General features: G+C 71.1%; 58 protein-coding genes and 1 riboswitch (1 of these 59 running past the window's edge). Of the genes, 32 read left to right on the top strand and 26 right to left on the bottom strand.

Going from position 1 to position 53777, the window contains the following annotated elements:
- Together ABZS97_RS11975 and ABZS97_RS11970 are read right to left on the bottom strand one after the other, a co-directional pair.
- Positions 1 to 807, bottom strand: partial view of a helix-turn-helix domain-containing protein gene (locus ABZS97_RS11975; protein WP_356136450.1) — the 5' portion only. Its footprint begins 201 nt before the window's first position; only the first 807 of its 1008 coding nucleotides appear in the window; its start codon is at positions 805 to 807; the stop codon falls past the left edge of the window.
- A gap of 273 nt (positions 808 to 1080) precedes the next feature.
- Positions 1081 to 3441 (bottom strand): tetratricopeptide repeat protein, encoded by a 2361-nt coding sequence (locus ABZS97_RS11970; protein WP_356136448.1) that lies wholly within the window; start codon positions 3439 to 3441, stop codon positions 1081 to 1083.
- A gap of 232 nt (positions 3442 to 3673) precedes the next feature.
- Here ABZS97_RS11970 and ABZS97_RS11965 point away from each other — a divergent pair, with 232 nt between their 5' ends.
- From ABZS97_RS11965 to ABZS97_RS11950, 4 genes are all read left to right on the top strand, one after another.
- Positions 3674 to 4096 (top strand): hypothetical protein, encoded by a 423-nt coding sequence (locus ABZS97_RS11965; RefSeq protein ID WP_356136446.1) that lies wholly within the window; start codon positions 3674 to 3676, stop codon positions 4094 to 4096.
- A gap of 110 nt (positions 4097 to 4206) precedes the next feature.
- Positions 4207 to 4563 carry a DUF779 domain-containing protein gene (locus ABZS97_RS11960; RefSeq protein WP_356136444.1) on the top strand — a complete coding sequence of 119 codons (357 nt, stop codon included), beginning with the start codon at positions 4207 to 4209 and terminating at the stop codon, positions 4561 to 4563.
- A gap of 75 nt (positions 4564 to 4638) precedes the next feature.
- The gene (locus ABZS97_RS11955; protein ID WP_356136442.1) at positions 4639 to 5874 is read left to right on the top strand and encodes a phosphodiester glycosidase family protein; all 1236 of its coding nucleotides are present in this window, start codon (positions 4639 to 4641) and stop codon (positions 5872 to 5874) included.
- Positions 5871 to 6290, top strand: a complete 420-nt coding sequence (locus tag ABZS97_RS11950; protein WP_356136440.1) for a DUF416 family protein — start codon at positions 5871 to 5873, stop codon at positions 6288 to 6290. Before ABZS97_RS11955 ends, ABZS97_RS11950 begins: the two co-directional genes overlap by 4 nt.
- Here ABZS97_RS11950 and ABZS97_RS11945 read toward each other — a convergent pair.
- From ABZS97_RS11945 to ABZS97_RS11920, 6 genes are all read right to left on the bottom strand, one after another.
- Positions 6280 to 6474, bottom strand: a complete 195-nt coding sequence (locus ABZS97_RS11945; RefSeq protein ID WP_356136438.1) for a hypothetical protein — start codon at positions 6472 to 6474, stop codon at positions 6280 to 6282. The genes ABZS97_RS11950 and ABZS97_RS11945 overlap by 11 nt on opposite strands.
- Positions 6475 to 6614: 140 nt before the next feature.
- The gene (locus ABZS97_RS11940) at positions 6615 to 7478 is read right to left on the bottom strand and encodes a phosphatidylinositol-specific phospholipase C/glycerophosphodiester phosphodiesterase family protein (protein WP_356136436.1); all 864 of its coding nucleotides are present in this window, start codon (positions 7476 to 7478) and stop codon (positions 6615 to 6617) included.
- A gap of 193 nt (positions 7479 to 7671) precedes the next feature.
- A complete protein-coding gene (locus ABZS97_RS11935) occupies positions 7672 to 8772 on the bottom strand; it encodes an acyl-CoA dehydrogenase family protein (RefSeq protein WP_356136434.1) in 1101 nt (366 codons plus the stop codon).
- Positions 8769 to 9962 carry an acyl-CoA dehydrogenase family protein gene (locus ABZS97_RS11930; RefSeq protein ID WP_356136432.1) on the bottom strand — a complete coding sequence of 398 codons (1194 nt, stop codon included), beginning with the start codon at positions 9960 to 9962 and terminating at the stop codon, positions 8769 to 8771. Before ABZS97_RS11930 ends, ABZS97_RS11935 begins: the two co-directional genes overlap by 4 nt.
- Positions 9959 to 10936 (bottom strand): NADPH:quinone oxidoreductase family protein, encoded by a 978-nt coding sequence (locus tag ABZS97_RS11925; protein WP_356136429.1) that lies wholly within the window; start codon positions 10934 to 10936, stop codon positions 9959 to 9961. The genes ABZS97_RS11930 and ABZS97_RS11925 overlap by 4 nt, the downstream gene beginning before the upstream one ends.
- Positions 10937 to 11022: 86 nt before the next feature.
- Entirely contained in the window at positions 11023 to 11601 is a 579-nt protein-coding gene (locus tag ABZS97_RS11920; protein WP_356136427.1) for an XRE family transcriptional regulator, read from the bottom strand.
- A gap of 77 nt (positions 11602 to 11678) precedes the next feature.
- Between ABZS97_RS11920 and ABZS97_RS11915 the strand changes: the two genes are divergently transcribed.
- The 5 genes from ABZS97_RS11915 to ABZS97_RS11895 all read left to right on the top strand — a co-directional run bounded on the left by ABZS97_RS11915 (position 11679) and on the right by ABZS97_RS11895 (position 16421).
- The gene (locus ABZS97_RS11915; RefSeq protein WP_356136425.1) at positions 11679 to 12605 is read left to right on the top strand and encodes an NAD(P)/FAD-dependent oxidoreductase; all 927 of its coding nucleotides are present in this window, start codon (positions 11679 to 11681) and stop codon (positions 12603 to 12605) included.
- Positions 12606 to 12688: 83 nt separating this feature from the next.
- Complete coding sequence (locus tag ABZS97_RS11910) at positions 12689 to 14227, top strand: ATP-dependent DNA ligase (protein ID WP_356136423.1); 1539 nt, start codon at positions 12689 to 12691, stop codon at positions 14225 to 14227.
- On the top strand, positions 14224 to 14697 hold the full coding sequence (locus tag ABZS97_RS11905; RefSeq protein ID WP_356136421.1) for an NUDIX domain-containing protein: 474 nt from the start codon (positions 14224 to 14226) through the stop codon (positions 14695 to 14697). Before ABZS97_RS11910 ends, ABZS97_RS11905 begins: the two co-directional genes overlap by 4 nt.
- A 76-nt stretch (positions 14698 to 14773) precedes the next feature.
- A complete protein-coding gene (locus ABZS97_RS11900; RefSeq protein WP_356136419.1) occupies positions 14774 to 16159 on the top strand; it encodes an NADP-dependent succinic semialdehyde dehydrogenase in 1386 nt (461 codons plus the stop codon).
- A gap of 25 nt (positions 16160 to 16184) precedes the next feature.
- Positions 16185 to 16421 carry a DUF6213 family protein gene (locus tag ABZS97_RS11895; RefSeq protein WP_356136417.1) on the top strand — a complete coding sequence of 79 codons (237 nt, stop codon included), beginning with the start codon at positions 16185 to 16187 and terminating at the stop codon, positions 16419 to 16421.
- 7 nt (positions 16422 to 16428) lie between these two features.
- On the opposite strand, the gene ABZS97_RS11890 is transcribed toward ABZS97_RS11895, so the two are convergent.
- Positions 16429 to 17103, bottom strand: coding sequence for a transcriptional regulator (locus ABZS97_RS11890; RefSeq protein WP_356136415.1), 675 nt, complete (start codon positions 17101 to 17103; stop codon positions 16429 to 16431).
- 184 nt (positions 17104 to 17287) lie between these two features.
- On the opposite strand from ABZS97_RS11890, the gene ABZS97_RS11885 reads away from it, so the two are divergent.
- From ABZS97_RS11885 to ABZS97_RS11875, 3 genes are read left to right on the top strand one after another with little or no spacing between them, the layout of a single operon-like run.
- Positions 17288 to 18352: a type III polyketide synthase gene (locus ABZS97_RS11885; RefSeq protein ID WP_356136413.1), complete on the top strand. Its 1065-nt coding sequence runs from the start codon at positions 17288 to 17290 to the stop codon at positions 18350 to 18352.
- Entirely contained in the window at positions 18349 to 19563 is a 1215-nt protein-coding gene (locus ABZS97_RS11880; RefSeq protein WP_356136411.1) for a cytochrome P450, read from the top strand. Before ABZS97_RS11885 ends, ABZS97_RS11880 begins: the two co-directional genes overlap by 4 nt.
- A gap of 7 nt (positions 19564 to 19570) precedes the next feature.
- Positions 19571 to 20092, top strand: coding sequence for a cupin domain-containing protein (locus ABZS97_RS11875; protein WP_356136409.1), 522 nt, complete (start codon positions 19571 to 19573; stop codon positions 20090 to 20092).
- Here the strand turns inward: ABZS97_RS11875 and ABZS97_RS11870 are convergent.
- Positions 20089 to 21318, bottom strand: a complete 1230-nt coding sequence (locus tag ABZS97_RS11870) for an acyl-CoA dehydrogenase family protein (protein ID WP_356136407.1) — start codon at positions 21316 to 21318, stop codon at positions 20089 to 20091. The genes ABZS97_RS11875 and ABZS97_RS11870 overlap by 4 nt on opposite strands.
- A gap of 169 nt (positions 21319 to 21487) precedes the next feature.
- Here ABZS97_RS11870 and ABZS97_RS11865 point away from each other — a divergent pair, with 169 nt between their 5' ends.
- Entirely contained in the window at positions 21488 to 22132 is a 645-nt protein-coding gene (locus ABZS97_RS11865) for a TetR family transcriptional regulator (protein ID WP_356136405.1), read from the top strand.
- Positions 22133 to 22212: 80 nt separating this feature from the next.
- On the opposite strand, the gene def is transcribed toward ABZS97_RS11865, so the two are convergent.
- Positions 22213 to 22752, bottom strand: a complete 540-nt coding sequence (gene def, locus ABZS97_RS11860; protein ID WP_356136403.1) for a peptide deformylase — start codon at positions 22750 to 22752, stop codon at positions 22213 to 22215.
- A 153-nt stretch (positions 22753 to 22905) separates the two neighbouring features.
- On the opposite strand from def, the gene ABZS97_RS11855 reads away from it, so the two are divergent.
- From ABZS97_RS11855 to ABZS97_RS11825, 7 genes are all read left to right on the top strand, one after another.
- The gene (locus ABZS97_RS11855; RefSeq protein ID WP_356136401.1) at positions 22906 to 24144 is read left to right on the top strand and encodes a MurT ligase domain-containing protein; all 1239 of its coding nucleotides are present in this window, start codon (positions 22906 to 22908) and stop codon (positions 24142 to 24144) included.
- Positions 24145 to 24172: 28 nt separating this feature from the next.
- Positions 24173 to 24901, top strand: a complete 729-nt coding sequence (locus ABZS97_RS11850; protein WP_356136399.1) for a glutamine amidotransferase — start codon at positions 24173 to 24175, stop codon at positions 24899 to 24901.
- A gap of 256 nt (positions 24902 to 25157) precedes the next feature.
- Positions 25158 to 26183 (top strand): 6-phosphofructokinase, encoded by a 1026-nt coding sequence (locus ABZS97_RS11845; RefSeq protein ID WP_356136397.1) that lies wholly within the window; start codon positions 25158 to 25160, stop codon positions 26181 to 26183.
- Between the two features lie 104 nt (positions 26184 to 26287).
- Entirely contained in the window at positions 26288 to 27241 is a 954-nt protein-coding gene (locus ABZS97_RS11840; RefSeq protein WP_356136395.1) for a cytochrome c oxidase assembly protein, read from the top strand.
- Between the two features lie 221 nt (positions 27242 to 27462).
- A complete protein-coding gene (locus tag ABZS97_RS11835) occupies positions 27463 to 28899 on the top strand; it encodes a DUF6777 domain-containing protein (RefSeq protein WP_356136393.1) in 1437 nt (478 codons plus the stop codon).
- Positions 28900 to 28936: 37 nt separating this feature from the next.
- Positions 28937 to 30880: a serine/threonine-protein kinase gene (locus tag ABZS97_RS11830; RefSeq protein ID WP_356136391.1), complete on the top strand. Its 1944-nt coding sequence runs from the start codon at positions 28937 to 28939 to the stop codon at positions 30878 to 30880.
- Positions 30881 to 30973: 93 nt separating this feature from the next.
- Positions 30974 to 31144 (top strand): hypothetical protein, encoded by a 171-nt coding sequence (locus tag ABZS97_RS11825; protein ID WP_356136389.1) that lies wholly within the window; start codon positions 30974 to 30976, stop codon positions 31142 to 31144.
- A gap of 11 nt (positions 31145 to 31155) precedes the next feature.
- On the opposite strand, the gene ABZS97_RS11820 is transcribed toward ABZS97_RS11825, so the two are convergent.
- From ABZS97_RS11820 to ABZS97_RS11805, 4 genes are read right to left on the bottom strand one after another with little or no spacing between them, the layout of a single operon-like run.
- Positions 31156 to 32367: a histidine kinase gene (locus ABZS97_RS11820; protein WP_356136387.1), complete on the bottom strand. Its 1212-nt coding sequence runs from the start codon at positions 32365 to 32367 to the stop codon at positions 31156 to 31158.
- Positions 32364 to 34112, bottom strand: coding sequence for a cation acetate symporter (locus tag ABZS97_RS11815; protein WP_356136385.1), 1749 nt, complete (start codon positions 34110 to 34112; stop codon positions 32364 to 32366). The genes ABZS97_RS11820 and ABZS97_RS11815 overlap by 4 nt, the downstream gene beginning before the upstream one ends.
- Positions 34113 to 34117: 5 nt before the next feature.
- The gene (locus tag ABZS97_RS11810; RefSeq protein WP_356136383.1) at positions 34118 to 34483 is read right to left on the bottom strand and encodes a hypothetical protein; all 366 of its coding nucleotides are present in this window, start codon (positions 34481 to 34483) and stop codon (positions 34118 to 34120) included.
- 13 nt (positions 34484 to 34496) lie between these two features.
- The gene (locus ABZS97_RS11805; protein ID WP_356136381.1) at positions 34497 to 35252 is read right to left on the bottom strand and encodes a LytTR family DNA-binding domain-containing protein; all 756 of its coding nucleotides are present in this window, start codon (positions 35250 to 35252) and stop codon (positions 34497 to 34499) included.
- 77 nt (positions 35253 to 35329) lie between these two features.
- On the opposite strand from ABZS97_RS11805, the gene ABZS97_RS11800 reads away from it, so the two are divergent.
- From ABZS97_RS11800 to ABZS97_RS11785, 4 genes are all read left to right on the top strand, one after another.
- Positions 35330 to 35833 carry an Lrp/AsnC family transcriptional regulator gene (locus ABZS97_RS11800; protein WP_356136379.1) on the top strand — a complete coding sequence of 168 codons (504 nt, stop codon included), beginning with the start codon at positions 35330 to 35332 and terminating at the stop codon, positions 35831 to 35833.
- Positions 35834 to 35956: 123 nt separating this feature from the next.
- Entirely contained in the window at positions 35957 to 36778 is an 822-nt protein-coding gene (ddaH, locus tag ABZS97_RS11795; protein ID WP_356136377.1) for a dimethylargininase, read from the top strand.
- A complete protein-coding gene (gene rocD / locus ABZS97_RS11790; protein WP_356136376.1) occupies positions 36775 to 38001 on the top strand; it encodes an ornithine--oxo-acid transaminase in 1227 nt (408 codons plus the stop codon). The genes ddaH and rocD overlap by 4 nt, the downstream gene beginning before the upstream one ends.
- 100 nt (positions 38002 to 38101) lie before the next feature.
- Entirely contained in the window at positions 38102 to 38827 is a 726-nt protein-coding gene (locus tag ABZS97_RS11785; RefSeq protein WP_356136374.1) for a lysophospholipid acyltransferase family protein, read from the top strand.
- A 62-nt stretch (positions 38828 to 38889) separates the two neighbouring features.
- Here ABZS97_RS11785 and ABZS97_RS11780 read toward each other — a convergent pair whose 3' ends face one another.
- The 8 genes from ABZS97_RS11780 to ABZS97_RS11745 form a co-directional block, all read right to left on the bottom strand.
- Positions 38890 to 40485: an alpha/beta hydrolase gene (locus tag ABZS97_RS11780; protein WP_356136372.1), complete on the bottom strand. Its 1596-nt coding sequence runs from the start codon at positions 40483 to 40485 to the stop codon at positions 38890 to 38892.
- Positions 40486 to 40622: 137 nt separating this feature from the next.
- Complete coding sequence (locus ABZS97_RS11775; RefSeq protein ID WP_356136370.1) at positions 40623 to 41378, bottom strand: urease accessory protein UreD; 756 nt, start codon at positions 41376 to 41378, stop codon at positions 40623 to 40625.
- Positions 41375 to 42058 carry an urease accessory protein UreG gene (ureG, locus tag ABZS97_RS11770; RefSeq protein WP_356136368.1) on the bottom strand — a complete coding sequence of 228 codons (684 nt, stop codon included), beginning with the start codon at positions 42056 to 42058 and terminating at the stop codon, positions 41375 to 41377. The genes ABZS97_RS11775 and ureG overlap by 4 nt, the downstream gene beginning before the upstream one ends.
- 133 nt (positions 42059 to 42191) lie before the next feature.
- Positions 42192 to 42866 carry an urease accessory UreF family protein gene (locus tag ABZS97_RS11765; protein ID WP_356136366.1) on the bottom strand — a complete coding sequence of 225 codons (675 nt, stop codon included), beginning with the start codon at positions 42864 to 42866 and terminating at the stop codon, positions 42192 to 42194.
- The gene (locus tag ABZS97_RS11760; RefSeq protein WP_356136363.1) at positions 42866 to 44587 is read right to left on the bottom strand and encodes an urease subunit alpha; all 1722 of its coding nucleotides are present in this window, start codon (positions 44585 to 44587) and stop codon (positions 42866 to 42868) included. Before ABZS97_RS11760 ends, ABZS97_RS11765 begins: the two co-directional genes overlap by 1 nt.
- Positions 44580 to 44891, bottom strand: coding sequence for an urease subunit beta (locus ABZS97_RS11755; protein WP_356136361.1), 312 nt, complete (start codon positions 44889 to 44891; stop codon positions 44580 to 44582). The genes ABZS97_RS11760 and ABZS97_RS11755 overlap by 8 nt, the downstream gene beginning before the upstream one ends.
- A gap of 16 nt (positions 44892 to 44907) precedes the next feature.
- The gene (locus tag ABZS97_RS11750) at positions 44908 to 45210 is read right to left on the bottom strand and encodes an urease subunit gamma (protein WP_356136359.1); all 303 of its coding nucleotides are present in this window, start codon (positions 45208 to 45210) and stop codon (positions 44908 to 44910) included.
- Between the two features lie 149 nt (positions 45211 to 45359).
- Positions 45360 to 45989, bottom strand: coding sequence for a TetR/AcrR family transcriptional regulator (locus ABZS97_RS11745; RefSeq protein WP_356136357.1), 630 nt, complete (start codon positions 45987 to 45989; stop codon positions 45360 to 45362).
- Positions 45990 to 46231: 242 nt separating this feature from the next.
- Here ABZS97_RS11745 and ABZS97_RS11740 point away from each other — a divergent pair, with 242 nt between their 5' ends.
- A complete protein-coding gene (locus tag ABZS97_RS11740; protein WP_356136486.1) occupies positions 46232 to 47197 on the top strand; it encodes an ABC transporter permease in 966 nt (321 codons plus the stop codon).
- 60 nt (positions 47198 to 47257) lie between these two features.
- Here ABZS97_RS11740 and ABZS97_RS11735 read toward each other — a convergent pair whose 3' ends face one another.
- Complete coding sequence (locus ABZS97_RS11735) at positions 47258 to 47533, bottom strand: type II toxin-antitoxin system Phd/YefM family antitoxin (RefSeq protein ID WP_356136355.1); 276 nt, start codon at positions 47531 to 47533, stop codon at positions 47258 to 47260.
- A 237-nt stretch (positions 47534 to 47770) separates the two neighbouring features.
- On the opposite strand from ABZS97_RS11735, the gene ABZS97_RS11730 reads away from it, so the two are divergent.
- From ABZS97_RS11730 to ABZS97_RS11715, 4 genes are all read left to right on the top strand, one after another.
- Complete coding sequence (locus ABZS97_RS11730; RefSeq protein WP_356136353.1) at positions 47771 to 48406, top strand: ATP-dependent Clp protease proteolytic subunit; 636 nt, start codon at positions 47771 to 47773, stop codon at positions 48404 to 48406.
- A gap of 7 nt (positions 48407 to 48413) precedes the next feature.
- Complete coding sequence (locus ABZS97_RS11725) at positions 48414 to 48722, top strand: hypothetical protein (protein WP_356136351.1); 309 nt, start codon at positions 48414 to 48416, stop codon at positions 48720 to 48722.
- Between the two features lie 368 nt (positions 48723 to 49090).
- Positions 49091 to 49256: riboswitch (cyclic di-AMP (ydaO/yuaA leader) on the top strand.
- 2 nt (positions 49257 to 49258) lie between these two features.
- Positions 49259 to 49732, top strand: a complete 474-nt coding sequence (locus ABZS97_RS11720) for a C40 family peptidase (protein ID WP_356136349.1) — start codon at positions 49259 to 49261, stop codon at positions 49730 to 49732.
- Positions 49733 to 49811: 79 nt separating this feature from the next.
- Positions 49812 to 50345 carry a DUF6328 family protein gene (locus ABZS97_RS11715; protein ID WP_356136347.1) on the top strand — a complete coding sequence of 178 codons (534 nt, stop codon included), beginning with the start codon at positions 49812 to 49814 and terminating at the stop codon, positions 50343 to 50345.
- Here ABZS97_RS11715 and ABZS97_RS11710 read toward each other — a convergent pair.
- The gene (locus ABZS97_RS11710; protein ID WP_356136345.1) at positions 50284 to 50901 is read right to left on the bottom strand and encodes a LysE family translocator; all 618 of its coding nucleotides are present in this window, start codon (positions 50899 to 50901) and stop codon (positions 50284 to 50286) included. The genes ABZS97_RS11715 and ABZS97_RS11710 overlap by 62 nt on opposite strands.
- A 92-nt stretch (positions 50902 to 50993) precedes the next feature.
- Between ABZS97_RS11710 and ABZS97_RS11705 the strand changes: the two genes are divergently transcribed.
- Positions 50994 to 51911 carry a LysR family transcriptional regulator gene (locus ABZS97_RS11705; RefSeq protein ID WP_356136343.1) on the top strand — a complete coding sequence of 306 codons (918 nt, stop codon included), beginning with the start codon at positions 50994 to 50996 and terminating at the stop codon, positions 51909 to 51911.
- A gap of 8 nt (positions 51912 to 51919) precedes the next feature.
- Here ABZS97_RS11705 and ABZS97_RS11700 read toward each other — a convergent pair whose 3' ends face one another.
- Positions 51920 to 52378: an ATP-binding protein gene (locus ABZS97_RS11700; RefSeq protein WP_356136341.1), complete on the bottom strand. Its 459-nt coding sequence runs from the start codon at positions 52376 to 52378 to the stop codon at positions 51920 to 51922.
- A gap of 211 nt (positions 52379 to 52589) precedes the next feature.
- On the opposite strand from ABZS97_RS11700, the gene ABZS97_RS11695 reads away from it, so the two are divergent.
- Both ABZS97_RS11695 and ABZS97_RS11690 read left to right on the top strand, forming a co-directional pair.
- Positions 52590 to 53447 carry a helix-turn-helix transcriptional regulator gene (locus tag ABZS97_RS11695; RefSeq protein WP_356136338.1) on the top strand — a complete coding sequence of 286 codons (858 nt, stop codon included), beginning with the start codon at positions 52590 to 52592 and terminating at the stop codon, positions 53445 to 53447.
- A gap of 9 nt (positions 53448 to 53456) precedes the next feature.
- The gene (locus ABZS97_RS11690; RefSeq protein WP_356136336.1) at positions 53457 to 53681 is read left to right on the top strand and encodes a DUF397 domain-containing protein; all 225 of its coding nucleotides are present in this window, start codon (positions 53457 to 53459) and stop codon (positions 53679 to 53681) included.
- Positions 53682 to 53777 lie beyond the last annotated feature (96 nt).

The raw sequence follows: 53777 nt of genomic DNA, 5'->3' as shown, positions 1-53777 counted from the left end.
GCGGGCGCACTCCTCCAGGCGACGCCGCTGGACGAACCGGCCGACGGTGATGCCCTCGCCCTCGAAGAGCCGGTGCAGGTACCGCACGGAGATGTGGTGCGCCTCCGCGACGGCTTCCGGCGAGAGCGCGGGGTCCCCCAGACTGCGGTCGATGAACTCGCGGATGCGCGGGACGAGATGGCGCTGCCCGGCCTCCTCCGCTGCGCCGCCGTGCCGGGTCCGGTCGGCGACCAGGGTGGCGAAGAGGTCGACCACGCTGGAGGCGAGGCCGCTCGCGACGGTCGGGGAGTAGGAGTGCGCCGAGGTGACCAGCGTGCCCAGGAACGGCATCAGTACGGCGCCGATGCCCTCCGTGGTTCCGATCGCGGTGCCGGTGATCCGGTGGATGTCCTCGTCCGGCAGGCCCAGCGCCTGGCGGGGCATGTGGATCACCCGGGTGGTGAACCGCTCCGGGTGGTCGAGCGAGTACGGCCGCGAGGTGTCGTACACCATGAGGTCGCCCTCTCCCACGACCGTCCGGCGGCCGTCCTGAACGAGGGTGGCCGTGCCGGACATCTGGACGCCGATCGCCACGAACGCCCGTGCGGAGCGGGCGATGTGCTTCGGCGTACGGCTGGCGCGCTGGGCGTCCGCCTCGATGGTCGAGACCCTGAGGTACCCGAGGCGGCCGCAGGCGATCCGGCCCGCGAACGGCCCCTCGGCACGTGGGACGACCGCCATCGGCACCAGGGCCCTGCCCACCGCGTCCCGCCAGTACCCGACCTTCTCCTCGTCGGGAACCGAAGCAGTCGTCAACACCAGGTTCACCTGGTTCTCCTCTCCACCGTGCGTAAGCGGCGGAGACCTCGGATCCGCAGCGCACGCGGACCGAGGAGGCTCGCATCCCCGCCACCGGAAGCCAAACAGCGGGCGGCCCCTGCCTCCAGGCACAAAGGAGGCAGAAAGATCAGAGCGCCGGCCCGGGCGGGCAGGGATCCGAGCAGTGCACTGCCGGAACAGCGCGGTGCACTGAGGGAATCGAACCGCCTGCCCCGGCGGGTCTACTGTGAATCCGGAAGCGACACTGGCGACCGGCACGGGTCAGTGGGCGTCGAGACCCGCCAACCGGGCGCGGGCGTCGGCGACATATTCGAGGTCGGCACCGAGACCGACGGAGACGCAGTCGGCGAAGGCGTCCTTCGCCTCCGCCGTCCGTCCTGCGGAGACGAAGGCCTCGCCCAGGCGGACCAGGCAACGGCTCAGCAGAGCTGTGTTGTTGTTGGCACGGCAGAGGTCGACTGCGGTCTGCGCGTGGGCGACGGCTTCCTTCCCGCGCCCCAGGGCCGTATAGGCACGGCCGATGCCCGCATGGAGGTTGAGCCGGCCGATGTCGGCGATGTGGGGTTCCAGACGGTCGCCGTTCTCCGTCAGAAAGGCGAGTGTGCGCAGGTCGGCGGCGAGGGCCTCCTCGGTCCGGCCCGCGTCGAGAAGAGCGATGCCGTAGCCGCTCATGGCCTGCAGTGTGCCGTGGATGTCGTCTGCGGCCTCGAACAGCCGGGCGGACTCGCTGATGGCGTCGATGGACCGCTCGGCGTCGCCCAGCAGCCGGTGGGCCCAGGCCGCGTAGCTGTGGGCCCACGCCTGCTGGGCCAGGTCACCGGCACGTTCGGCCGCCGCCAGCGCCTCGGCGGAGCGCACGAGGCCGTCACCGGGGCGGCCTTCGCACAGGAGCAGGGCCCACGCGTGGTAGTTGAGCTGGGTCGCCTCGACGAGGGCGTCGCCCAGGGCCTGCGCGGAGCGGACCGCGGTGCCGAAGACCTCGGGCCAGTGCCCCCAGAAGACCCACTGGTCGGAGAACCAGTGCAGGGCCTCGGCCACCTCCACCACTGTGGTGTGATCCCCGGCCGCCGCGGCAGTGCGCAGGGCCGCCAGCCAGTTGACGCCCTCGGCCTGCAGCCACTGGCGGGCCTTGTCGGCGGTGGCGAGGTCGACCATGCCCTGCCAGTCGGCGGCCGGAGCGCCATGGTCGGGCTCGAACCAGCGGCCGGCCACGATCGCGGTCTCCAGCAGCCAGCGGTGCAGCGCCGCCCGGGCCGGGGCGATGTCCTCGACGCTCTCCTCGGCCTCCAGCCGGGCGCGGGCGAAGAGTCGCAGCAGGTCGTGGAGCCGATAGCGGTCGCGGTCCGCGCCGAGCAGCCCGGTCTCCACGAGCTCCTCCAAGGCGTCCTCGGCGTCGAACAGCTGCTGTCCTGTCAGCTGCGCGGCGCAGGCAGCGCCCGCGTCCGGGCCCGGGATCAGCGAGAGTCGACGGAAGAGTCGGGCGGCCGCGGGGGTGAGCTGGCGGTACGACAGATCGAAGGCGGCCGCCACCCGCAGGTCCCCGGCGGCCAGCGCGTCCAGCCGCCGTTCCTCCACCGCGAGACGGTCGGCCAGTCGGCGTACGGTCCAACCGGTGCGGGTGGCCAGCCAGTTGCCCGCCACCCGTAGCGCGAGCGGGAGATGGCCGCAGCGCCGTGCGACGTCGGCGAGGGCGGCCGGGTCGGCGCTCGCGCGCTCCGTTCCGACGAGCGCGGTCAGGAACGCGGAGGCCTCCTGCGTGTCGAGTTCCCCGAGCGGCAGGCGGTGCACGCTCTCCAGGCCGGTGAGCATGCGCCTGCTGGTCACCACGACCATGCCCGCGCCGCTGCCCGGCAGCAGGGGTCGTACCTGGGCCTCGTCGCGGGCGTTGTCCAGCACCAGCAGACAACGCCGGTCGGCGAGCAGTTGGCGATACAGCGCGGGATGGCCCTGCGGTCCGGCCTTGGCGAGTTCCCGGTCGGCGACCTGGAGGGCCTTGAGCACGCCGAGGAGGAGTTCGGCCGGCTCGGGCGGGTCGTTGTCCATGCCGCGCAGGTCCACGACCAGTTGCCCGTCCGGGAAATGCTCGGCCAGCTCTCGCGCGGCACGCAGGGCCAGCGTGGTCTTGCCCGTGCCGGGCGGCCCGGACACGGCCACGACCACCGGCTGCGCGGCCGGACCCCGCGCGGCGGGGCTCCCGTGGTCGGCCGAGCCGTCGGAGGCGTACCCGCCCGTTGTCCCGTCCTGATCGTCCCGCGCGTCGGAATCATGCCGGGCCGCCGCCTGCCCGGCGAACTGCGCGAGCCGCGCCAGCTCCCGCGTCCGGCCGACGAAGTCGTCGATGCCGCGCGGGAAGGACCGCACCCCCACGGGGCTGTATCCGGGGCTGCGCCCGGCGCGGGCGGCCGTCAGCAGGCGTTCGCGTGCCGCCTCGGCGAGCCCCAGACCGTCCGCGAGCGCGGCGACGGTCCGCCGCTGCGGAGCCGCCCGTCGCCCCCGCTCCAGGTCCCCGATGCCCCGCACGCTCACGCCCGACGCCTCCGCCAGGCCCTCGATCGTCAGTGACGCGGACAGCCGAAAGTCCCGCAGCAGCCCCCCGAAGGCCGCCTGCTCGCCGTTCAACATGTCCCCTTCTGAATCACCATGCTCCCGTCGAAGCCCCCGAGCATGGTCGGAAGAATTCTAGAAGAGCCCGAGAGGGTCACCGACAGCGCGGTCCGTCCATGATTCGATCCGGTTCGAAACCATTGCCGCACGTCACATGCCCCGGCAAGACTCCTGCCGACCGAGCGCCAGGGGCCGCCAGGCCCGGGACAGGGAGGCCGACCGCCCTGTCCACCCATGGAATTGAGGAAGCATGCGCACACTCGCGACCACGCTGGGCGTGTCCGCCGCCACCCTGCTGCTCGCCGCGACGGCGGCTCCGGCCGAGGCCGCACCGGCCGCTCCCGCGTCCCCCACCGCCTACGTCCAGCGCTGCACCGACCTCGGCAACGGCGACCTGTGCATCGACGTGACCGGAAGGGTCGGCGGACAGGGCACCATCGGGGTGGGCTACTGGAAGCGGGCGGGTGACTCCATTCACGTCCGGCTCGGCTGGCAGAACAACACCGGCGGAGGCGCGAACTTCCACTCGACCGTCTACGGCCCGCTCGTCCCCGGCAGCAACACCGGAACCGACACCTGGCGCACCTACCTCGCCTCCGGCTGCGTCCACCCTCTGATCGAGGTCATCGGACAGGGCACCCTCAAGGGCGCCGAGGTCTGCGTACCTGCCTGACCTCACCCTCCGGGCCGTGCAACGTTCCCGCAACGTCCCCGGGAGTTGGATGGGCCGCCGGAGCGGCCGCCCCGCGGCCGACTGGATCCGGCAGCTTGCGAGGAGAGCCGATGGACGTGATCCCCCGCGTGGAACTGACCCCGGCGGCCGCCGAACTGCTGCGGCGGCTGCGGGCGGCGCACGGGCCGCTGATGTTCCATCAGTCCGGCGGCTGCTGCGACGGCAGCGCACCCATGTGCTATCCGGAGGGCGAATTCCGTACCGGCGGCTCGGACATCCTGCTCGCCGAGCTGGAGGTCGAGGGGGTGGGCGAGCCGGTGGGCTTCTGGATGTCGAGGAGCCAGTACGAGGTGTGGAGCCATACGCGGCTGATCGTCGACGTCGTGCAGGGCCGGGGCAGCGGCTTCTCACTGGAGGCACCCGAAGGAGTGCGTTTCCTGATCCGTTCCCGCGTCGTCGGCACGTAGTCCCCCGGGCGGCCGCCGCCATCTGGTGCACTTCCCCTGTGTCCTGCGAGAGTTGACGAGACATCAGGGGGGACTGTGACACGTCGCAACGGACGGTTCAGAACGGCACTGTCGGTTCTCGCGGCCTGGAGTGCGCTGGCCGGTGCGGCCCTGGTGGGGGCGGCACCGGCCAGCGGTGCGCAGAGCGCGGCGGCGGCCGACCTCGCACCCGGCGTCACGTACACCGAGTTCGACATCCCCGCGGCCAAGGGGGTGACGCACGCGCATGTGGTCGGCGTCGACCTCGGCAACCCGCATGTGCGCCTCGACCTGCTCCACCCCGGGGCCGTCGCCGCCCGTGCGCCCGTCTCCCGGCTCGCCGACAGCCAGGGTGCCGTCGCGGGGGTGAACGGCGACTTCTTCAACATCACCGAGACGCAGCATCCGGGGGTCGAGGCGACCGGCGCGACCGTGGGCCCGGCGATCGCGAGCGGGCGCCCGCTCAAGGCGGCGGTGCCGGACGGTCAGCGGTTCGGGCCGGCGCTGCCGCCGGGTACCAGCACCAAGGACGTACTCGGTGTCGGCGTCGACGGCCGGGCCCGGCTCGACGGCCTGGCTCTCGACGGTTCCGTGAGCACCCCGGAGGGACGGCTTCCGCTGGGCGGGCTCAACCAGTACGCGCTGCCGGAGAACTCCATCGGTGCGTTCACCTCGGACTGGGGCAGCGTCTCCCGGGTACGGGCCACCTGCGGCACGGACACCGACCGGGCCGCGCCCTGCAGTGCGGACACCTATGAGGTGACGGTCCGAAACGGTCGGGTGGTGTCGTCGGCCGACACACCGGGCAGCGGGCCCGTCGCGGCGGGCACGACCGTCCTGGTCGGCCGTGAGGGAGGCGCCCGGCAGCTGCGGAAGCTGTCGACGGGCGTGCCGGTCCTCGTACGGCACCGCCTGGTGGCGCGCACCAGCAAGGTGTCGTACCGCTTCGCGCTCGGCGGTTACCCGGTCCTCGCCCACGGTCAGCCGCTGCCCGGTCTCGACAACACGACCTCGGCGGTACGGACCGCGGTGGGCATCTCGGACGGCGGGCGCCGTCTGCTGCTGCTCGCCCTGGACGGAGCCCCCGAGTACCGCAGCGGTCTCACCATCGCCGAAGTGGCGGCCACCATGCGGAAGTTGGGCTCCGACGAGGCCTTCAGCCTCGACGGCGGCGGCTCCACCACGCTGGTCGCCCGAGAGCCGGGGGCGCAGGCGGTCAGCGTGCGCAACCATCCGAGCGGAGGCGCGGAGCGGCCGGTTCCGAACGGCATCGGGGTGTTCTCCACACCGTGACGGACCTCGCCGCGCTGTCCGTGGACGAGCGCACCACCCTTGCCGCGGCGGTGGCCGAGCGGCTCCTGCCGCACTTCGACCACTTCCACGAGCGGACCGGAGCGGGCAGCCCTGATGTACTCAGGGGCGTGCTCGCGGAGGTCCGCAACCGACTGGCGGGAGGCCCCGAGGTGACGCTGCGGACCATGCTGGACAGCTTCGACCAGATCCAGGCCGCCGCCGACCACCTGACGGAACCGGAGCCGGCCGACGGCACGCTTGACGCGGCCTCCCGGAGCGCCCGTCTCGCCTGGTACGCGGCCGCCGCCGTGACGAACGCCGCTCACGCGTGCGTGCACGGCCGTGTGCACGAGGCACGCCTCTGCCTGGAGTACGAGGAGAGCGCGGCGCACCTCGTCGGCGACGTCACGGATTGAGGCTGCTCACGATGTCCGCTGTCGCCGTAAGACCCTCGTGGATGGTCGGCGCCATGCTGGTACTGGCCAGGTAGAAGCCGAGCAGGACGCAGACCAGGGCGTGCGACAGCTTCAGCGCGCCGTTGCGCAGGAATACCACCGCGAGAATCAGCAGCAGGACCACCACAGAGATGGAAATGGCCATCGTCAACCTCCTCCGCCACGTCGATACCGCGGCTTTCGGCCGCAAGTGTCGCGTAGCGGGGGGTTCGTCCGGGCGGCTGACGTGTCCTCCGAACGTGTGGTGTCCGTGCCCCTTCGAACACGGGTCTCCGCGCCCGGTGTCTACACCCGTTCGTGCGCGTCGAGGAACGCCTCCAGACCGGCGAGGTCGTCGGTGTTGAGGTAGTCGACGTCGGCGGCGAGGAGCTCGCTCCACAGCGCGTCACGGGCCGGGCCCGCGAGGTCGGGGGTGGCCCAGAACCGCACCTTCTGGCGGCGCGCGTGCGCCGTCGCGATGATGCCGCGCAGCTTCTCGCGCTCGGCGTCGGGGAACGGACCGTCCCCGAGCCAGCTGAAGTTGAGCGTCCAGTTGTCGCTGATCAGCGGGACGAAGGAGGCGGGAGCCGCGGTGCCGAGGTCGGTGAGGCGGCCGTCGTAGAAGGCGCGCCGGACGCGCTGGGCCTCCATGGGTGCGCGGGCGGCGCGGTCGCCGGAGATCACGGCGGTGACCGGGCCGGGGAACACCCGCCCGTGGGCGTACGTCGTGAACAGGTGCCGGTAGCGGCGCAGATGGCGGTCGAGTTCGAGGTACGTCGACGAGCCCTCGGTCTTGATGTCGATGAGGAGTTGCAGGGGCTTGTGGTGACCCCGGTACACCGAGCCGCGGTTGGCCTTGACGCGGGCGGCGAGCGGGGCGAGGTAGAGGGATTCGAGGGTACGGGTCGGGTCGAGGTCCACCGGGTCGTGGGCGACGAGGAGTTGGTCGCCCACCAGGTAGATGTCGGCTTCGACGCTGCCGAAGCGGTGGTCGAGGGCGTCGAACAGGGGGCGCGGGTGCTCGTAGTCGTTGTGGGCGTGGGCGCGCCACAGCGGGCGCGGGCCGTGCTTGTGTTCGCCCGCCAGTGCGCGGGTTGCGGGCAGGGCGACCGTGCCCGCAAGGGCGGCGCCGAGGGTGGTGAGGGCTCTGCGACGAGTGGTGAGGGCCATGCTCTGCCTCCCGGGAAGGGCCGTACGGGACCTCAGCGAGTATGCGAGTGCCGATGGCTCAAGGGGCAGGTGTGTGACGGGAGTTGGCTGGACTGCCGTCATGCGTTCACTTCACCGGAGCAGGGCACACGAAAAAGCCCGCCCCAGGTGGGGCGGGCTTCTCCGGGGCTTGCCCGGGCCTTTCAGGAGTACGTCAGGGGGCCTGGAGGTCGACCAGTTCGGCCAGTGCCTCACGGTGGGCGCCCGCGGTGCCGTACGCGATCGAATCCGCCTTCGCCCGCTTGAGGTACAGGTGGACCGGGTGCTCCCACGTCATGCCGATGCCTGCGTGCAGTTGCAGCGCCTCTTCGGCCGCGTGGACGGCGACGGGCGCCGCGTATGCCTGGGCGACGGCCACCGCCACGTCGGCGTCCTCGCCCGTGGTGAGCGCGTCGGCCGCGTTGCGGGCGGCGGCACGGAGGTTGACGACCTCCAGCCACAGCTGCGCGAGCCGGTGCTTGAGCGCCTGGAAGCCGCCGACGGGCCGGTTGAACTGCTTGCGTTCCTTCAGGTAGCGGACGGTCTCCGTCAGCGTCCAGTCGGCGAGCCCGAGTTGCTCGGAGGCGAGCAGTCCGGCTCCGGCGCGCAGGGCGCGGCGTACCGCGGGCTCCGCGTCCCCCAGCCGGCGAGCCCGGGCTCCGCCGAAGGTGACCGTGGCGACCGGCCGGGTGAGGTCCAGGGAGACCTGCGCGGTGATGGTGACGGCGTCCGCGTCGACCGCGTACAGCGCTCCGTCGTCCGCCGGGACCAGCAGCACATCGGCCGCCGACGCGTCGGCGATCCCCGTCAACTCCCCGTGCAGGGCGCCGTCTTCATGGCGTACGGCCTTGAAGGCGGCCCCCGGCGCGACGTTCAGCGCGACCGCGAGTGCGCCGATCGTGCGGCCTGACGCCAGGCCGGTCAGCAGCCCGGCGGCCTCCTCGCTGTCGCAGGCGAGCAGCGCCTCCGTCGCGACCACGGCACTCGTCAGGTACGGCACGGGTGCGACGGCGCGGCCCAACTCCTCCAGGACCACGGCCACTTCGCGCGCGGTCGCGCCCTGGCCGCCCTGCGACTCGGGAACCAGGAGACCGGCGAGTCCCATGCCGTCCGCCAGCGCCTTCCACAGGGCGCGGTCGTGCGGGGTGTCGGACTCGATGCGTGCGATCACGCCCGCCGCGTCGCAGTGGTCGGCGAGGAGGTCGCGGAGGGCGGCGCGCAGCGCCTCTTCCTCCTCCGAGTACAACAGGTCGGGCTGGGTGCTCTGCGTTGTCATCGGGCGAGGTCCTTCCAGGCGACGTCCTTGTCGGTGCGTGGCTCGGACGGCAGTCCCAGGACGCGTTCGGCGACGATGTTCAGCAGGACCTCGCTGGTCCCGCCCTCGATGCTGTTGCCCTTGGAGCGGAGGTAGCGGTAGCCGGCGTCGCGGCCTGTGAAGTCGACGAGTTCGGGGCGGCGCATGGTCCAGTCCTCGTACAACAGGCCTTCCTCGCCGAGGAGTTCGACCTCCAGGCCGCTGATCTCCTGGTTGAGGCGGGCGAAGCCGAGCTTCATGCCGGCGCCCTCGGGACCGGGCTGGCCCATGGCCATCTGCTGGCGCAGCCGCTCGCCGGTGAGCCGGGCGACCTCGGAGTCGACCCACAGCTTCAGCAGCCGCTGGTGCAGGTCGTGCGTGCGCAGGTCGGTGCGCTCGCGCCAGGTCTTGGCGACGGGGCCGATCATGCCGCCCTCGCGCGGGATGCGCATGCCGCCGATGGCGACGCGCTCGTTGTTCAGCGTGGTCTGCGCGACCCGCCAGCCGTCGCCGATCTCACCGAGGCGCCGCGCGTCGGGAATGCGGACGTCGGTGAGGAACACCTCGTTGAACTCGGCCTCGCCGGTGACCTGGCGCAGTGGCCGCACGTCGACGCCGGGGTCGGTCATGTCGCAGAGGAAGTACGTGATGCCCTTGTGCTTGGGCAGGTCGGGGTCGGTGCGGGCGATGAGGATCGCCCAGCGGGCCACGTGGGCGCTGGAGGTCCACACCTTCTGCCCGTTGACGACCCAGTCCTCGCCCTCCCGGACCGCGCGCGTGCCGAGCGCCGCGAGGTCGGATCCGGCGCCCGGCTCGCTGAACAGCTGGCACCACACCTCCTCGCCCGTCCACAGGGGCCGCAGGAAGCGCTGCTTCTGCTCGTCCGTGCCGAAGCCGAGGATCGTCGGGGCGGCCATGCCCAGGCCGATGCCGATGCGCCGCGGGTCGTTGTCCGGGGCGCCCGCGGCCTCCAGCTCCGCGTCCACGACGGCCTGGAGGGTGCGGGGGGCGGCGAGTCCGCCGAGGCCCTCGGGGTAGTGCACCCAGGCGAGTCCGGCGTCGAAGCGGGCTCGCAGGAAGTCGAGGCGGTCCGTCGTCCCGGGTGGGTGTGCGGCCAGCAACTCCTGGGTGCGGCGGCGCAGTTCGGCGGCGTCGACCGTGGTGGCGGTCATGCGGCGGCTCCGTTCTCCAGGGCGGGCAGCACGGCGACGCGTCCCGTGGTGACGCCGTCGGCGACGCGCTGTACGGCGGCCGCCGCACCGCTCAGCGGTACGCGCTCGCTGATCAGCGGCTTGATGGCGCCGCGTGCGGCGAGTTCGGTGAGCTGCTCGTGGCAGTGCTGGATCAGCTTGGGGTTCTTGGTGCCGTACAGGCCCCAGTGCAGGCCGAGGATCGAGTAGTTCTTCACCAGGGCGTGGTTGAGGGCGGGGCTGGGGATCGATCCGCTGGCGAAGCCGACGACGACGATCCGGCCCTCGAAGGCGACGACCTTGGCGGACTGGGCGTAGGCCTCGCCGCCCACGGGGTCGTAGATCACGTCGGCGCCGCGTCCGCCGGTGGCCTGCTTGACCGTGGCGATGACGTCCTCGGTGCGCCGGTCGATCACGACGTCGCACCCCAACTCCCGTGCCACGGCGGCCTTTTCGGCTCCGCCGACGACGCCGATGACGGTGGCGCCCGCCGCCTTGCCGAGCTGGACGGCGGCGCTGCCGACGCCTCCCGCAGCCGCGTGCACGAGCAGGGTCTCCCCCGCCTCCAGGTGGGCGCGGCGGTGCAGGCCGAACCAGCCCGTCTGGTAGCCGATGTGCAGGGCGGCGGCCTCTGCGTCGTCCAGGGCGTCGGGCGCGGGCAGCAGTGCTGCGGCGTCCGCGAGCGCGTACTCGGCGAAGCCGCCGTACGGGAGCGCGGGGTTCGCGATCACGCGGCGCCCGTCCTCGGTCTCGCCACAGATCTCCACGCCCGGCGTGAACGGCAGCGGCGGCTGGACCTGGTAGTGGCCGCGGATCATCAGCGCGTCCGGGAAGTTGATGTTCGCCGCGCGCACCTTGAGCAGCACCTGGCCCTCACCGGGCACCGGCTGCTCCACGTCGCTCAGGCGCATCACCTCGCTCGGCTCGCCGTTCTGGTGCACTTGCCATGCCTGCATGCGGGGCCTCCACGGGACTGCTTCGTCTGACCGGGCTCGATCGCATACTAAGCGGTCGCTTGCCCATCAGGGAACAGTCGCGTCCGTCACTCCCGCGCGGGGCGCGCCCGTACGTGCATCCGCTCGCCCTGCGGCCCGAACAGACTGAGGAATTCCGCCGGCCCCTCCCCCGTCGACCCGAACCAGTGCGGCACCCGCGTGTCGAACTCGGCCGCCTCCCCCGCCGAGAGCACCACGTCGTGCTCGCCCAGCACCAGCCGCAGCCGCCCGGAGAGGACGTACAGCCACTCGTACCCCTCGTGCGTCCGCGGTTCCGGGTCCGGCACCGCTTTCCGCTGCGGTTCACGCACCTTGTAGGCCTGGAGGCCGCCGGGCTGCCGGGTCAGCGGCCAGTACGTGCGGCCGTGGCGCACGATCGGCTCGGCGCGCACACGCGGGTCGCGCACCGGCGGGGCGCCGACCAGTTCGTCCAGGGGCACCTCGTGGGCCTGCGCGATGGGCAGCAGCAGTTCGAGGCTGGGCTTGCGCAGGCCCGACTCCAGGCGCGACAGGGTGCTGACCGAGATGCCGGTCGCCTCGGACAGCGCCGCGAGGGTCACCTCCCGCTCCTTGCGCAGCCGCCGAAGCCGTGGACCCACGCCCGCGAGAACCTCATCCGTACTCATACCCTTATTGCAGAATCGGCAAAGACATTTGTCAATCCCGCGAGGTTCGGGCGACCTTCTCCATGGAGGTGGTCACCATGACCGAGCAGTACGAAGTGGTCGTCGTCGGCGGCGGAGCGGCCGGACTGTCCGCCGCGCTGGTGCTGGGCCGGGCCCGGCGCCACACGCTGGTCGTCGACGCGGGCGAGCCGCGCAACGCGCCCGCCGCGCAAATGCAGGGCTATCTGTCGCGCGACGGCATGCCGCCCGCCGCGTTCCTCGCCCTCGGACGCGAGGAGATCGCACGCTACGGCGTCGAGCTCGTCCGGGACCGGGCGGCGGAGGTCACCCGGACGGGGGACGGCTTCACCGTGCTTCTCGCGAGCGGACGGACCGTCGGGGCACGCCGGCTCGTCATCGCCACCGGCCTCAAGGACGAGCTGCCGGCGGTTCCCGGCGTCGCCGAGCGCTTCGGGCGGGACGTGCTGCACTGCCCGTACTGCCACGGATGGGAGGTGCGCGACCAGGCCTTCGGGGTGCTGGCCACGACTCCGGCGGGCGTGCACCAGGCGCTGATGGTGTCCCAGTGGTCCAAGGACGTGACGCTGTTCCTGCACACGGTCACCGCGGGCGAGCTCTCGGGCGACGACCGGCGCCGGCTCACCGCGGCCGCTGTCACCGTGGTGTCCGGGCAGGTGACGGAGCTGCTGGTCGAGGACGACCGGCTCACCGGGGTCCGGCTCGCGGACGGCACCTCGCACGACCGCGAGGTGCTGTTCGTGGCGCCCCGGGCCGTGCCGCGCAACGGCCTGTTCGAGCAGCTGGGCGCCGAGCTGCGGGAGACGCCGTTCGGCACCTATCCCGTGGTCGACGAGACAGGCCTGACCACCGTGCCCGGTGTGTGGGCGGCGGGCAACGCGATCGGCTTCGCGGAACAGGTGGTGAACGCGGCGAGTGCCGGGTACCGGGCCGCCGCGACGGTCAACGGCGACCTGATCATGTCCGACCTCGACGCGGGCGCATAGCCATGGCCGTACACCCGTAGGCGTCCGCGCCCGGCCGTCGACGTACAGGTGTGGAGCGCGCGCCTCCGTTGCACCATGGCTGCATGCTGCTGACCCGGCTCGCCCATGTGTCCCAGGAGGTCGCCGCCGCCTCGGCACGGTCCCGGAAGATCGCCCTGCTCGCCGAGCTGTTCCGGGATGCCGACGCGGACGACGCGCCGATCGTCATCCCGTATCTGGCGGGACGCCTGCCACAGGGGCGGCTCGGCATCGGCTGGAAGGTGCTGAGCCGCCGCGTGGCCCCCGCCGCGGAGCCCTCACTGACCGTGCGCGGGGTGGACGCCCGGCTCACCGAACTGGGCGCTGTCTCCGGCGCCGGATCGCAGGCCGAACGGGCGCGGCTGGTCGGGGAGTTGATGGCGGCGGCCACCGAGGACGAGCAGCGTTTCCTGTTCGGGCTGCTCACCGGCGAGGTGCGGCAGGGCGCGCTGGACGCGGTCGCCGTCGAGGGGCTGGCCGAGGCGACCGGCGCGCCGGCCGGGGATGTCCGGCGGGCGGTGATGCTCGCGGGCTCACTGCAGACCGTGGCACAGGCGCTGCTGGCCGAGGGGCCGCAGGCGCTCGACGCCTTCCGGCTCACCGTCGGCCGGCCGGTGCTGCCGATGCTGGCGCACACCGCCGCGTCGGTCGCCGAGGCCGTCGGCAAGCTCGGCCCCTGCGCGGTCGAGGAGAAGCTCGACGGCATCCGCGTCCAGGTGCACCGCGACGGCGATGTCGTACGCGTCCACACCCGCACCCTCGACGACATCACCGACCGGCTTCCCGAACTCACCTCCGCCGCACTGGAGTTGAGGGGCGAGCGCTTCATCCTGGACGGTGAGGTGATCGCGCTGGACGAGGACGGGCGGCCGCGCTCCTTCCAGGAGACCGCCGGGCGGGTCGGCTCCCGGGCGGACGTGGCCACGGCCGCCGCCGCGGTGCCCGTCTCGCCCGTCTTCTTCGACGCGCTGAGCGTGGACGGCAAGGACCTGCTCGACCTTCCGTTCACCGCCCGGCACGCCGAGCTGGCGCGGCTGGTGCCCGAGCCGATGCGGGTGCGGCGCACGCTCGTGCAGGGGCCCGACGACCTCGCCGAGGCGGAGAGGTTCCTCGTGGACACGCTCGCCCGCGGGCACGAGGGCGTCGTCTGCAAGGCGCTCGACGCCCCGTACAGCGCGGGGCGGCGGGGTGCCTCCTGGCTGAAGGTCAAGCCCGTGCACACCCTCGACCTGGTGGTGCTTGCCGCCGAGTGGGGCCATGGCTGGCGCACCGGCAAGCTGTCCAACCTGCACCTGGGCGCGCAGAGCGAGGACGGGTCGTTCGCGATGCTCGGCAAGACGTTCAAGGGGATGACGGACGCGATGCTGACCTGGCAGACCGAGCGGCTCGGGAAACTGGCCGTCGAGGACAACGGCCATGTGGTGACCGTACGGCCCGAACTCGTCGTCGAGATCGCCTACGACGGCCTGCAGAAGTCCACCCGCTATCCGGCCGGCGTCACCCTCCGCTTCGCCCGCGTCGTGCGCTACCGCGAGGACAAGACGCCCGCCGAGGCCGACACGGTCGAGACGCTGCTCGCCGCGCACCCGGAGGTGAAGCCGTGACGGAGAAGCGCAGTGCGGGCCTGCTGTTGTTCCGGCACACCGAGGACGGCATCGAGGTGTTGCTGGGCCATATGGGCGGCCCGTTCTTCGCGCGCCGCGACGCCGGGGCGTGGTCCGTTCCGAAGGGCGAGTACGAGCCCGACGAGCCTGCCTGGGACGCCGCGCGCCGGGAGTTCCGGGAGGAGCTGGGGCTCGCACCGCCCGACGGGAAGGCGCTGCCGCTCGGCGAGGTCCGCCAGGCCAACCGCAAGATCGTCACGGTGTGGGCGATCGAGGCGGACCTCGACCCGGCGACCGCGGTGCCCGGCACCTTCACCATGGAGTGGCCGCCCAAGTCGGGCCGCACACAGGAGTTCCCCGAACTGGACCGGGTGGAGTGGTTCGGCCTGGAGCGGGCCCGCGAGGTGATCGTGACGGCCCAGGCCGCGTTTCTCGACCGGCTGCTGGAGCACTCGGGGGACGCACGCTGACAGGACACCCGCCGCGTTGCGCAGGCCCGTGCCGCGCGGGAGGGTCGAGGAACAGCCCGTCTTCAGGAGGTCGGCCATGCCCATCGCGACGGTGAACCCGGCGAACGGCGAGACGCTCAGGACATACGAGGCCCTGAGCGGCGCGGAGATCGAGCACAGGCTCGCGGCGGCCGAGTCCGCGTTCCGCGCCCATCGCACCACCCCCTTCGCCGAACGGGCGCGACTGCTGCACAGGGCCGCCGATCTGCTGGAGGAGGACCAGCAGGACATCGGCCGGGTGATGACGACCGAGATGGGCAAGCCCGTCAAGCAGGCCCGCGCGGAGGCCGCCAAGTGCGCGAAGGCGATGCGCTGGTACGCGGACCACGCCGCCGAGCTGCTCGCCGACGAGGAGCCCGACGACGGGGACGTCAAGGACTCCGGGGCCGCCCACGTGCGGGTGCGCTACCGTCCGCTGGGCCCGGTGCTCGCGGTCATGCCGTGGAACTTCCCGCTGTGGCAGGTGATCCGGTTCGCCGCGCCCGCGCTGATGGCCGGCAACGTGGGCCTGCTGAAGCACGCCTCGAACGTGCCGCAGACCGCCCTCTATCTGGAGGACCTGTTCCGTCGGGCGGGCTTCGCCGAGGGCTGCTTCCAGACGCTGCTGATCGGCTCGCGCGAGGTGGAGGGCATCCTGCGCGACGAGCGCGTCAAGGCGGCAACACTCACCGGGAGTGAACCGGCGGGCCAGGCGGTCGCCTCCGTCGCCGGGGACGCGATCAAGAAGACGGTCCTGGAGCTGGGCGGCAGCGACCCGTACGTGGTGATGCCGTCGGCCGACATCGACCGGGCCGCGCGGACCGCGGTGACGGCACGGGTGCAGAACAACGGGCAGTCGTGCATCGCCGCCAAGCGGTTCATCGTGCACACGGACGTGTTCGACACCTTCACCGAGCGCTTCACGGCCGGGATGAAGGCTCTGAAGGTCGGCGACCCGATGGACGAGGACACCGACATCGGACCGCTCTCCAGCGAACAGGGCCGCGACGACCTGGAGGAACTCGTCGAGGACGCGGTGGAGAACGGCGCGACGGTGCTGTGCGGTGGCGAGCGCCCTGACGGGCCGGGCTGGTACTACCCGCCGACCGTCCTCGCCGACATCACCCCCGACATGCGCATCCACCGGGAGGAGGCGTTCGGCCCGGTCGCCACGCTCTACCGCGCCGCCGATCTCGACGAGGCGGTGGCGATCGCCAACGACTCGCCGTTCGGGCTGAGTTCCAACGTGTGGACGCGCGACGAGGCCGAGGTGGACCGGTTCGTCCTGGATCTGGAGGCGGGCGCCGTGTACGTCAACGGGATGACGGCGTCCCACCCGGCGTTCCCCTTCGGCGGGGTCAAGCGGTCCGGTTACGGGCGTGAACTGGCGGGACACGGAATCCGCGAGTTCTGCAACATCACCACCGTATGGCACGGAGCGTGAGCGTTCCGCGGCTACGATCCCCCCTGTGAACCGCGAAGTGACCCTGCCTCTGATCGTCGACGACCGCGGAACGTTGCAGGTGTCGGCTGCCGACGTGAGCAAGCTGCTGCGCACGGTGGGCGGCCGGTGGCTCCATCTGGTGGAGGCCGGTCAGGACGGGCTCGACGAGGACACGGTGGCGGCGCTCACCATCGAACTCGCCAAGCTCGCCGACCGCATCGACGTCGCCTGCATCGCGCACAGCAGCGGCACGACCGACTGACGATGCGTCAGCCGGTCCGCTGGTCGAGCTCCCACAGCGCGTGCCAGAACGTCGACTCGTAGCTCTGCAGCAGCCGGCCGTACCGGTACACCGCGTCCTCGTCGACCCGCCCGGCGTCGAGCCCCGCCTGCACGGCGGCCTGGGCCTTCTGCTCCAGTTCCGGCGCGGGCTCGGCGAAGAGGTCGAAGAACCCGCACGCCTCGTCCGTGAAGCCGTAGTGGTGGCGCAGGGCCTGGGCGATCGCCGCGCAATAGCCGCCCCACGCCGAGAAGTTGGCGCTCAGCGCGAGCACCACGTCGGCCGGTGAGCCGTTCAGCGCCAGCCACGCCACGTAGGCGGGATAGGCCTGGCAGTCCGCGAGTGGCTCGTAGGCCGCCGTCCGCGCCTCGTCCGACCCGCAGGCGGCGGCGTACGCGCCGAGCCGCTCCCGGGCCAGGCTCTCGCCCTCCGCGAGCAGCGTGAAGAAGGCCGCGCACTCGGGCTCCGCCGCCGACCGCTCGGCCAGATGGCGGAAGGCCCGCAGGTCCGCGGCGATCACATGGTGCTGCTCCAGTCCGAGGGCGGTGAGCGTGGAGCGCTGCGCGGCGCCCCGGGCGATCAGCGGCAGGAGCCGGTTGGCATGGGGGTCCGGAGCGAGTTTCCCGGTGGTGTCGTCGAGCAGTTCCCTGGCCGTCCGCGTCATCGCGACTCCTTCGGTTCGGCTGTCCCGGCCTCGTTCGACCAGGTTGCCATGTTCTGTGGGGGTTCCCCGGTCTGGAGTAGTCCGACGCGATATCCCCGCGCCGCCGGGTGATCGTGGGTGGACCACCCTCCCTTTCCGCCCGGGGGACGAGAGGTTCCCCGGAAGGCGAAAGTAGGCGCGCTCCATGGCGACTCTGTGCAGACCCGCGGTCTCCGTTCCGGAACATGTGATCACGATGGAGGAGACGCTTGAGCTGGCGCGCTCCCGTCATCCGGACCACCCCCAACTGCCGTTGGCCCTCCGCCTGATCGAGAACACCGGCGTCCGCACCCGGCACATCGTGCAGCCCATCGAGGAGACGCTGAGGCATCCGGGCTTCGAGGAACGCAACAAGGTCTACGAGAACGAGGCGAAGGCCCGCGTCCCCGCGGTCGTCCAGCGGGCGCTGGACGACGCCGAGCTGCTCACCACCGACATCGACGTGATCCTCTACGTGTCGTGCACCGGGTTCATGATGCCCTCGCTGACGGCGTGGCTGATCAACGCGATGGACTTCGCCAGCGACACCCGGCAGATACCCATAGCCCAGTTGGGCTGCGCCGCGGGCGGCGCCGCGATCAACCGGGCCCATGACTTCTGCACGGCCTACCCCGAGGCCAACGCCCTCATCGTGGCCTGCGAGTTCTGCTCGCTGTGCTACCAGCCGACCGATCTCGGCGTCGGCTCGCTGCTGTGCAACGGCCTGTTCGGGGACGGCATCGCCGCCGCCGTCGTCCGCGGCAAGGGCGGCACCGGCATCAGCCTGGAGCGCAACGGCTCCTACCTGATCCCCAAGACCGAGGACTGGATCATGTACGACGTCCGGGCCACCGGATTCCACTTCCTGCTGGACAAGCGGGTGCCGACCACCATGGAACCCCTCGCGCCGGCCCTCCAGGCGCTCGCCAGGCAGCACGGCTGGAACGCCTCCGACCTGGACTTCTACATCATCCACGCCGGCGGCCCGCGGATCCTGGACGACCTCAGCAAGTTCCTTCAGGTCCCGCCGGAGGCCTTCCGGTTCAGCCGGGCCACGCTCACCGAGTACGGCAACATCGCGAGCGCCGTCGTCCTGGACGCGCTGCGCCGGCTGTTCGACGAGGGCGGCGCCGAGCACGCCGCGCGCGGACTGCTCGCCGGGTTCGGGCCCGGCATCACCGCGGAAATGGCCCTGGGCCGCTGGAACTGCGCAAGCGAAGAGACGGCATGACCGACGAGACCCTGACCGAGATCCTTCCCCCGGTCCGTGACTGGCCCGCCCTCGACCTGAGCGGTGTCGACTTCGACCCGGTGCTGTCCGAGCTGATGCGCGAGGGTCCGGTCACCCGGATCCGGCTGCCCAACGGCGAGGGCTGGGCCTGGCTGGTGACACGCCACGACGACGTCAGGTTCGTGGCCAACGACGCCCGCTTCAGCCGGGCGGCGGTCATGGAGCGGCAGGTCACCCGCCTCGCCCCGCACTTCATCCCGGCGGCCGGCGCGGTCGGCTTCGCCGATCCCCCGGACCACACGCGGCTGCGCCGCTCGGTGGCGGCCGCCTTCACGGCGCGCGGGGTGGAGCGGGTGCGCGAGAACGCCCGGCGGATGCTGGACGAACTGGTCGGCGAGCTGCTCCGGGAGGGCCCGCCCGCCGACCTGACAGCGGCGATCCTGAGCCCCTTCCCGATCGCCGTCATCTGTGAGCTGATGGGCGTCCCGGCCGCCGACCGACAGGCCATGCACAGATGGACGCAGCTGATCCTGTCCTCCACGCACGGCGCCGAAGTGAGCGAGCGGGCCAAGGACGAGATGGGCGCGTACTTCGCGAAGCTCGTCGGCGACCGGCACGGCAGCACCGGCGAGGACGTCACCTCGCTGCTCGGTGCGGCGGTGGGCCGTGGCGAGCTGACAGTCGAGGAGGCCGTCGGACTCGCCGTGCTCATCCAGATCGGCGGCGAGGCGGTCACCAACAACTGCGGGCAGATGTTCTACATCCTGCTCACCCGCCCCGACCTGTGCGCCGAGTTGCGCGCGGATCCGGCCCTGCGCCCGCAGGCGATCGACGAGCTGCTGCGCTACATCCCGCACCGCAGCGCCGTCGGGCTCTCACGGATCGCCACCGAGGACGTGGACGTCAGGGGCGTGCGGATCCGCAAGGGCGACGCCGTGTACGTCTCGTACCTGGCCGCCAACCGTGACCCGGACGTCTTCCCCGACCCCGACACCATCGACTTCTCGCGTGGCCCGAACCCCCATGTGTCGTTCGGCTTCGGGCCGCACTACTGCGTGGGCGGGATGCTGGCCCGGCTGGAGTCGGAGCTGATGGTCGACGCGCTGCTCGACCGGGTGCCCGGGCTGCGGCTCGCGGTACCACCCGGCCAAGTGCCCTTCAAGAAGGGTGCGTTGATCCGGGGGCCCGAGGCCCTGCCCGTGACATGGTGAGCGGCCGATGACGGCGCCGGAAGGGCTGCTGGTGCCGCCGGGCCACGGCCGCACGGTCCGGACGGCAGCCCAGCACGTCACGTTCAAGGTGACCGGCACACACTCGCGCAGCGCGTCCAGCTTCGAGGTGGTCGTGCCTCCCGGCTTCGACGTCGGCGCCCATGTGCACACCCGCAGCGAGGAGTTGTTCTACGTCCTCGAAGGCGAGCTGGACGTGCTCGCCTTCGAGCCGCGGGTGCGCACCCCCGACAGCTGGCGTCGCTGGGAGTCCTCGTCGGGCAACCGCGTGGTGCGGGCGACCCCCGGCACGGTCATCGTGGTGCCGCCGGGGTGCCCGCACGCCTTCGCCAACCCCACCGACGTACCGGCGAAGATGTTCTTCCAGGCGTCACCGCCGCCCGACCACGAGCACTACTTCGAGGAGCTGCTCGACATCCTGTCGGCCGGCGGCCCGCCCGACCACGCGGCGATCGAGGAGCTGCGCTCGCGCTACGACATCGAGCAGCTGACGCCGCTGCGCCATCGCTAGCGGATCGGCATGCCCGCCAGCGTCCGGGCGATCACCAGGCGCTGGATCTCGCTGGTGCCTTCGAAGATCGTATAAATAGCCGCATCCCTGTGCATGCGCTCCACCGGGTACTCGCGGGTGTAGCCGTTGCCGCCGAGGATCTGGATCGCCTGGGCGGTGACCTTCTTGGCGGTCTCGCTGGCGAAGAGCTTCGACATGGAGCCCTCGGCCGCGGTGAACGGCTTGCCGTTGATCGCCATCCAGGAGGCGCGCCACACCAGGAGGCGGGCCGCGTCGATCGAGGTCCTCATGTCGGCGAGCTGGAAGGCGATGCCCTGGTTGTCGATGATCGGGCGCCCGAACTGCTCACGCGTCTTCGCGTACTCCAGGGCCTCCTCGTACGCCGCCCGGGCCGTGCCGACCGCCATGGCGCCGACGGCGGGGCGGGACGCCTCGAAGGTGGCCATCGCTGCGTTCTTCACGCGCTCGCCGCCGCCCGCCCTGGCCCTCTCCCGGGCACGGGCGAGCCGGGCGTCCAGCTTCTCCTTGCCGCCGAGGAGGCAGGAGCCGGGGATGCGGACATTCTCCAGGACGACCTCGGCGGTGTGCGAGGCGCGGATGCCGTGCTTCTTGAACTTCTGCCCCTGGGACAGACCCGGCGTGTTCGGCGGGACGATGAAGGAGGCGTGGCCCTTGGAACCCAGCTCCGCGTCCACGACCGCGACGACGACGTGCACGTTGGCGATGCCGCCGTTGGTCGCCCAGGTCTTGGTGCCGTTGAGCACCCACTCGTCCTTGGCCTCGTCGTAGACCGCGCGGGTGCGCATGGAGGCCACGTCGGAGCCGGCGTCGGGCTCGGAGGAGCAGAAGGCGGCGACCTTGACATCGTTGGCATCGCCGTACATCTGGGGGATCCAGGTGCCGATCTGCTCCTCGGTGCCGTTGGCGAGGACGCCCACGGCGGCGAGGCCGGTGCCGACGATGGAGAGGGCGATGCCCGCGTCACCCCAGAAGAGCTCCTCCATGGCCATGGGTATGCCGAGGCCCGTGGGGTCGAAGTACTGCTGGGCGTAGAAGTCCAGGGAGTAGATGCCGACCTTCGCGGCCTCCTGGATGACCGGCCACGGCGTCTCTTCACGCTCGTCCCATTCGGCGGCCGCAGGGCGGATCACATCGGCGGCGAAGCCGTGCAGCCAGTCCCGGACCTCCTTCTGTTCGTCGTTGAGCTCCATGGTGAACTCGGCCATGTCCCCTCCAGCGCTGCGTTCGCCTGTTACTTGCGGTAACTGGAGTCTGTTACTGGCCGGTAGTAAAAGTCAACTCCTGCGTCTCACTCGGTAGCCCGTTCGATACGAACGGGGCCCCAAGTGTTAGTTTGCGCAGGCGTCACCGAATCAGCACGGGTGGGGAGAGATCATGGACACCACACAGCGGACCGACCAGCAGAGGTCCGCCGACCGCCGCCGGCGTGAACTGCTGGAGGCCGCCGACCGCGTGGTGCTCCGCGACGGCCCCCAGGCCTCGATGAACGCCATCGCAGCCGAGGCGGGCATCACCAAGCCGATCCTCTACCGGCACTTCGGCGACAAGGGCGGACTCTACGCCGCTCTCGCCACGCGGCACACCGACGCCCTCCTCGGAGCGCTGCGGGCCGCACTGGACGCCCCGGCCGAGCGCAGGGAGCGGGTCGAGGCGACGCTCGACACCTATCTGGCGGCCATCGAGGCCCGCCCGCAGGTGTACCGCTTCCTGATGCATCCGGCGGAGGGCGGCCAGCCCGGCGACCCCGGCTTCGACGTCGGCAAGCACTCCGCTCCCCTGCTTCGCCGCATGGGCGAGGAACTCGCCGAGGTCATCGAGGAGCGCGTCGACCTCGGCCCCGGCAGCCAGCAGCTCGCCCGGGTCTGGGGCCACGGCATCGTCGGCATGATGCACGCAGCCGGCGACTGGTGGCTCGGCGAACGCCCTTGCACGCGGGCCGAGTTGGTGCGCAGCCTGGCGGACCTGCTGTGGGGACGACTCGCCGCGGCAGGGGACAAGGTCGGCGGGCCCGGGTTCTGAGCCGCCCCTATGGCAAGCGCCCCAAAGGGGCGCGGGGAACAGCGCGACCAGCCACAATCAACCCGCAGCCGCCAGGCGACTCACCGCCCCCACGGCGCCCGCGCGGCCTTCCGCAGAACACGCCTCTTGCGCCACCCCGTGAGGCGATCCACGTAAACGCCCCCGGCGAGATGATCGCACTCGTGCTGAAGACACCGGGCGAACCACCCCGTGCCGTGCACGGTCACCGGCTCGCCGGTCGCCGTGAACCCCTCGACGACCGCGTGGTCGTACCGTTCCGTCCCCGCCTCCAGCCCCGGCAGGGACAGACACCCCTCGGGACCGCGCAGGACCACACCGTCCGCCTCGACAAGGCGTGGGTTCACCACATGCCCTACGTGGCGGACGTCCTCGTCGTCCGGGCAGTCGTACACGAAGACCCGCAGCGGCTCGCCGACTTGGTTCGCGGCGAGGCCGACGCCCTCGGCGGCGTACATCGTGGCGAACATGTCCTCGACGAGGCGGGCGAGTTCGGGACCGAAGTCGGTGACGTCCGCACACTCCGTGTGCAGCGCGGGGTCGCCGAGCAGGGTCAGGGGCCGGACGCGCCCTCGGGCGCCCGGGATGGAGCTGTGTCGCATGGCGGCAAGGGTACGGTCCTCAATGACGCGCGACGAGCGCGCGGGCACCGTGGAGGTGCCGCGATTCGGGCACGTGAGTGGATCTCGATAGGCTGAGGCCCACACGGTGCCGGGGGCAGGGGCGCGGCGCGTACGCAAGGAGGATCGAGAACGATGTCAGGCAACTCGGACCCGCTGACGCCGCGGGCCAAGCTGGCCGTGACGGCGGGCAAGGCGGCAGCGGCCGTCTCGCGCGCCGCCGGACGCGGCAGCGGATCGGTGATCGGCGGCCGGGTGGCACTCAAGCTCGACCCCGACCTGCTGGCCAGGCTCGCCACGCACCTGGACGTGATCCTGGTGTCGGCGACCAACGGCAAGACCACGACGACCCGGCTGATCGCGGAGGCACTGCGCGCCGCCGGGCCGGTCGTGTCGAACGCGCTGGGCGCCAACATGCCCGCCGGTATCACCTCGGCACTGGCCGGCGGCTCGGACGCCAGGTTCGCGGTGATCGAGGTCGACGAGAAGTACCTCTCCGGTGTCGCGCGCGACACCGACCCCAAGTGCATCGCGCTGCTCAACCTCTCCCGCGACCAGCTCGACCGGGCCGCCGAGACGCGGATGATGGCCGAGCACTGGCGCGAGGGCCTGGCCGGTTCCAAGGCCGTCGTGGTCGCCAACGCCGACGACCCGCTGGTCGTGTGGGCCGCGTCCTCCTCGCCCAACGTCATGTGGGTGGCCGCCGGACAGATGTGGAAGGACGACGCCTGGTCCTGCCCGTCCTGCGGCGGTGTGATGCAGCGCCCCGGCGACGACTGGTTCTGCGGCGACTGCGGTTTCCGCCGCCCGACGCCCACCTGGGCCCTGTCCGGTGACCACGTCCTGGACCCGCACGGCTCCGCCTGGCCCATCCACCTGCAGCTGCCGGGACGCGCCAACAAGGCGAACGCGGCGTCGTCGGCCGCCGTCGCCGCCGTCTTCGGCGTACCGCCGCAGGTCGCCCTGGAGCGCATGTACCAGGTACAGGCCGTGGCCGGACGCTACGACGTGGTGCAGTTCATGCAGCGCGACCTGCGTCTGCTGCTCGCGAAGAACCCGGCCGGCTGGCTGGAGACGTTCTCGCTGATCGACCCGCCGCCGACCCCGGTCATCCTGTCGGTGAACGCGCGCGGCGCGGACGGCACCGACACCTCCTGGCTGTGGGACGTCGACTACACCCGGCTCACCGGGCATCCGATCTTCGTCCTCGGCGACCGCAAGCTCGACCTCGCCGTGCGCCTGGAGGTCGCGAACCAGCACTTCCAGGTCTGCGAGAACCTCGAACAGGCCGTGCAGATGGCACCGCCGGGACGCATCGAGGTCATCGCCAACTACACCGCTTTCCAGGACCTGAGGCGTCGTGTCGGCAACTGATCCGCGCAATCCAGTGAGGACGAAGAGAATGAGCGACAACAGCCTGCGCCTGGTGTGGATCTACCCGGACCTGCTGAGCACCTACGGCGACCAGGGCAACGCCCTCGTGGTCGAGCGCCGGGCCCGCCAGCGCGGTCTCGACGTGGCCCGTCTCGACGTGCGCAGCGACCAGCCGATCCCCACCTCCGGTGACATCTACCTGATCGGCGGCGGTGAGGACCGGCCGCAGCGGCTCGCGGCCGAGCGGCTGCGCCGCGACGGCGGTCTGCACCGCGCGGTCGGCAACGGAGCGATCGTCTTCTCGGTCTGCGCCGGATACCAGATCCTCGGCCACGAGTTCATCAACGACCTCGGCCAGCGCGAGCCGGGCCTCGGCCTGCTCGACGTGGTCTCCGTGCGCGGCGAGGGCGAGCGCTGCGTCGGCGACGTACTGGGCGACATCGACCCGCGCCTCGGCCTGCCTCCGCTGACGGGCTTCGAGAACCACCAGGGCGTCACGCACCTCGGCCCCACCGCGCGCCCCTTCGCCAAGGTGAAGCTGGGCAACGGCAACGGCACGGGGGACGGCACGGAGGGCGCGTACAACGACACCGTCTTCGGTACGTACATGCACGGTCCCGTGCTCGCCCGCAATCCGCTGATCGCGGACCTGCTGCTGAAGCTGGCGCTCGACGTGAACGCGCTGCCGCCGATCGACGACCGCTGGTACGAGGCGCTGCGCAACGAGCGCATCGCGGCGGCGACGCAGCCCGCGTAGGGGTCGCAGCGCTGCGCGGGGCGGGCCGGACCGGGTCTCCACGAGGCGCGCTCGAGGGATACCTCAAGCGCGCCCGAGGCGCTTGCGGCACGGTGGTCACCGGGCCCGCTTGACGGACTCTCCGCTCACTTGTGCGGCCGAGTCCACCAGGCGGACGCCTGCTACGGCACCACCCCATCCCGCCGGTAGGGTGACCGGGATTCCGCCGGACAGCGTGGTCCGGTCCCCGGCCCACGTTGAGAAGGTATTTCGGGCTATGCGTATTGGTGTCCTCACCTCAGGCGGCGACTGCCCCGGTCTGAACGCCGTCATCCGGTCCGTCGTACACCGCGCCGTCGTCGATCACGGTGACGAGGTCATCGGCTTCCGTGACGGCTGGAAGGGCCTTCTGGAGTGCGACTACCTCAAGCTCGACCTCGACGCGGTGAGCGGCATCCTGGCTCGCGGCGGCACCATCCTCGGCTCCTCCCGGGTCCGGCCCGAGCATCTGCGGGACGGCGTGGAGCGGGCCAAGGGCCATCTTGAGGAACTCGGTCTGGACGCGGTCATCCCGATCGGCGGCGAAGGCACGCTGAAGGCGGCCCGGCTGCTGTCCGACGGCGGTCTGCCGATCGTCGGCGTGCCCAAGACCATCGACAACGACATCGCGGTCACGGATGTGACGTTCGGCTTCGACACGGCCGTCGGCGTCGCGACCGAGGCCCTGGACCGGCTGAAGACGACGGCCGAGTCCCACCAGCGCGTGCTGATCGTGGAGGTCATGGGCCGCCACACCGGCTGGATCGCGCTGCACTCCGGCATGGCGGCCGGCGCGCACGCCATCGTCGTACCGGAACGCCCCTTCGACATCGAGGAGCTGGCCGCCAAGGTCGGCGAGCGCTTCGCGGCGGGCAAGCGGTTCGCCATCGTCGTGGCCGCCGAGGGCGCCAAGCCCCGCGCGGGCACGATGGAGTTCGACGAGGGCGGCAAGGACGTCTACGGCCACGAGCGGTTCGCGGGCATCGCCCGCCAGCTCTCCCTGGAGCTGGAGCACCGCCTCGGCAAGGAGGCCCGCCCGGTCATCCTCGGGCACGTCCAGCGCGGCGGCACCCCCACCGCGTACGACCGCGTCCTCGCCACCCGCTTCGGCTGGCACGCCGTGGAGGCCGTGCACCGCGGCGAGTTCGGCCACATGACCGCGCTGCGCGGCACCGACATCGTGATGGTCCCGCTCGCCGAGGCCGTCGAGACGCTGAAGACGGTCCCCGAGGACCGGTACGCCGAGGCGGAGTGCGTGCTGTAGCACCGATACGAGTGAAGCCGCCCCCGGTCGCAGCAGCGGCCGGGGGCGGTTCTACTCTGGTGCGGACAGACAGCGCACAACCAGTACGAATCAGGAGCCGGCGGATGGATCACGGCGAGCACGGCATGACCATGGATCTGCCGCCGTTCACGCTGGGGCGGGGGCTCGAGTGGTCCGCGGACCCGTTCTTCCTCGTCGCCTGCCTGGTGGGCCTCGGCCTGTACGGCTACGGAGTGGTCCGGCTCGCACGACGCGGCGACAAGTGGTCCGTGGGCCGGACGGCGTCCTTCGTCGTGGGCGTACTGACCGTGATGCTCGTCATGTGCACCAGACTCAACGACTACGGCATGGTCATGTTCAGCGTGCACATGGTGCAGCACATGGTGATCAGCATGCTGTCGCCGATCCTGATCCTGCTCGGGGCGCCGATCACGCTGGCGCTGCGCGCCCTGCCGGTCTCCGCGACGCGAGGCAAGAAGGGCCCCCGGGAACTGCTGCTGCTGTTCCTGCACAGCCGCTACATGCGGATCATCACGCATCCCGCGTTCACGATCCCGCTGTTCATCGCGAGCCTCTACGCGCTCTACTTCTCGCCGATCTTCGACTTCCTGATGGGCTCGAAGGCCGGGCACATCGCGATGATGTGCCACTTCCTCGCCGTCGGCCTGGTCTTCTTCTGGCCGATCATGGGCGTCGACCCCGGTCCGAACCGGCCCGGCTACCTGATGCGGATGCTGGAGCTGTTCGCCGGCATGCCCTTCCACGCGTTCTTCGGCATCGCGTTGATGATGGCGTCCCAGCCGATGGTCGAGACGTACAAGAACCCGCCCGCCTCGCTCGCCATCGACGCGCTCTCCGACCAGACCGCGGCGGGCGGCATCGCCTGGGCCTTCAGTGAGATCCCGTCCGTCCTCGTGCTCCTCGCACTGCTGTTCCAGTGGTACGGCTCCGAGCAGCGGCAGGCCCGCCGCAAGGACCGGGCGGCGGATCGCGACGGGGATCAGGAGCTGGCGGAGTACAACGCCTATCTGGCCTCACTGAACGCACGCGGGAACTGAGGGAACTCCGTTTCCTCCCGCCCCTCCCCCTGCACGCTTTCCCCTTGTCCCCAAAAGGTCACATCGGCTTCATCGACAATACGGTAACCGCCCTTGACGGTAAGGCGTTTCCGCTCAGTAGCATGAAGTGGAAAGCCCCGCGTTCGATCTGATCCTTCGATCCGATCTATCGCTCCGATTCGATCCGCGGGGGCCACGGGGGAACCGCAGGGGGAGCGGTCATGACAATGCGCTCAGGAATGCAAAGGGCTGGGATATCCATAGCCCGTAGGACCGCTCTGCTGGCGATTTTCGCGCTGGTGATCGCCGGTATCAACGGCTGCACATCCGATCAGATGTTCGCCGTACGAGCTGTCGCGGCCAACGTTTCGTCGCTCGCTCCTTTTTTCGACGAGAGCAAGGGGCTCGGCAAGGACGTGACCGGTCTGCAGCCCGACACTCCCAGCGGGGTGCAGGCGAGCAACCTGCCTGGACTGTACGGCGGCACAGAGGAGCAGCCGGTCGACGGATCAAGCGGCGACGGCAACGGGCAGGGCAACGGAGAGGACGACGACTCGACGGGTGTGTTCGGCGGGTCCACGAAGCCCGGCACGTGCCTCGTGACGAAGCTCAGGAAATTCCTCACCGACCCCGGCAACTCCGCGAAAGCGCGGGAATGGGCGAAGGTCCTGGATATACGTCAGGACCAGATCGGTAAATACATCGACAAGCTCACACCCGTGGTTCTGCGCCACGACACTCTCGTGCAGAATCACGACTTCAAGGGCGGAAAGTCCGTCTCCTACGACTCCTTGCTCCAGGCAGGGATCGCGATTCTGGTCGACCAGCAGGGACTTCCCGCCGTGAAGTGCTCCTGCGGTAATCCGCTGCGCCCCTTCACCCACAGCGCCGACAAGATCTCCGTGAAGTTCGAGCACGGCAACAAGAAGTGGAAGAGCTACAAGCCGCACGACGCGATGGTCGTCCAGGCACCGCCGGGGGACGCCAAGGTCGACCGGCTCCAGCTCATCGACGTCCAGAACCCCGACACGGTGATCGCCCGCGACGCCGGCATGGACACCGAGGACGAGACCTTCCAGAAGGACGCCCCGCGGACCGTGCCGGCCGTGACGCAGCAGCGGTACGCCGACGCCGCCAACGCGCTGGCCGCGGAGGGGCTGACCCCGGCGTACGAAGGTGAGCAGCCCGCCGACGACGCGATCGTCACGGGCAGCAACCCGCCCGAGGGCACTGACCGGACCTGGGGGGAGTCGGTGACGCTGCTCGTGGCGTCCCAGTCCCCAACACCGACGGAGTCGACGACCGGCCCCACGACTGCCGGGCCCACAAGCCCGACGACCAGCCCGACAACTGTCGACCCCACAAGCCCGACGACCAGCCCGACAACGGTTGACCCCACAAGCCCGACAACCAGCCCGACAACGGTTGACCCCACAAGCCCGACAACAGGCGGGTCGTCCACGGGCGGCTCCGACGACGGCGGCACCGGCGGGCTGCCGACAGACAACATCTCAGCGAGCGCGAGCGAAGCGACCTCCCCTGAGCCGACCCTCAGCGAATCGCCGACGTCGAGCGAGGTCGTTTCGGCCGAACCCGGCATCAGCGACACCGCGCCGGGCGAGCCCACCTCGGGTGAGTCCTCCGTGAGCACGGCCTGACCGTACCGATTCCACGCAGAACCCGGGAGCACACCGGATGGCACCAGGATCACCGCAGTCGGGAGTGGGCCGGATCATCGCCGGCCGGTACCTGCTGCTCGACCGGATCGGCTCCGGCGGGATGGGCCATGTCTGGCTCGCCCACGACCAGCGTCTCGACTGCGACGTGGCGCTGAAGGAGATCAGGTTCCGCAACCCCGCGGAGGGGCCGGAGGAGCACGAGGGTCGGATCGCCCGTGCCCGGGCCGAGGCCCGGCACGCGGCGGTGCTGCGCAGTCACCCGCACGTGGTGACCGTCCACGACGTCCTGGAGGACGAGGGACTGCCGTGGATCGTGATGGAGTACGTGGCGGGCGCGGAGGATCTGCGCGCCGCGCTCCCCCGCCGCGGGCCGCTGGCTCCGTACGAGTGCGCCCGGATCGGTCTGGCGGTCCTGGACGCCCTGACCGCAGGCCATGAGCACGGCATCATGCACCGGGACGTCAAGCCCGCGAACATCCTGCTGGCGCCGGACCGCACGGGCACCCCGGGGGCCCGGATCCTGCTCGCCGACTACGGCATCTCCGTCCAGCCGGACTCCCTGGAGACGCGCTGGACACGTACGTCCGCCCTGGTGGGAACGCCCGGCTATCTCGCCCCGGAGCGGGCGACGGGCGGCCCGCCGACCGCCGCGGCCGATCTGTTCTCGCTGGGCTGCACCCTCTACTACCTCGTGGAGGGTGTCGGCCCCTTCGACCGTGAGACGGACCTCGCCGCCATCACCGCGGTGGTGCTGGAGGACCCGCGGCCGGCGCAGCGGGCCGGCGCCCTGGGGCCGCTGGTCGAGGCGCTCCTGGTCAAGGACCCCGCCCATCGGCTCTCCGCCGAGGACGCGGCGGCGGCCCTGGCCCGGATCATCACGCCGGAGCTCCGCCCGCCGACCCCCTTCGACACGGGCTCACAGCCGCCCTGGGCCGGGCTCGCCACCTCTGACGGCTCCCGGGGCCAGGGCGGAGCGACCCCGGCCCCGTACACCCCGACCGCCCTCGACTCCAGCGGTCGCGTGTTCTACGACCCGTCGGCCCAGGACATCGGCGCAGCGGCGCCGTACACCCCGACGGCCCTCGGTTCGGATACGCCCGCCGCATGGACCCCGACTCCCCCGGGCTTCGGTCCGCCCCTGGGATACGGGACACCACCGCCCGGCACGCCGTGGCCGGGACCCTCGGGCCGACGCCGCCGCAAGCGCCCCCGTCTCCTGCTCACCCTCTCCTCGGCGCTCCTCGCGCTGGGCCTGGCCGGCGGAGGTTACTGGTACGCGATGGGGCACCAGGTCGTGCTGCCTTACGGGCATTCGGTCGGCCTCGCCGAACCGCTCAAGGTGCGCGACTGCGTCTCCTCACCCGACGACACGCCCGAGCACGTGACCAGCAGCTCGCACCTGGAGGTGGATACCGGCTGCAAGCAGAACATCGGGCAGGTAATGGCGCTGTACAAGGCTTCCTCGGTCGAACTGGCCCGGTCCCAGGGTCCGACCCGGTGCGAGGGGCTGACGCGTGGCACCGCGGGCAAGCTCGGTGGAAACGTGCGCAGTCTCGCCGTCGTCCCGACCGGGCCGGGCTTCAAGGCCACCGGCGGCGAGGTCGCATGTCTGCTGGTCGGGAAGGCGAACCACGTGTTCGGGCCGCTGGACGGCTTCCGTGCGTACGGGATGGTCTTCAACAGCGCGGCCCAGATCCAGAAGGGCGACTGTGTCAACCCGGTGGACGGGGATGCGCGCACGCACCGGGGCTACGAGCTGGTCTCCTGCGACAAGCCCCACCAGGATCAGGTGGTCGACTTCACCTACCTCGACGGCCCCGTCTCCGGCGACGGCAACGCCCAGGATGCGGCGGACGCCCAGTGCGCGCAGGACGTCCCGTCCGGGCCCCATGGCCTGTTGAGCAAGAACGTGTGGGCCGACGGGTACTACCTGGTCGTCTGTGCCGCCCCCAGTGGATGATCCGCCCACCCCTGGCGAACGCGGCCCCGCCGGGCGAAAATGGCCCCAAGGCCATGGCCCGCGTCGCGGACCCGCCTGGAGGAGGGTTTCGCGATGCCCGGTTCCACGCCCGGATCGACGAAGACGATGGGGGTGCTCACCGTCAGCGCCCTGGTAGCGGTGACCGCCTACACGGTGGCGCTCGGCAGCAACGGCTGGCTGTGGTTCGGCTGGGTCGTGCTCGGTCTGATCACACTCGGGATGGTGGCGTCACGCAGCACATGATGCAGTGACGTTCACTCACGCTCCCTCGGCAGGCGCGCCGCCGAGTGCACGCCCGGCTGGTACTTCGGCAGCCGCGCCGTGATCTTCATGCCCGCGCCGAGCGCGGTCTCGATGACGAGGCCGTAGTCGTCGCCGTACACCTGGCGCAGCCGGTCGTCGACGTTCGACAGTCCGATGCCGTCCGATACGCCGACCTCCCCGGCCAGGATGCGGCGCAGCCGGTCGGGGTCCATGCCGGTGCCGTTGTCCTCGATGACGACCAGGGCCTCGGCTCCGGTGTCCTGCGCGGTGATGCTGATGTGGCTCTTGTCCGTCTTGCCTTCGAGGCCGTGCTTCACGGCGTTCTCCACCAGCGGCTGGAGGCAGAGGAAGGGCAGGGCGACCGGCAGCACCTCGGGGGCGATCTGCAGGGTGACCGAGAGGCGGTCGCCGAAGCGGGCGCGAACGAGGGCCAAGTAGTGGTCGATGGCGTGGAGTTCGTCGGCGAGGGTGGTGAAGTCGCCGTGCCGGCGGAACGAGTAGCGGGTGAAGTCGGCGAATTCGAGGAGCAGTTCGCGGGCGCGCTCGGGGTCGGTGCGGACGAACGAGGCGATCACCGCGAGCGAGTTGAAGATGAAGTGCGGGGATATCTGGGCGCGCAGGGCTCTGATCTCGGCCTCGATCAGGCGGGTGCGGGACTGGTCGAGGTCGGCCAGTTCCAGTTGGACGCTCACCCAGCGGGCCACCTCGCCCGCGGCCCGGACCAGGACCGCCGACTCGCGGGGCGCGCAGGCGACGAGCGCTCCGTGCACCCGGTCGTCGACGGTGAGGGGGGCGACGACGGCCCAGCGCAGCGGGCAGTCGGGGGCGTCGCAGCTGAGCCGGAAGGCCTCGCCGCGGCCGGTCTCCAGCGGACCGGCGAGCCGCTCCATGATCTCGGTGCGATGGTGCTCGCCCACCCCGTCCCAGACGAGGACGGTCTCCTGGTCGGTGAGGCAGAGCGCGTCCGTGCCGAGCAGGGTGCGCAGCCGCCGGGCTGACCTGCCGGCCGTTTCGCCGGTGAGGCCCGCGCGCAGCGGGGGCGCAGCGAGGGAGGCGGTGTGCAGGGTCTGGAAGGTGGCGTGCTCGACGGGGGTGCCGAGGCCGCCGAGGCTTTCGGGGCGCGCGGTGCGCCGGCCCAGCCAGAATCCGGCCGCGAGCAGCGGGAGTACGGCCACGCAGAGGCCCGCCAGGAATCCGCTCATGCCTGGGCCTCCCGCTCCTTCGCGTGCACGGCCGCGCGCATCTGGCCGTCGGTGAGTTCCTCCGGCAGGTGGAACCGGGCGAGGATCGCCGCCGTGCCGGCCGGTACCCGGCCCGCCGTGGCGAGCGACACCAGCGTCATCGTGACGAACCCGAGCGGCACCGACCACAGCGCGGGCCAGGCGAGCAGCGCGTGCAGGGCACCCGAGCCGGGGTAGCCCGCCATGGTCGCGCCGACGGCGACCAGCGCGGAGCCGCCGCCGATCAGCATCCCGGCGGCCGCGCCCGGCGGGGTCAGCCGCCGCCACCAGATGCCGAGGACGAGCAGCGGGCAGAAGGACGAGGCGGAGACGGCGAAGGCGAGTCCCACGGCGTCGGCGACCGGCAGCCCGCCCACCAGCACGCTCGCCATGAGCGGGACGGCCATGGCGAGCACCGTGCCCAGCCTGAAGTGCCGTACGCCGCGGGAGGGCAGCACGTCCTGGGTGAGGACGCCCGCCACCGCCATGGTCAGTCCGGACGCGGTCGACAGGAACGCGGCGAAGGCCCCGCCCGCCACCAGCGCGCCGAGCAGGTCCGCGCCGACTCCCCCGATCAGACGGTCGGGCAGCAGCAGGACGGCGGCGTCCGCGTTGCCGGTGAGGGCGAGTTCGGGGGCGTAGAGCCTGCCGAGGGCGCCGTAGACGGGCGGGAGGAGGTAGAAGGCGCCGATCAGGCCGAGTACGGCGACCGTGGTGCGGCGGGCGGCGACGCCGTGCGGGCTGGTGTAGAAGCGGACGACCACATGGGGCAGGCCCATGGTGCCGAGGAAGGTGGCGAGGATCAGGCCGTAGGTGGCGTACAGCGGGCGTTCCTGCCGTCCCGCGGCGAGCGAGGTCGACATGCCGCCGTTGGTGCCGCGGTCGGCGGCGGGGACGGGGGTGCCCCGGGCGAAGGTCAGTTGGGTGCCGTGGGTGATGTGGTGGACGCCGGCGGGCAGGCGGACGCGTTCGCCGTCGTGGCGGCGGTGGTCGATGGTGCCGGTCACCGTGATGTCGAGGGGGCGACTCAGCTTGAGGTCGAGGCTGTCGTCGACCTTGACGACGCGTTGTTCACGGAAGGTCGTCGGTTCGTCGAAGGCGGGGCGGGGTGCTCCGTGGGCCTGCCAGGCGAGGACGAGGAAGAGTGCGGGGACCAGCAGGGCTGTCAGTTTGAGCCAGTACTGGAAGGCCTGGACGAAGGTGATGCTGCGCATGCCGCCGGCGGCGACGGTCGCGACCACGACGACCGCGACGAGGACCCCGCCGAACCAGTCGGGCGCGTCGGTCAGCACCGCCAACGTCAGGCCGGCGCCCTGGAGTTGGGGCAGCAGGTACAGCCAGCCGACCCCGACGACGAAGGCGCCGGCGAGGCGGCGCACCGCCTGCGAGCCGAGCCGTGCCTCGGCGAAGTCGGGCAGCGTGTACGCGCCGGAGCGGCGCAGTGGGGCGGCGACGAACAGCAGCAGGACGAGATAGCCGGCCGTGTAGCCGACGGGGTACCAGAGCATGTCGGGGCCCTGGACGAGCACGAGGCCGGCGATGCCGAGGAAGGATGCGGCGGAGAGGTACTCCCCGCTGATCGCGGCCGCGTTGAGGCGGGGGCCGACGGTGCGCGAGGCGACGTAGAAGTCGGAGGTGGTCCGGGAGATGCGCAGGCCGAACGCGCCGACCAGGACGGTCGCCACGACCACGAGGGCGACCGCGGGGACGGCGTAGTTCTCGTTCACCTGGCTCAGCGGTCCTGGTCCTCGACGAGTCGGACGAAGTCCCGTTCGTTGCGTTCGGCGCGGCGCACGAACCAGCGGGCGAGCAGTACCAGCGGCGCGTACAGGCCGAAGCCGAGCACGGCCCACTCCAGGCTCGCGCTGTCGGGCATCGCGGCGAACACCAGGGGCAGCGGTCCCACGAGCAGCACAAGGACCGCGAACACCACGAGCGCCACCCTGAGTTGACTGTGCATCAGGGAGCGGACGTAGGTGTGGCCGAGGGTGGTCTGTTCGTCGATCTCGGTGCGGGGGCGGTAGTAGCCGGACGTCCGGCGGGTGCGGCGGGGCACTCCGGTGACGACGACGCGGCGTTCGACGGGATCGTGCGGCATGTCGGCCCTCTCCTCAGTTCGCGGTCCGGCGCATCAGCAGGTCCCGCAGTTCGCGGGCGTGCCGACGGCTGACCTGGAGTTCGACCGTGTCGACGAGGACGCTCACCGTGCCCGCGTCCAGGCGGAGTTCGTCCACGTGGCGCAGGGCGACGAGGTGGCGCCGGTGGATGCGGACGAAGCCGCGTGAGCGCCAGCGCTCTTCGAGGGTGGACAGCGGGATACGGACGAGGTGACTGCCCTGGGCGGTGTGCAGCCGGGCGTAGTCGCCGTGCGCCTCGGCGTGGGTGATGTCCTCGACGGCCACGAAGCGGGTGACGCCGCCGAGTTCGACGGATATGTGGTCGGGGTCGGGTTCGTGCACGGGTATCGGCGGGGCGGCGTCCATCAGTTGGGCGACCCGGCGGACGGCTTCGGCGAGGCGTTCGCGGCGGACGGGCTTGAGGACGTAGTCGACGGCCTTGAGATCGAAGGCCTGGACGGCGAAGCCCTCGTGGGCGGTGACGAACACGACGAGGGGCGGTTTGGCGAACCCGGTGAGCAGCCGGGCGAGGTCGAGTCCGTCGAGCCCGGGCATGTGGATGTCGAGGAAGACCACGTCGATCGCCTCGGGCCCGTCGGGGCCGGACTCCAGTGCCCGGTTGATGCGGCGCAGCGCCTCGGTCGCGTCGCTCGCGCCCTCGGCGATGCCGACCCGGGGATCGGCGTTCAGCAGGTACAGGAGTTCCTCCAGGGAGGGTTGTTCGTCGTCGACGGCGAGCGCGCGCAGCATGAACGTGGAGTGTAAGAGGAATTCGGGCGCCTGGACATGTGCGGGGCGTGGACGTCGTCGCTGGATACAGTGCCGCCATGAGCAGCAAGCCCGCGATGTTCGACGAGCTCGACCGCAAGATCATCACGGCCCTGATGGCCAATGCCAGGACGAGCTTCTCCGAGATCGGCGCGGCGATCGGCCTGTCGGCGACCGCGGTCAAGCGCCGGGTGGACCGGCTGCGCGAGACAGGCGTGATCACCGGGTTCACGGCCACCGTGAAGCCCGCGGCGCTCGGCTGGCGCACCGAGGCGTACGTGGAGGTGTACTGCGAGGGCGCGGCCCCGCCCCGGCGGCTCGCGGAGGTGGTCCGCAACCATCCGGAGATCACCGCGGCGATGACCGTGACCGGCGGTGCGGACGCGCTGCTCCATGTGCGCGCCACGGATGTGGGGCATTTCGAGGAGGTGCTCGAACGGATCCGTACCGAGCCGTTCATCCGGAAGACGATCAGCTACATGGTGCTGTCCCATCTGCTGCCGGAGGCTCCGGAGGCGGGCGCGACCCGGCCGGCCCCGTACGACGCAGGAAACGTGCGCTGACACGGCAGACCACGCAGCAATACTGCGTATGCGCGCAGCTTTCTTCACTTGTCGCCGGTATCTCCCGTTTCCTACCTTGGAGGCACCCCCCGTCGACACCGCAGGAAGCGGAGGACCCTCTCTGTGCCCGACAGCCGTGTGCCGCGCCCCCGGCGCTTCCTTGTCTGCGAACCCAGACACTTCGCCGTGCAGTACGCGATCAATCCCTGGATGCATCCCGACACGACGGTCGACGTCGATCTGGCCCACGACCAGTGGCAGGCCCTGATCGGCGCCTATCGCGCCCATGGCCACACCGTCGACGCCGTGGAGCCGGTCCCCGACCTCCCGGACATGGTGTTCGCGGCGAACTCCGCGCTCGTCCTGGCGGGCCGCGTCTTCGGCTCCTTCTTCCACGCGCCCCAACGGCGGCCCGAGTCCGCCGTGTACGAGACCTGGTTCAAGTCGGCCGGTTACGACGTGTACCGCCCCGAGTCGGTGTGCGAGGGCGAGGGCGACCTGATCCCCGCCGGCCGCTACCTCCTGGCGGGCACCGGATTTCGTACGACGCCCGAGGCGCACCGCGAGGTGCAGGAGTTCTTCGGCGTCCCGGTGATCACCCTCCGGCTGGTGGACCCGCGCTTCTACCACCTGGACACCGCCTTGTTCGTCCTCGACGACGGGCCCGGAGCGAACATCGCGTACTACCCGGAGGCGTTCTCCCCCGGCAGCCGCGAAGTCCTCGCCCGGCTCTTTCCCGCCGCGGTGCTCGCCACCCGCGAGGACGCACTGACGTTCGGCCTCAACTCCGTCTCCGACGGCCGCCACGTCTTCATCTCCCCGCGGGCCGAGGCGCTCGCCGATCAGCTCGACCACCACGGTTACGTCCCCGTCCCCGTCGACCTGTCGGAGTTCCACAAGGCCGGCGGAGGCATCAAGTGCTGCACTCAGGAGATCCGTTCATGACCGCTCCCGCCCGTACGCGTACGTCCGCCGACCTGATCAGCGCCGAGGAGCCGGTCCTCGCGCACAACTACCACCCGCTGCCAGTGGTCGTCGCAAGCGCCGAGGGCAGCTGGGTGGAGGACGTCGAGGGCCGCCGCTACCTCGACATGCTGGCGGGCTACTCGGCCCTCAACTTCGGTCACCGCAACCCCGCGTTGATCGAGGCCGCGCACCGCCAGCTCGACCGGCTGACGCTGACGTCGCGCGCCTTCCACAACGACCGCCTCGCCCAGTTCGCCGAGTCCCTGGCCGCGTTGACGGGCCAGGAGATGGTGCTGCCGATGAACACCGGCGCCGAGGCGGTGGAGTCCGCGGTCAAGGTGGCCCGCAAGTGGGCGTACGAGGTCAAGGGCGTCGCACACGACCGGGCGACCATCGTGGTGGCCGCCGACAACTTCCACGGCCGCACGACCACCATCGTCAGCTTCTCCACCGACGAGACCGCCCGGGCCGGCTTCGGCCCGTTCACCCCGGGCTTCCGGATCGTCCCGTACAACGACCTCGCCGCGCTGGAGGCAGCCGTCGACGAGACGACCGCGGCAGTGCTGATCGAGCCCATCCAGGGCGAGGCGGGCGTCGTCATCCCGGACGACGGCTACCTGACCGGCGTCCGCGAACTGACCCGGCGCGCCGGCTGTCTGTTCATCGCGGACGAGATCCAGTCGGGTCTGGGCCGCACGGGCAACACCCTCGCCGTCGAACACGAGGGGGTCGTCCCCGACATGGTGCTCCTCGGCAAGGCGCTCGGCGGCGGCATCGTCCCGGTCTCCGCGGTGGTCGCGCGCCGCGAGGTGCTCGGAGTGCTGCGGCCCGGCGAGCACGGGTCGACGTTCGGCGGCAACCCGCTGGCCGCGGCGGTCGGCTCGGCCGTCGTGGAGCTGCTGGAGACCGGTGAATTCCAGCGCAGGGCAGCCGAGTTGGGCGTGGTTCTGCGGGGCGGACTGAAGTCGCTCGTCGGCAGGGGCGTCGTCGGATTCCGCTCGCGCGGCCTGTGGGCGGGCGTCGACATCGACCCCGCCATCGGCACCGGGCGCGAGATCAGCGAAGGCCTCATGCGGGAGGGAATTCTGGTCAAGGACACCCACGGTTCGACGATCCGGCTGGCCCCTCCACTGACGATCACGGGCGAGGAACTCCAGTCAGCTCTTGGGGCACTGGAGAAGGTTCTGACGCAAGGGGTCTGATACCGGCCAAGAGACCACAGAGCGTCACACCGGAATGGTTACGCCCGGCGACGGCCGCGCCTACACTGATCGCTCCCTGGGGGAGTGAAGGAGCGTCGGCGTGTTTTATTACGTGCTCAAATACGTGCTTCTGGGTCCACTGTTGAGGCTGGTCTTCCGGCCTCGGATCGAGGGCCTTGAGCACATACCGTCGTCGGGCCCGGCGATCGTGGCCGGCAACCATCTGTCGTTCTCCGACCATTTCCTGATGCCCGCCGTTCTCAAGCGGCGCATCACCTTCCTGGCGAAGGCGGAGTACTTCACCGGCCCCGGCATCAGAGGCCGGCTGACCGCCATATTCTTCCGCAGCGCCGGGCAGATCCCGGTGGACCGCTCCGGCAAGGAGGCGGGTCAGGCCGCGATCCGCGAGGGTCTCGGCGTGCTGCGCAAGGACGAACTGCTCGGCATCTACCCGGAGGGGACGCGGTCGCACGACGGGCGCCTCTACAAGGGCAAGGTCGGCGTCGCGGTCATGGCGCTCAGAGCTCAGGTGCCGGTGATCCCCTGCGCGATGATCGGCACGTTCGAGGCGCAGCCGCCGGGCCAGGTGATCCCGAACTTCCGGCGCGTGGTCATCCGCTTCGGCAAGCCGATGGACTTCTCCCGCTACGCCGGGATGGAGCACGAGAAGGCCATCCTGCGGGCCGTCACCGACGAGATCATGTACGCCATCCTGACGCTCTCCGAGCAGGAGTACGTCGACCGGTACGCGGCCGTCGTGAAGGCCGAGGAAGCCGAGGAGAAAGCGGCGTCCGGCCGCAAGTTCCCGCGGATTCCGCTGAGTTGACCCCAGGACGCGAGTGAGGGGCGGCCGTGGTTCCGGCCGCCCCTCCTTTCATGCGCCTACGGCTACGGCGTCGGCGTCGCGTGCGGGGTGCACGTCACGTCGGCGGCGTCCGTCCTGCCGGTGAGCAGGTAGCCGTCCACCCGCGAGTTGATGCACGGGTTGACCAGGCCGGTCACGCCGTGCGAGCCCGCATCCTTCTCGGTGATCAGGCGGGAGCCCTTGAAACGCTTGTGCAGTTCGACGGCGCCCGGGTACGGGGTGGCCGCGTCACGCGTGGACTGCACGATCAGCACGGGCGGCAGGCCCTTGCCGGTCTTCACGTCGACCGGGGTCTGCTGCTTGGCCGACCAGGTGGCGCACGGCAGGTTCATCCATGCGTTGGCCCAGGTCATGAACGGGTAGTCCTTGTGGAGCCGCGTGTTGTCGCGGTCCCAACGCTTCCAGCTCGTGGGCCACTTGGCGTCGGCGCACTCGACGGCCGTGTAGACGGCGTTGCCGTTCTCCGAGGCGATGTTGCCCGCGGTGTCCGACAGGTCGGGAGAAGCCGCGTCGATCAGCGCCTGGGTGTCACCGGCGACGTACTTGCTGAACACCTGCGCGGTCGGTACCCACGAGGAGTCGTAGTACGGGGCGCTCTGGAAGAAGGAGATCAGCTCGGCCGGGCCGACGACCCCGCCGAGCGGGCTCTTCTTCGCGGTGGCGCGCAGCTTGAGCCACTGCTCCTGGACCTTGCCGCGGGTGTCGCCGAGGTGGAAGGCCGCGTCGTTCTTGGCGACCCAGTCCTCCCAGTCCTTCCAGCGGCCCTCGAAGGCGATGTCCTGTTCCAGGTTGGCCTGGTACCAGATGTTCTCGCGCGACGGGTCGACCACACTGTCGACGACCATGCGCCGCACGTGCTTGGGGAAGAGCGTGCCGTAGACGGCGCCCAGGTAGGTGCCGTAGGAGACGCCCAGGTAGTTGAGCTTCTTCTCGCCGAGGGCGGCCCGGATGACGTCCAGGTCGCGCGCGGTGTTCGGCGTGGTCATCTGCGGCAGCATGGCGCCGCTGCGCTCGGCGCAGCCGTCCGCGTACTGGGCGGCCAGCTTGCGCTGGGCGAGCTTGTCGGCCTCCGTGTCGGGGACCGGGTCGGCCTTCGGGGCCTTCACGAACTCCTGCGGGTCGATGCAGGAGATGGGCGCCGAGTGGCCGACACCGCGCGGGTCGAAGCCCACGAAGTCGTACGCCTTGGCGGTGTTCACCCAGACCGGCGCCTTGGTCGTGACGCGGCGCGGGAAGCGCATGCCGGAGGCGCCGGGGCCGCCCGGGTTGTAGACAAGGGCGCCCTGGCGCTCCTTCTTGGTGCCCGTGTTCCCGATGCGGTCGACGGCCAGCTTGATCTGCTTGCCGTAGGGGTGGGCGTAGTCGAGCGGGACGCTGACCCAGCCGCACTGGATGGGCTTCTCGAAGCCCCAGTCCGCGGGGCAGTCCGCCCAGTCGATCCCGGCCTTGGCCGCCCGTTCGGCGGCGATGGCCGCTCCCCGGGCCTCACGGTTGTGGCTGTTGCGCGAGTCGGCGGTGGCCGACGGCGCTGCGAGGGCTCCGGCTATCAGTGTGGCCGTGACGAGCGCTCCGGCCGAGCCGAGCGCTGTCACTCGCCTCGTCGGTCTCAAACCCCTCAAGTGGGACCTCCCCGTACATCGTTGCGATTGGTACGGGGATCCTTGCGGCTGTGCGATCTCTGAGAACAGACGCTATCGGGCTTCTTTACCAATCCGATAACCGGAGAGGAGTGTCCCGATGAGCGGAACCGTCCGTTTCAACCGAGTGTCGCGAGCGCCTCGTCGAGCACCCGGCGCAGCAGCCGTGCGTCGGGGGCGAGCGCGCTCACCAGGACGGCGGGCCCGGCCAGCGGCGTGAGCGCGGCGTACTCCCCCAGCATCCGCGCGCTCGGGACCTCCTGCGCGAACTCCGGGCGTACGACGACGAGTTGCCCGAGCGCGCGATGTCCCGCGAGGACGGCGGGACCGTCCCAGCCGCCGGGGGCGCCGGGCCCGCACGACAGCTCCTGGTCCAGCAGCGGCCGCCCGCCGAGGCGCACGGTGAGACGGCTCGTGAGCCGCCCGGGTTCCTCCCCCGCCCGCCCGAGGACCTGCTCCTCCCGGAAGACCAGCCGGGCGCCCGGCGCCAGCTCGATGCGCGAGGACACGCACAGTTCACTGCCGCCCGCGGAGATCAACTGCTCGGGCAGCCAGTGCAGTTCGGCTCCGGCCGCGACCTTCAGGCGTACGTCGTAGTGCGCCTCGCCCTTGGCCTGCCCGGGCAGGGCGATCGTGGCCGCCGCCGAGCCGAGGTGCAGCCGGGCACCGGGTCCCGCCTCCGCCTCGACGGCGAAGCGGTCGCCGCCGAGCGGGCCGCTCATGGCCCCCACCAGCATGACGCGCGCCTCGCGGCCGCTCGCCCGCACCCGCCGCAGGGCGAGGGGCCCGTTCCCCTCCAGGACCGGCAGCGCGGTGCCGCCCCGTCCGTCGTCGCGTGCCTCGATCCGCGCGGTGGCGTGCACCCCTGCCGTCATGCGGTCCACGCGGCGAGCCGTTCCCGCACCCAGCCCGCGACCTCTGCGACGCCCGCCTCGACGCGCAACGACTGGAAGACGACGGGCAGTTCGGCCCGCTGGGTCTTCGCGTCGGCCGCCATCCGCGCGAGGTCGGACCCGACGTACGGCGCGAGGTCCGTCTTGTTGACCACGAGCAGATCGGCGGTGGTGACGCCGGGTCCGCCCTTGCGCGGGATGTCGTCCCCGCCGGCCACGTCGATCACGAAGATCTGCGCGTCCACCAGCCCCCTGGAGAAGGTCGCGGTGAGGTTGTCGCCCCCGGACTCGACGAGGATCAGGTCCAGCGGCCCGACCTCGTCCTCCAGATCCTCGACCGCCTCGAGGTTGGCGGAGATGTCGTCCCGGATCGCCGTGTGCGGACAGGCCCCGGTCTCCACGGCGGTGATCCGCTCGGGCGGCAGCACGGCCTCCCGCAGCAGGAACTCCGCGTCCTCGCGCGTGTAGATGTCATTGGTGACGACGGCCAGGGAGAGCTCGTCGCGCAGGGCCCGGCACAGCGCGGCGACGGTCGCGGTCTTCCCGGACCCGACGGGCCCCCCGAGCCCGATACGCAGCGCGCGCCGGGTCCCGTCGGGCCGATGAGCGTCGGCGCTGAGGGCGGAGGGCCCGTCGTGGGAGTGAGAGTGGTCAAGATGCATGAGGCGACTCCAGCAAGGGGTTTCAGCCCGTCCGGCGTTTGAGGACGAGGCCGTCCAGGCCGATAGGGGGCAAGGGGGCGAAGCCCCCAGAAAGACGGGACGGGAAGGGGCGGAGGGGGCGAAAACAGACTTCCTACGACGCGAACAACCGCACAGACCAGGCGGCATGCGCCTCCGCACCGATCTCCAGCATCGGAGCCGAAGCCGCAGGCAGCACATCCACCCCGCCGTCAAGGGCCCGCCGCCCGGCGTCGGCTGCCGCACGGGCGACGAGATCCAGCTCCGGCGCCAGCCGCGCAAGCACCCCCGTCGCATCGAAGGGATCAAGACTCAACAACCGCACCGCAGCGCTCGCGGGCCCACTGAGACTCTCGTACGCGGAGCAGTACGCGGCGTCCTCGGGCCCGAGCCCGGCGGCCCGCGCGGTCACCCCGAGCACCACGGGCTGATGCGCCCCCTTGGGGAACTCTCCCGCCAGCGCGTCGAGTTCGGCGGAGGGCCAGGTCGCCCGGGCGGCCCGCATCAGCTGCCGCCCGAGCCTGCGCGCGGCGACACGCAACGCAGCCGACGGCGTACGGGCGTCCGCCGCCGTGTCCAGCTCAACAGGATCGGCCCCGAGCGCGGCCGCCGCGGCGAGGGCGGCCGAGACCAGCCCCGCCGTGTGCAGCCGGCCCCGGCAGAAGTCCTCCAGGCTCGCGGCCCCGGTGATCCGCCCGGCCTTGACGGCGGCCTCGGCCCCGCCGGAGTGCGCGTGCCCTCCGGCGGGAAAGCGGCCGTCCGCCAGGACGAGAAGTGCTGCGCGGGACATCAGAAGAGGAAGTAACGCTGGGCCATGGGCAGTTCGGCGGCGGGCGTGGCCTCGACCAGCTCCCCGTCGATGTGCACGGCGAAGCTGTCGGGGTCGACCTGCACCCGCGGCCGCGCGTCGTTCTCGCGCATGTCGGCCTTGGTCACACCGCGCGTCGAGTCGATCGGCACGAACCGCTTCCCCAACCTGAGCCGCTCCGGCAGTCCGTCCTCGATGGCGAGCGGGGCCACGAAGTTGAACGAGTTGGACGCCGGTGCCCGCCCGATCGCCCCGTACATCGGCCGGGGCAGGACCGGCTGCGGTGTGGGGATGGACGCGTTGGCGTCGCCCATCTGCGCGTACGCGATCTGTCCGCCCTTGATGACGAGGTGCGGCTTGACCCCGAAGAACGCGGGTGCCCACAGCACGAGGTCGGCGAGCTTGCCGGTCTCGACGGAGCCGACCTCGCGGGCGAGGCCCTGCGCGACCGCCGGGTTGATCGTGTATTTGGCGACATAGCGACGTACACGATGGTTGTCGGCGCGGCCGTCTCCCGGGAGCGCTCCCCTGCGCCGCTTCATGACATGGGCCGTCTGCCAGGTCCGCATGATGACCTCGCCGACCCGCCCCATGGCCTGGGCGTCGGACGAGATGATCGAGATCGCGCCCAGGTCGTGGAGGATGTCCTCGGCCCCGATCGTGGACGGCCGGATCCGCGACTCCGCGAAGGCGAGGTCCTCCGGGACGGCGGGGTTGAGGTGGTGGCAGACCATCAGCATGTCGAGGTGTTCCTCGGCGGTGTTGACGGTGTAGGGCCGGGTCGGGTTGGTGGAGCTGGGCAGCACGTGCGGTTCGGAGACCACGGTCATGATGTCGGGCGCGTGCCCTCCGCCCGCACCCTCGGTGTGGTACGCGTGGATGCCGCGTCCGCCGATCGCGGCGAGCGTGTCGCCCACGAACCCGGCCTCGTTCAGCGTGTCGGTGTGGATGGCGACCTGGATGCCGGTGCGGTCGGCGACGGTGAGCGCGGCGTCGATGACGGCGGGCGTGGAGCCCCAGTCCTCGTGCAGCTTGAGACCGAGCGCGCCGCCACGGATCTGCGAGAGCATCGCGTCGTGCGAGACGGTGTTGCCCTTGCCGAGCAGCCCGAAGTTGAGCGGGTACTCCTCCATCGCCTCCAGCATCCGGGCCAGGTGCCAGGGGCCGGGGGTGACGGTGGTCGCCTTGGAGCCCTCGGCCGGGCCGGTGCCGCCGCCGACCAGTGTCGTGATTCCGGACGCGAGAGCCTCGTCGGCGATCTGCGGACAGATGAGGTGCACATGGGCGTCAATGGCCCCTGCGGTCAGGATCCGCCCGTTGCCCGCGATGATCTCGGTCTCGGGTCCGATGACCAGGTCGGGGTGCACGCCGTCCATGGTGTCCGGGTTGCCCGCCTTGCCGATGCCGGTGATCCGGCCGTCGCGGATGCCGACGTCGGCCTTGACGATCCCCCAGTGATCGATGATCACCGCGCCCGTGATGACCGTGTCCGGGGTGCCGTCTGCGCGCGTAGCGCGCGCCTGGCCCATGGATTCACGGATGACCTTGCCGCCGCCGAACACGGCCTCGTCACCGGCGAGTCCGGGCCCGCCGCAGCGATCCTCCTCGATCTCGACGAGCAGGTCGGTGTCGGCGAGCCGGATGCGGTCGCCGGTGGTGGGGCCGAACAGATCGGCGTACGCGGCACGCGAGATCTCAGGCATCGAGGGCACCTCCGGTCTCACCGCGCAGTCCGGGCACCACACGGGCGCCGGCGAGCGGAACGAGTTCTACGTCGACGGGAATCCCGGGCTCGAAGCGCACGGCGGTGCCGGCGGCGACGTTGAGCCGCAGGCCGCGCGCGGCGGCGCGGTCGAACTCCAGACCGGGGTTCGCCTCGGCGAAGTGGTAGTGGGAGCCGACCTGGACGGGCCGGTCGGCGGCGTTGAGGACGGTCAGCCGGGTGACCGCACGGCCCTCGTTGAAGGCGACGGGTCCGTCGGCGAAGAGGATCTCTCCGGGAATCACGCTGCTCGCTCCCCCGTCAGACGATCGGGTCGTGGACGGTGACGAGCTTGGTGCCGTCCGGGAAGGTCGCCTCCACCTGGACGTCGTGGATCATCTCGGGGATGCCCTCCATGACGTCGTCCCTGGTCAGGAGCTTTCGTCCGGAGGACATCAGCTCCGCGACCGTACGGCCGTCACGTGCTCCTTCGAGGATGTGCGACGTGATGAGCGCGATCGCCTCGGGGTGGTTCAGCCTGAGCCCGCGGGCCCGGCGCTTCTCGGCCACGTCGGCTGCCACATGGATCAGCAGCCTCTCCTGCTCGTGCGGGGTCAGTTGCACGGCGTCCCACCTCACAGTCCTCGCTCCGGACCGTGCGGGGTCCGGTTGCCGCTGCCACACGGCAAAGTGCCTGGTGGCGTGGAGGAGGCAGGCTAGTTGGGCCGAGTTTCAAGCAAGTTAACCAAGCTGTGATCCATGCTGTGATCCATTCAGGCCACCGGATCCGGAGTCCGCATGCTCATCAACGCCCGTAGACCGTTCTGGAGGACATCGGCGGGTACGGCGCCGAAGACGGCGAGCTGCGCCGCGAACCCCTGGGCGAGCGCGATCATCGTGCGCGCCATGGCATCGGCGTCGGCTTCCTCGGGCATCAGCCCCGCGGCCTTGTAGCTCTCGACCACCTTCGCCCACGCCGCGCACACCTTGTCGAAGCCGGTACGCATCACGACCGCCAGCTCGTCGTTGCGCAGGGTCTCGGCCCATACCTGGATCATCAGCCGGGGGAACACCCACTCGCCGCTGTCGAGCACCCCGGACTTCACCTCCTTCAGCCGCGCCAGCGTCCTCGGGATCAGCACGTCCGGCAGCGGCGGCGGAGTCTCCTGGGCCGCACGCTCGTAGGTGTCGCCCACCGTCTCCAGCACCTCGGAGACGATCGCGCCGATCAGCTCCTCCTTGCCTCTGAAGTAGCGGTAGACGGCGCCCGCGGAGAGATCGACCTCCTTCAGCACGTCCTGCATCGACGTGGCGTGGAACCCGTTGCGGGCGAAGCAGAGCGAGGCGCCGTCGAGGATCTGACGGCGGCGGGCATCGAGGTGTTCCTGGGATACGCGGGCCATGGTGCACAACGTAAAACGAACATTCCTTCTTGACAAGGCAGCGGAGCCGGAGCATGGTGAGGGCGAATCAAAAACGAACGATCCTTCTTTTTAGAGAGAGCCGCTCGGCGGACCACTGCCGGCGCCCCGAGCGACTCTCCGCCTCGTCCTAGGGGGAAGCCATGTCCGCCACCACCGAGTCCGCCAGGAGCGCAGCGCCCGCACAGCGGCAGCCAGGCTCCCGGCCGCCGCACGCCCGCCGCATGATCGCCGTGATCGTCCTGATCCCGGTCCTGGCGGCGCTCGCGCTCTGGTCCTTCGCCTGGCCCGCCGCCCGCACCGCGCCCCGCGATCTGCCGCTCGGCGTGGCCGGCCCCGCTGTCGCGACCGCACAGTTGGAGAAGCAACTCACCTCTCGCGAGGGCGCGTTCGAGATCCACCGCTACGCGGACGAGGCCGCCGCCCGGAGCGCCATCGAGGGCCGGACCGTATACGGCGCCGTCGTCGCCACCGCGCACGGGCCGAAGCTGCTGACCGCGTCCGCCGCGAGCCCGCTCGTCGCCCAGTTGCTGCAGCAGGCGGTGGCCGGGCAGGCACCGGCCGGCACCGAGGTGACGACCGTCGACGTCGTGGCCGCTTCCGCCGACGACCCGCGCGGCGCGGCGCTGACCGCGAGCGTGCTGCCGCTGGCACTGGCCGGCGTCGCCGCGGGAGCCGTCGTGACGCTGCTCGGGCTGCGCGGCGTCCGCGCCGTGGCCGCACTGGTCGGCGCCGCCGCGCTGATCGGCACGGTCGCGGCCGCGCTCGCCGACAGCTGGCTGGGGGTCCTCACCGGGAACTGGTGGGCGGAGGCCGCCGTCCTCGGCCTCTCGACGTTGGCGGTGAGCGCCGCGGTGGCCGGGCTGGCGGCGCTCATCGGCAACTCTGGCATCGGACTCGGCGCGATGCTGATCACGCTGTTCGGCAACTCGTTCTCCGGGGCGGCCTCGGCCCCACAGATGCTGCCCGAGCCGGTCGGCACGATCGGCCAGTGGCTGCCGCCGGGCGCCGGTACGACCCTGCTGCGCTCGGTGTCGTTCTTCAACGGAGCCGCCGCCACCGGCCCGGCGCTCACCCTGACCTGGTGGGCGGCGCTCGGCCTCGGCGCGGTGCTCCTCGGCAGCGCCCTCAAGGCACGCCGTACAAGCCCGGAGCCGGCCATGGAGCGCCGGCCGTCCTTCGCGAGCTGACCCCGCGGGCGGGGACCCCACCGTCGTGGCCGCGCCGAACCGCCCTGCCCGGTGCGGGCGTTACGACGCCGTGTGCCCCCGGTGCTCCGCGGCGATGCCGAACCGCTGGCGTTCCCTCGGGGCGGATCCCACCTCGCGGACCGCGGAGACCGAGGTGACCACCTGCTCCTCGGCGGCGTCGAGCTCTTCGAGACGCTCCAGGTCGGCGGCGGAGACCAGGGCGACGAGCGGCTTCCCGTGCCGCGTCACGACGACGCGCTCGTCGCCGTACACCACCCGGTTGATCAGATCGGCGAGCTCAGCCCTGGCTTGCGTCACCGGAATCTCGTAGGCCATGGCCACCAGCTTAGACCGGGTTCCGCGGACCCCCAGGGGCGGAAGATCTCCCCCCAGCCGAGCCACCGCCGACTCGCAGCCGGCCCACCGCCGACTCGCAGCGGGCCCCACCACACGCGCGATCCCCGCGAAGCACCTCGCTCCGCGGGGAATTTCGCTGTCGGCCGATACCCCTCGACGACTTCTGTACGTCCTGTACATTTTTTACAGGAGAGTCGCTCAGAGGAGGCGCCAGCCATGAACGAACCGTCCGCCCGCTACGTCCTGCCCGAATTCACGGAGCGCACGAGTGCGGGGCACCGGACCCTGGATCCGTACTCGAAGCTGCTCGACGAGCGGATCGTGTTCCTGGGGACGCCTATTGACGACACGTCGGCGAACGACGTGATGGCACAGTTCATGCACCTCGAATATCTGGCCCCGGACCAGGACATCTGTCTGTACATCAACTCCCCCGGCGGCTCGTTCAGTGCGATGACGGCCGTCTACGACACGATGCAGTTCGTCACCTGCGAGGTGGAGACCATCTGTCTGGGGCAGGCCGCCTCGGCCGCCGCCGTTCTGCTGGCGGGCGGCACCCCGGGCAAGCGGTTCGCGCTGCCGGGTGCCCGCGTGATGATCCATCAGCCCTCGTTCCCCGAGCCGGTCCAGGGGCAGGCGAGCGATCTGGCCATCCAGGCCGAGGAGTTGATGCGCACCCGGCGCAAGCTGGAGGAGATGCTCGTACGGCACACCGGGCAGAGCGCGGAGCAGGTCGCCGCCGACATCGAGCGCGACAAGATCCTGGACGCGCCGGCGGCGCTCGCGTACGGGCTGGTGGACGCGATCATCCCGAGCCGCAAAGCCGAGCGCACCGCGCCGGGCGCGAGGTGACCCGCTGATGCTTCCGCCCGAGCTGCCTCCGCTGCCCGCGCTCACGCGCGCGGAGGCCGAGTTGATCGACCGTTACCTCGATGTGGTCGACCTGCTCGGCCGTATCAACCCGGCCCGGCCCGGGGACACCTATCGCGGACTGCGTGCCGCCCAGGCCCTCGTCGGCAAGGCGACGGCGTTGCGCGACGCACTCACGCTGATGCACCAACGCGGCGAGAGCGAGGTGCACGCCCCGACGCTGGCGCAGGCGTTGCGAGTCCTCGACGGGGAGCGGCGGGCGGCCCGCGTCACCCTGCCGCCGGGGGCGGACAGTTGACGCATCGGCACCGGGCCACTGCTCGCACCGGGGCGGCGACGCGTCCGGGACGCGGTTCAAACGGACCAGATGGTGTACCCCCGAACGGCGTAGGCACCCGTCGCTCCGAAGGCCCGGAAATGTTGCGCAACGCGCCTGCATCGGGGGCGGAATGAAGCGTTCCGGTGCTGGTACGAGCCTCGTCGACCCCCTCGACACCCCTTCGAACAAGGGGGTGTCCACCCGAACGGGTGAGTGGTGAGTAACCCCACAAATCGCTGATTCCACTCGGATTTTTCGCCATGCGTGCGTCAAGATCCCTTCCGACGACAAGCCCCCGCCACAGCGGCGGGGCGGTCCGGGCGGACGCCGAGTCCTGCCGCCGCCCGGATGACCGGTCGACAGATGTGCATCGGCAGGAGTGGAGGACCCAGCTAGACGGGCCGCCGGAGAGATCCGGGCGGTCCTTGGGGTGAAGCCGCAGTACGCGGCCGGGCAACTTCGCCAGCCCGAATCCGACAGGTCATCCTTCACAGGCGGCTGACGAAGGGTTGCGCATGACTGCGCTCAATCGTGTTCCGTCGCTGCTGACCCGGGCCGGTACGGCCTCGGCTCTCACCATCGCCGCCGTGGGCGGCAGCATCGTGGTCCCAGGCATCGCCTCCGACGCAGCGGCCGCGACGACGGCTACGAGGGCACTCCAGGTAGCGGCCTCCAAGAAGGGCTCCCCGTACCAGTGGGGCGCCACGGGGCCACGCCGCTTCGACTGCTCCGGGCTCACGCTCTACTCGTACAAGAAGGCGGGCAAGAACCTGCCTCGTACGGCCGCGGGGCAGTACAACAAGACCCACCATGTCTCCGCGTCCGGCCGCAAGGCCGGGGACCTGGTGTTCTTCCACTCGGGCCGGAACGTGTACCACGTCGGCATCTACGCCGGGAAGGGAAAGATCTGGCACTCCCCGAAGACGGGAACCGTCGTGAGGCTCGAGAAGATCTGGACCAGGAGCGTCTGGTACGGCCGGGTCAGCTGACCTGCCCGGCGGGGTGACGGCAAGGACGCCGTCACCCCGTCGGGGCGTGACCCGGTCCGGAACGGATACTCGTTCGTTCATGGCCGACCTACCGCACCACAGCGAACGCAACGAGACACCTCTGGAGCGCGCCGACCGGAACTTCGGCGAGCTGCTCCAGGAGCTGCGCGTCACCCAGACCGGGGTGCAGATCCTCTTCGCGTTCCTGCTGACCCTGGCCTTCACCCAGCGCTTCCCGTCGCTGGACTCCTTCCAGCGCGCCACGTACGTCACCACGCTGCTGCTCGCGGTGCTGGCCGCGGCCCTGTTCACCGCGCCCGCCGCACTGCACCGTTCGCTGTTCCAGCAGAACGCCAAGCCCCGGATCGTGCGGGTCTCCTCCCAGCTGGCCACAGCCGGCCTGACCGTGCTGATGCTGGCGTTCACCGGGTCGGTACTGCTGGTCGTGGACGTGACCCTCAGTCGCGGCGCAGGTATCGCGGCGGGGGCCGCCACCCTGGGCGTCTGCCTGGCACTGTGGCGCCTGCTCCCCCTCCTGGTGCAACGCAGCCTCAGGAACGAAGACCCTCAGCCAGAAGCACCACACCGAGAACGGTCAGCGCGCTCCCGGTGACGGCCTCCACGGCCCGCGCGGCCCTCGGCCGCCGCAGCCACCGGCCGAGCCGGTCCACGAGCAGCGCGACCGCCGGAAACCAGACCAGGGCGAGGGCGACCACGATCAGCGCCAGCAGCAGGGTCCGGGGCAGCGCGGGACTGCCCGCCGGAACGAACTGCGGCAGCAGGCTCAGGAAGGTGATGGGCGCCTTCGGGTTGAGCGCGTTGGTGACGAAGCCCTGCCGCAGCGGGCGCGCGCCGGACCCCGCCTCGTCGCCCGGCGCCGCGAGCGGCCGCCGCAGCGCCCCCAGCGTCCGTACGCCGAGGTACAGCACGTAGGCGCCACCGAGCAGTTGGAGCGTGCGGAACAGCGCGGGCACCGCCGTAAGGACCGCCGCGACGCCGGCCACCGCGAGGGCCGTGTGCAGCAGCAGCCCGCCCGCGACCCCGAGCGCACACGCGACCCCCGCCCGGCGCGAGACCAGGGCGTTGCGTACGACGACGGTGAAGTCCGCGCCCGGCATGGCGACCATGCCCGCGGCCACTGCGGTGAAGGCGATGAGCTGTCCGTCCATGCGCACCAGCCTGCCCGCGCCGGGCCTTCAGCAGGTATGTCGAATATCCTGGGTTTTCCTTAAGCGATTCTTTAGGCCCAGGAGGGTGGGGCGTGTACGACCCGACGCGGCTGGCAGCGCTGGTGGCGGTCGCCGAGGCGGGGTCGATCACCCGGGCCGCCGAGCGGCTCGGGTACACCCCGCCGGCGCTCTCCCAGCAGCTGGCGAAGCTGGAGCGGGAGGCGGGCGCGACGCTCCTGGTGCGCTCGCACCGCGGGGCGCGGCTGACGGACGCGGGCGAGCTGCTGGTGGTACGGGCACGCCGGGTCCTGGACGAGCTGGCGCAGGCCCGGCACGAACTGGCGCGGCTCACGGGCCTGGCGGGCGGCACACTGCGGCTCGGCACCTTCCAGACGGCGGGCATACATCTGCTGCCGCCGGTGCTCAGCGCGTTTCGCCGTGCGCACCCGGACGTGGAGCTGTCGGTGGCGGACTACGAGCCCCCGAACGGTGTTTCGGCGGTCGCGGCGGGCGACGTCGACCTCGCGCTGACGCACACCTACGAGCCCGCCGAGCCGGCCCCGCTGCCCTCGTCGGTCACCCTGGAGCCCGTACTGGTCGAGGAGTTGGTCCTGGTGACCGCCCCGGGACACGCCCTCGCGGACGGCTCCGCACGGCTGCCCCTGGACCGGCTCGCCGGTCAGCCGCTGATCAGCATGGCGCCCGGCCATCCGTCCCGCGCGGGCGTGGAATCGGCGCTGGCCCGGGCCGGGGCCGCCCCGTCGGTACTGGTGGAGACCCCGGGTTACGCCCTGGTGTGTGCGCTGGTCAGTGCGGGACTCGGGGTGGCCGTGGTGCCGGAGATGGTCGGCAGGACCGCGGTGACGCCGGTGGGGGTACGGCAGTTGGAGCCCGGCGATCTCCGCCGTACGATCTCGGTCGCCCACCGCACCGACGAGGCGGCGCCTGTCGCCGACGCCTTCCGTGCGCTGCTGCGCGGTGCGTTCGGGCGGGCCGCACAGCACAACTGAGCGCGGTGTCAGGGCTCTTGCAGACCCACGGCGGTGACCGGCTGCACGGGCGCCGACCACGGCAGCTCGATCGCGACGGTCTTGCCGCCCTCCCGGGTGGGCCGGACGCTGAGCCGGCCGCCGCACTCGGCGGTCAGCCAACGGATGATCACCATGCCGCGTCCGTTGTCCTGCTGGACGGCGGCGGGCAGCCGCTTCGGGAAGCGCGGGTGGCTGTCGGTGACCCCGATGCGCAGGTGCTCGTCGCGGTCGAGCCGTAGGTCGACGGTGAAGGTGGGCGACTGCCCGAAGGTGTGCTGGACGGCGTTGGTGGCGAGTTCCGAAACGATCAGCCGTACGGTGTCGGCGGTTTCGGTGTCGGACGGCAGGCCCCATTCGGCCAGCACGCCTGTGACGTAATTCCGGGCCGTGGAGACCGAAGCGGGATCGCTCGGCAGAGTGATGGATGCTTCATGGTGGTCTGCCATGGCGACGCTGTCCCTTTCCCACGGGACCGGGGTCCGCACGGAGCGTGTGGTACGAGTACGGTCCCGGACTGGTGCTTCGCGCCAGACTGCCATTACCGGGCCTGTCACGGGTGCGATCCACCGAGATATGCATATATCTGTCGCTCGAAGCGGTGAACTCTGCGACGGCAGACCGTATTTGGGTGGCTCGGAAGGAGTAAGGAGTACGGCCATGCAATACGGTCCCGCGGTACGCCGCCGCAAGCTCGGCGCGGAGCTGCGCGGCCTGCGCACCGGCGCGGGCCTGACGAGTGGCGAGGCGGCTCGTCTGGTCGGCTGGCACCAGTCGAAGGTGAGCCGCATCGAGACGGGCGCCAGCGGTGTGAAACCGGCCGATGTTCGGTTACTCCTGGACGCGTACGCGGTCGAGGATCCCGAACTGCGCCATCTGCTCATGGTGTTGGCGGGCACCGAAGAAGGCGGGCGACACCACTGGTGGCACGCCTACCGCGGCGTCCTGCCGCCGACGTACCGCGACTTCATCAGCCTGGAGTCGCAGGCCCGCGCCATGCGCACGCTGGAGACCTCTGTCGTGCCGGGACTGCTCCAGACCGCCGAGTACGCCCGTGCGGTCACCCGGGCCGCGGTGGACGGGCTGGCGGACCCCCAGCTCGACACGCTCGTCGAGGTACGGCTCGCCCGGCAGGACGTGCTGCGTTCGAATCCGCCGCTGGAGCTGAGCGCGGTCCTGGACGAGGCGGTGCTGCGCAGGGAGGTCGGCGGTCCCGAGGTCATGGCACGGCAGTTGGACCGCCTCGTCGAGGCCGCGCATCTGCCTCAAGTGCGGCTTCAGGTACTGCCGTTCGCCGCCGGGGCCCACATCGGAATCACCGGGCCTTTCGTTATCTTCTCCTTTCCGAACACATCTGACTTGGATGTGGTTGTTCTTGACCAACTGACGAGTAGCCTCTACCTCGAACGGAAAGAAGACCTCCAGGCCTACAGCGAGGCCTTCCAGACCCTTCAGTTCCACGCCCTTTCGCCCGAGGACTCGTTGGATTACATCGCCGCGATACATGACGGCGCGTAAGGAGGCACCATGCCTGCACTGCCTCGGTCCGTTCCTTCCAGCACTTCGCTGCACGAGGTGCCATGGCTGCGCAGCAGCCGCAGTACAGGAATGAACAACTGCGTCGAAACCGCCCGACCTGGCCCCGGCCCCTGGGCCGGGCTGGTGGCCGTACGCGACTCCAAGAACACCACCGGGCCCGCGCTGCTCTTCGGCCCCGCCGCCTGGCAGGGCTTCGTCGCAGCACTGGGCTGACGCCCAGGGGGTGTTTGAAAGTCCCGCACAGCACCCACTAGCGCGTCTCGCTGATCACCCGCACGGCCCGGTCGATCTGCTGGTCGGTGAGGTCCG

It is taken from the genome of Streptomyces sp. NPDC005485, from assembly GCF_040606085.1.
Lineage (GTDB): Bacteria > Actinomycetota > Actinomycetes > Streptomycetales > Streptomycetaceae > Streptomyces.
The sequence above is the reverse complement of the archived record's forward strand: the minus strand, read 5'-3'. Positions and strand labels throughout refer to the sequence as shown.

What these genes read in the sequence shown, in the direction of transcription:
- ABZS97_RS11745 (WP_356136357.1), bottom strand. Translation starts at nt 45,989, where the DNA reads ATGGCCCGCGTATCCCAGGAACACCTCGATGCCCGCCGCCGTCAGATC.
- ureG (WP_356136368.1), bottom strand. Translation starts at nt 42,058, where the DNA reads ATGCATCTTGACCACTCTCACTCCCACGACGGGCCCTCCGCCCTCAGC.
- ABZS97_RS11825 (WP_356136389.1), top strand. Translation starts at nt 30,974, where the DNA reads ATGCCCGGTTCCACGCCCGGATCGACGAAGACGATGGGGGTGCTCACC.
- ABZS97_RS11910 (WP_356136423.1), top strand. Translation starts at nt 12,689, where the DNA reads ATGCTGCTGACCCGGCTCGCCCATGTGTCCCAGGAGGTCGCCGCCGCC.
- ABZS97_RS11925 (WP_356136429.1), bottom strand. Translation starts at nt 10,936, where the DNA reads ATGCAGGCATGGCAAGTGCACCAGAACGGCGAGCCGAGCGAGGTGATG.
- ABZS97_RS11735 (WP_356136355.1), bottom strand. Translation starts at nt 47,533, where the DNA reads ATGGCCTACGAGATTCCGGTGACGCAAGCCAGGGCTGAGCTCGCCGAT.
- ABZS97_RS11810 (WP_356136383.1), bottom strand. Translation starts at nt 34,483, where the DNA reads ATGCCGCACGATCCCGTCGAACGCCGCGTCGTCGTCACCGGAGTGCCC.
- ABZS97_RS11945 (WP_356136438.1), bottom strand. Translation starts at nt 6,474, where the DNA reads ATGGCCATTTCCATCTCTGTGGTGGTCCTGCTGCTGATTCTCGCGGTG.
- ABZS97_RS11865 (WP_356136405.1), top strand. Translation starts at nt 21,488, where the DNA reads ATGGACACCACACAGCGGACCGACCAGCAGAGGTCCGCCGACCGCCGC.
- ABZS97_RS11730 (WP_356136353.1), top strand. Translation starts at nt 47,771, where the DNA reads ATGAACGAACCGTCCGCCCGCTACGTCCTGCCCGAATTCACGGAGCGC.
- ABZS97_RS11715 (WP_356136347.1), top strand. Translation starts at nt 49,812, where the DNA reads ATGGCCGACCTACCGCACCACAGCGAACGCAACGAGACACCTCTGGAG.
- ABZS97_RS11695 (WP_356136338.1), top strand. Translation starts at nt 52,590, where the DNA reads ATGCAATACGGTCCCGCGGTACGCCGCCGCAAGCTCGGCGCGGAGCTG.
- ABZS97_RS11700 (WP_356136341.1), bottom strand. Translation starts at nt 52,378, where the DNA reads ATGGCAGACCACCATGAAGCATCCATCACTCTGCCGAGCGATCCCGCT.
- ABZS97_RS11740 (WP_356136486.1), top strand. Translation starts at nt 46,232, where the DNA reads ATGATCGCCGTGATCGTCCTGATCCCGGTCCTGGCGGCGCTCGCGCTC.
- ABZS97_RS11830 (WP_356136391.1), top strand. Translation starts at nt 28,937, where the DNA reads ATGGCACCAGGATCACCGCAGTCGGGAGTGGGCCGGATCATCGCCGGC.
- ABZS97_RS11915 (WP_356136425.1), top strand. Translation starts at nt 11,679, where the DNA reads ATGACCGAGCAGTACGAAGTGGTCGTCGTCGGCGGCGGAGCGGCCGGA.
- ABZS97_RS11930 (WP_356136432.1), bottom strand. Translation starts at nt 9,962, where the DNA reads ATGACCGCCACCACGGTCGACGCCGCCGAACTGCGCCGCCGCACCCAG.
- ABZS97_RS11835 (WP_356136393.1), top strand. Translation starts at nt 27,463, where the DNA reads ATGACAATGCGCTCAGGAATGCAAAGGGCTGGGATATCCATAGCCCGT.
- ABZS97_RS11760 (WP_356136363.1), bottom strand. Translation starts at nt 44,587, where the DNA reads ATGCCTGAGATCTCGCGTGCCGCGTACGCCGATCTGTTCGGCCCCACC.
- ABZS97_RS11880 (WP_356136411.1), top strand. Translation starts at nt 18,349, where the DNA reads ATGACCGACGAGACCCTGACCGAGATCCTTCCCCCGGTCCGTGACTGG.
- ABZS97_RS11965 (WP_356136446.1), top strand. Translation starts at nt 3,674, where the DNA reads ATGCGCACACTCGCGACCACGCTGGGCGTGTCCGCCGCCACCCTGCTG.
- ABZS97_RS11885 (WP_356136413.1), top strand. Translation starts at nt 17,288, where the DNA reads ATGGCGACTCTGTGCAGACCCGCGGTCTCCGTTCCGGAACATGTGATC.
- ABZS97_RS11800 (WP_356136379.1), top strand. Translation starts at nt 35,330, where the DNA reads ATGAGCAGCAAGCCCGCGATGTTCGACGAGCTCGACCGCAAGATCATC.
- ABZS97_RS11855 (WP_356136401.1), top strand. Translation starts at nt 22,906, where the DNA reads ATGTCAGGCAACTCGGACCCGCTGACGCCGCGGGCCAAGCTGGCCGTG.
- ABZS97_RS11870 (WP_356136407.1), bottom strand. Translation starts at nt 21,318, where the DNA reads ATGGCCGAGTTCACCATGGAGCTCAACGACGAACAGAAGGAGGTCCGG.
- ABZS97_RS11720 (WP_356136349.1), top strand. Translation starts at nt 49,259, where the DNA reads ATGACTGCGCTCAATCGTGTTCCGTCGCTGCTGACCCGGGCCGGTACG.
- def (WP_356136403.1), bottom strand. Translation starts at nt 22,752, where the DNA reads ATGCGACACAGCTCCATCCCGGGCGCCCGAGGGCGCGTCCGGCCCCTG.
- ABZS97_RS11875 (WP_356136409.1), top strand. Translation starts at nt 19,571, where the DNA reads ATGACGGCGCCGGAAGGGCTGCTGGTGCCGCCGGGCCACGGCCGCACG.
- ABZS97_RS11775 (WP_356136370.1), bottom strand. Translation starts at nt 41,378, where the DNA reads ATGACGGCAGGGGTGCACGCCACCGCGCGGATCGAGGCACGCGACGAC.
- ABZS97_RS11725 (WP_356136351.1), top strand. Translation starts at nt 48,414, where the DNA reads ATGCTTCCGCCCGAGCTGCCTCCGCTGCCCGCGCTCACGCGCGCGGAG.
- ABZS97_RS11845 (WP_356136397.1), top strand. Translation starts at nt 25,158, where the DNA reads ATGCGTATTGGTGTCCTCACCTCAGGCGGCGACTGCCCCGGTCTGAAC.
- ABZS97_RS11805 (WP_356136381.1), bottom strand. Translation starts at nt 35,252, where the DNA reads ATGCTGCGCGCGCTCGCCGTCGACGACGAACAACCCTCCCTGGAGGAA.
- ABZS97_RS11850 (WP_356136399.1), top strand. Translation starts at nt 24,173, where the DNA reads ATGAGCGACAACAGCCTGCGCCTGGTGTGGATCTACCCGGACCTGCTG.
- ABZS97_RS11840 (WP_356136395.1), top strand. Translation starts at nt 26,288, where the DNA reads ATGGATCACGGCGAGCACGGCATGACCATGGATCTGCCGCCGTTCACG.
- ABZS97_RS11820 (WP_356136387.1), bottom strand. Translation starts at nt 32,367, where the DNA reads ATGAGCGGATTCCTGGCGGGCCTCTGCGTGGCCGTACTCCCGCTGCTC.
- ABZS97_RS11710 (WP_356136345.1), bottom strand. Translation starts at nt 50,901, where the DNA reads ATGGACGGACAGCTCATCGCCTTCACCGCAGTGGCCGCGGGCATGGTC.
- ABZS97_RS11940 (WP_356136436.1), bottom strand. Translation starts at nt 7,478, where the DNA reads ATGGCCCTCACCACTCGTCGCAGAGCCCTCACCACCCTCGGCGCCGCC.
- ABZS97_RS11935 (WP_356136434.1), bottom strand. Translation starts at nt 8,772, where the DNA reads ATGACAACGCAGAGCACCCAGCCCGACCTGTTGTACTCGGAGGAGGAA.
- ABZS97_RS11960 (WP_356136444.1), top strand. Translation starts at nt 4,207, where the DNA reads ATGGACGTGATCCCCCGCGTGGAACTGACCCCGGCGGCCGCCGAACTG.
- ABZS97_RS11970 (WP_356136448.1), bottom strand. Translation starts at nt 3,441, where the DNA reads ATGTTGAACGGCGAGCAGGCGGCCTTCGGGGGGCTGCTGCGGGACTTT.
- ABZS97_RS11900 (WP_356136419.1), top strand. Translation starts at nt 14,774, where the DNA reads ATGCCCATCGCGACGGTGAACCCGGCGAACGGCGAGACGCTCAGGACA.
- ABZS97_RS11690 (WP_356136336.1), top strand. Translation starts at nt 53,457, where the DNA reads ATGCCTGCACTGCCTCGGTCCGTTCCTTCCAGCACTTCGCTGCACGAG.
- rocD (WP_356136376.1), top strand. Translation starts at nt 36,775, where the DNA reads ATGACCGCTCCCGCCCGTACGCGTACGTCCGCCGACCTGATCAGCGCC.
- ABZS97_RS11920 (WP_356136427.1), bottom strand. Translation starts at nt 11,601, where the DNA reads ATGAGTACGGATGAGGTTCTCGCGGGCGTGGGTCCACGGCTTCGGCGG.
- ABZS97_RS11765 (WP_356136366.1), bottom strand. Translation starts at nt 42,866, where the DNA reads ATGTCCCGCGCAGCACTTCTCGTCCTGGCGGACGGCCGCTTTCCCGCC.
- ABZS97_RS11890 (WP_356136415.1), bottom strand. Translation starts at nt 17,103, where the DNA reads ATGACGCGGACGGCCAGGGAACTGCTCGACGACACCACCGGGAAACTC.